The sequence below is a fragment of the Thermostilla marina genome (assembly GCF_054657455.1).
Genome location: NZ_BAAHYR010000001.1, coordinates 2,765,981 through 2,823,651 on the forward strand (window position 1 = coordinate 2,765,981; position 57,671 = coordinate 2,823,651).

Annotated in this window: 43 protein-coding genes (2 of these 43 running past the window's edge); 23 read left to right on the forward strand and 20 right to left on the reverse strand. The window is 58.3% G+C overall.

The genetic code is table 11. The annotated features are described in order from the left end of the window. Nucleotides 1–612: the beginning of a hypothetical protein gene (locus ACYQ2I_RS10100; protein ID WP_460166888.1), read on the reverse strand. It extends 1,482 nt beyond the left edge of the window; only the first 612 of its 2,094 coding nucleotides appear in the window; it begins with the start codon at nucleotides 610–612; its stop codon lies off the left edge, out of view. A gap of 223 nt (nucleotides 613–835) precedes the next feature. After that, nucleotides 836–1,927 carry an aminotransferase class I/II-fold pyridoxal phosphate-dependent enzyme gene (locus ACYQ2I_RS10105; RefSeq protein WP_460166889.1) on the reverse strand — a complete coding sequence of 364 codons (1,092 nt, stop codon included), beginning with the start codon at nucleotides 1,925–1,927 and terminating at the stop codon, nucleotides 836–838. Nucleotides 1,928–2,248: 321 nt separating this feature from the next. On the opposite strand from ACYQ2I_RS10105, the gene ACYQ2I_RS10110 reads away from it, so the two are divergent. From ACYQ2I_RS10110 to yidD, 3 genes are all read left to right on the forward strand, one after another. Continuing rightward, nucleotides 2,249–2,929 carry an RrF2 family transcriptional regulator gene (locus ACYQ2I_RS10110; RefSeq protein WP_460166890.1) on the forward strand — a complete coding sequence of 227 codons (681 nt, stop codon included), beginning with the start codon at nucleotides 2,249–2,251 and terminating at the stop codon, nucleotides 2,927–2,929. A gap of 102 nt (nucleotides 2,930–3,031) precedes the next feature. After that, entirely contained in the window at nucleotides 3,032–4,291 is a 1,260-nt protein-coding gene (locus ACYQ2I_RS10115; protein WP_460166891.1) for a hypothetical protein, read from the forward strand. Between the two features lie 128 nt (nucleotides 4,292–4,419). After that, entirely contained in the window at nucleotides 4,420–4,641 is a 222-nt protein-coding gene (yidD, locus tag ACYQ2I_RS10120; RefSeq protein ID WP_460166892.1) for a membrane protein insertion efficiency factor YidD, read from the forward strand. Nucleotides 4,642–4,656: 15 nt separating this feature from the next. On the opposite strand, the gene ACYQ2I_RS10125 is transcribed toward yidD, so the two are convergent. Then, nucleotides 4,657–5,433 (reverse strand): hypothetical protein, encoded by a 777-nt coding sequence (locus ACYQ2I_RS10125; RefSeq protein ID WP_460166893.1) that lies wholly within the window; start codon nucleotides 5,431–5,433, stop codon nucleotides 4,657–4,659. 69 nt (nucleotides 5,434–5,502) lie between these two features. Then, nucleotides 5,503–7,779 carry a PKD domain-containing protein gene (locus tag ACYQ2I_RS10130; RefSeq protein ID WP_460166894.1) on the reverse strand — a complete coding sequence of 759 codons (2,277 nt, stop codon included), beginning with the start codon at nucleotides 7,777–7,779 and terminating at the stop codon, nucleotides 5,503–5,505. A 101-nt stretch (nucleotides 7,780–7,880) separates the two neighbouring features. On the opposite strand from ACYQ2I_RS10130, the gene ACYQ2I_RS10135 reads away from it, so the two are divergent. Next, nucleotides 7,881–9,062: an AAA family ATPase gene (locus ACYQ2I_RS10135; RefSeq protein WP_460166895.1), complete on the forward strand. Its 1,182-nt coding sequence runs from the start codon at nucleotides 7,881–7,883 to the stop codon at nucleotides 9,060–9,062. A gap of 86 nt (nucleotides 9,063–9,148) precedes the next feature. On the opposite strand, the gene ACYQ2I_RS10140 is transcribed toward ACYQ2I_RS10135, so the two are convergent. Both ACYQ2I_RS10140 and ACYQ2I_RS10145 read right to left on the reverse strand, forming a co-directional pair. Continuing rightward, nucleotides 9,149–11,062: a sulfatase-like hydrolase/transferase gene (locus ACYQ2I_RS10140; RefSeq protein WP_460166896.1), complete on the reverse strand. Its 1,914-nt coding sequence runs from the start codon at nucleotides 11,060–11,062 to the stop codon at nucleotides 9,149–9,151. A 65-nt stretch (nucleotides 11,063–11,127) separates the two neighbouring features. Continuing rightward, nucleotides 11,128–12,393: a cellulase family glycosylhydrolase gene (locus tag ACYQ2I_RS10145; protein ID WP_460166897.1), complete on the reverse strand. Its 1,266-nt coding sequence runs from the start codon at nucleotides 12,391–12,393 to the stop codon at nucleotides 11,128–11,130. 180 nt (nucleotides 12,394–12,573) lie between these two features. Between ACYQ2I_RS10145 and ACYQ2I_RS10150 the strand changes: the two genes are divergently transcribed. Beyond that, nucleotides 12,574–13,521 carry a sugar phosphate isomerase/epimerase family protein gene (locus ACYQ2I_RS10150; RefSeq protein ID WP_460166898.1) on the forward strand — a complete coding sequence of 316 codons (948 nt, stop codon included), beginning with the start codon at nucleotides 12,574–12,576 and terminating at the stop codon, nucleotides 13,519–13,521. A 95-nt stretch (nucleotides 13,522–13,616) separates the two neighbouring features. After that, nucleotides 13,617–15,503, forward strand: a complete 1,887-nt coding sequence (locus ACYQ2I_RS10155; protein ID WP_460166899.1) for a glycoside hydrolase family 97 protein — start codon at nucleotides 13,617–13,619, stop codon at nucleotides 15,501–15,503. A 24-nt stretch (nucleotides 15,504–15,527) separates the two neighbouring features. Here ACYQ2I_RS10155 and pabB read toward each other — a convergent pair whose 3' ends face one another. From pabB to ACYQ2I_RS10170, 3 genes are all read right to left on the reverse strand, one after another. After that, nucleotides 15,528–16,991, reverse strand: coding sequence for an aminodeoxychorismate synthase component I (gene pabB, locus ACYQ2I_RS10160; protein WP_460166900.1), 1,464 nt, complete (start codon nucleotides 16,989–16,991; stop codon nucleotides 15,528–15,530). Continuing rightward, nucleotides 16,984–18,453 carry a DUF6513 domain-containing protein gene (locus ACYQ2I_RS10165; protein ID WP_460166901.1) on the reverse strand — a complete coding sequence of 490 codons (1,470 nt, stop codon included), beginning with the start codon at nucleotides 18,451–18,453 and terminating at the stop codon, nucleotides 16,984–16,986. The genes pabB and ACYQ2I_RS10165 overlap by 8 nt, the downstream gene beginning before the upstream one ends. Nucleotides 18,454–18,692: 239 nt before the next feature. After that, nucleotides 18,693–20,141 carry a sulfatase family protein gene (locus ACYQ2I_RS10170; RefSeq protein WP_460166902.1) on the reverse strand — a complete coding sequence of 483 codons (1,449 nt, stop codon included), beginning with the start codon at nucleotides 20,139–20,141 and terminating at the stop codon, nucleotides 18,693–18,695. Between the two features lie 400 nt (nucleotides 20,142–20,541). Between ACYQ2I_RS10170 and ACYQ2I_RS10175 the strand changes: the two genes are divergently transcribed. Continuing rightward, nucleotides 20,542–20,832 (forward strand): hypothetical protein, encoded by a 291-nt coding sequence (locus tag ACYQ2I_RS10175; RefSeq protein WP_460166903.1) that lies wholly within the window; start codon nucleotides 20,542–20,544, stop codon nucleotides 20,830–20,832. Between the two features lie 141 nt (nucleotides 20,833–20,973). Continuing rightward, on the forward strand, nucleotides 20,974–22,041 hold the full coding sequence (locus ACYQ2I_RS10180; RefSeq protein WP_460166904.1) for a polyprenyl synthetase family protein: 1,068 nt from the start codon (nucleotides 20,974–20,976) through the stop codon (nucleotides 22,039–22,041). 70 nt (nucleotides 22,042–22,111) lie between these two features. Here ACYQ2I_RS10180 and ACYQ2I_RS10185 read toward each other — a convergent pair whose 3' ends face one another. Beyond that, entirely contained in the window at nucleotides 22,112–22,981 is an 870-nt protein-coding gene (locus ACYQ2I_RS10185) for a 2-keto-4-pentenoate hydratase (RefSeq protein ID WP_460166905.1), read from the reverse strand. A gap of 269 nt (nucleotides 22,982–23,250) precedes the next feature. On the opposite strand from ACYQ2I_RS10185, the gene ACYQ2I_RS10190 reads away from it, so the two are divergent. Then, nucleotides 23,251–25,515: a hypothetical protein gene (locus tag ACYQ2I_RS10190; protein ID WP_460166906.1), complete on the forward strand. Its 2,265-nt coding sequence runs from the start codon at nucleotides 23,251–23,253 to the stop codon at nucleotides 25,513–25,515. Between the two features lie 229 nt (nucleotides 25,516–25,744). Continuing rightward, nucleotides 25,745–26,149, forward strand: coding sequence for a bifunctional nuclease family protein (locus ACYQ2I_RS10195; protein WP_460166907.1), 405 nt, complete (start codon nucleotides 25,745–25,747; stop codon nucleotides 26,147–26,149). Nucleotides 26,150–26,247: 98 nt separating this feature from the next. Here the strand turns inward: ACYQ2I_RS10195 and ACYQ2I_RS10200 are convergent, their stop codons facing one another. The 3 genes from ACYQ2I_RS10200 to ACYQ2I_RS10210 form a co-directional block, all read right to left on the reverse strand. Beyond that, nucleotides 26,248–28,023, reverse strand: a complete 1,776-nt coding sequence (locus ACYQ2I_RS10200; RefSeq protein WP_460166908.1) for an aspartate kinase — start codon at nucleotides 28,021–28,023, stop codon at nucleotides 26,248–26,250. 94 nt (nucleotides 28,024–28,117) lie between these two features. Next, nucleotides 28,118–29,326: a cofactor-independent phosphoglycerate mutase gene (locus tag ACYQ2I_RS10205; protein ID WP_460166909.1), complete on the reverse strand. Its 1,209-nt coding sequence runs from the start codon at nucleotides 29,324–29,326 to the stop codon at nucleotides 28,118–28,120. A 75-nt stretch (nucleotides 29,327–29,401) separates the two neighbouring features. After that, nucleotides 29,402–30,703 (reverse strand): homoserine dehydrogenase, encoded by a 1,302-nt coding sequence (locus ACYQ2I_RS10210; protein ID WP_460166910.1) that lies wholly within the window; start codon nucleotides 30,701–30,703, stop codon nucleotides 29,402–29,404. A 494-nt stretch (nucleotides 30,704–31,197) separates the two neighbouring features. Between ACYQ2I_RS10210 and ACYQ2I_RS10215 the strand changes: the two genes are divergently transcribed. Further along, nucleotides 31,198–32,256: a M42 family metallopeptidase gene (locus ACYQ2I_RS10215; RefSeq protein ID WP_460166911.1), complete on the forward strand. Its 1,059-nt coding sequence runs from the start codon at nucleotides 31,198–31,200 to the stop codon at nucleotides 32,254–32,256. 68 nt (nucleotides 32,257–32,324) lie between these two features. Beyond that, entirely contained in the window at nucleotides 32,325–33,683 is a 1,359-nt protein-coding gene (locus ACYQ2I_RS10220) for a TrpB-like pyridoxal phosphate-dependent enzyme (protein ID WP_460166912.1), read from the forward strand. Nucleotides 33,684–33,774: 91 nt separating this feature from the next. Here ACYQ2I_RS10220 and ACYQ2I_RS10225 read toward each other — a convergent pair whose 3' ends face one another. The 7 genes from ACYQ2I_RS10225 to ACYQ2I_RS10255 all read right to left on the reverse strand — a co-directional run bounded on the left by ACYQ2I_RS10225 (nucleotide 33,775) and on the right by ACYQ2I_RS10255 (nucleotide 43,574). Beyond that, a complete protein-coding gene (locus ACYQ2I_RS10225) occupies nucleotides 33,775–35,154 on the reverse strand; it encodes a sulfatase-like hydrolase/transferase (RefSeq protein ID WP_460166913.1) in 1,380 nt (459 codons plus the stop codon). A 201-nt stretch (nucleotides 35,155–35,355) separates the two neighbouring features. Then, a complete protein-coding gene (locus ACYQ2I_RS10230; RefSeq protein WP_460166914.1) occupies nucleotides 35,356–36,594 on the reverse strand; it encodes a DUF1501 domain-containing protein in 1,239 nt (412 codons plus the stop codon). A 60-nt stretch (nucleotides 36,595–36,654) separates the two neighbouring features. After that, nucleotides 36,655–38,028, reverse strand: coding sequence for a DUF1800 family protein (locus tag ACYQ2I_RS10235; RefSeq protein ID WP_460166915.1), 1,374 nt, complete (start codon nucleotides 38,026–38,028; stop codon nucleotides 36,655–36,657). Between the two features lie 45 nt (nucleotides 38,029–38,073). After that, entirely contained in the window at nucleotides 38,074–39,873 is a 1,800-nt protein-coding gene (locus ACYQ2I_RS10240) for a hypothetical protein (RefSeq protein WP_460166916.1), read from the reverse strand. A gap of 245 nt (nucleotides 39,874–40,118) precedes the next feature. Next, complete coding sequence (locus tag ACYQ2I_RS10245; protein ID WP_460166917.1) at nucleotides 40,119–41,021, reverse strand: ABC transporter permease subunit; 903 nt, start codon at nucleotides 41,019–41,021, stop codon at nucleotides 40,119–40,121. Beyond that, the gene (locus tag ACYQ2I_RS10250) at nucleotides 40,954–41,970 is read right to left on the reverse strand and encodes an ABC transporter ATP-binding protein (protein WP_460166918.1); all 1,017 of its coding nucleotides are present in this window, start codon (nucleotides 41,968–41,970) and stop codon (nucleotides 40,954–40,956) included. The genes ACYQ2I_RS10245 and ACYQ2I_RS10250 overlap by 68 nt, the downstream gene beginning before the upstream one ends. Before the next feature lie 284 nt (nucleotides 41,971–42,254). After that, entirely contained in the window at nucleotides 42,255–43,574 is a 1,320-nt protein-coding gene (locus ACYQ2I_RS10255) for an L-lactate MFS transporter (RefSeq protein WP_460166919.1), read from the reverse strand. A gap of 716 nt (nucleotides 43,575–44,290) precedes the next feature. Between ACYQ2I_RS10255 and ACYQ2I_RS10260 the strand changes: the two genes are divergently transcribed. The 11 genes from ACYQ2I_RS10260 to ACYQ2I_RS10310 all read left to right on the forward strand — a co-directional run. Next, the gene (locus ACYQ2I_RS10260; RefSeq protein ID WP_460166920.1) at nucleotides 44,291–45,901 is read left to right on the forward strand and encodes an arylsulfatase; all 1,611 of its coding nucleotides are present in this window, start codon (nucleotides 44,291–44,293) and stop codon (nucleotides 45,899–45,901) included. A gap of 61 nt (nucleotides 45,902–45,962) precedes the next feature. Further along, nucleotides 45,963–47,456, forward strand: a complete 1,494-nt coding sequence (locus ACYQ2I_RS10265) for a sulfatase family protein (RefSeq protein WP_460166921.1) — start codon at nucleotides 45,963–45,965, stop codon at nucleotides 47,454–47,456. A 264-nt stretch (nucleotides 47,457–47,720) separates the two neighbouring features. Continuing rightward, the gene (locus ACYQ2I_RS10270) at nucleotides 47,721–48,314 is read left to right on the forward strand and encodes a thioredoxin family protein (RefSeq protein ID WP_460166922.1); all 594 of its coding nucleotides are present in this window, start codon (nucleotides 47,721–47,723) and stop codon (nucleotides 48,312–48,314) included. A 143-nt stretch (nucleotides 48,315–48,457) separates the two neighbouring features. After that, nucleotides 48,458–49,117, forward strand: a complete 660-nt coding sequence (locus ACYQ2I_RS10275; RefSeq protein ID WP_460166923.1) for a TlpA family protein disulfide reductase — start codon at nucleotides 48,458–48,460, stop codon at nucleotides 49,115–49,117. 170 nt (nucleotides 49,118–49,287) lie between these two features. Then, nucleotides 49,288–50,019: a FadR/GntR family transcriptional regulator gene (locus ACYQ2I_RS10280; protein ID WP_460166924.1), complete on the forward strand. Its 732-nt coding sequence runs from the start codon at nucleotides 49,288–49,290 to the stop codon at nucleotides 50,017–50,019. Between the two features lie 101 nt (nucleotides 50,020–50,120). Next, the gene (locus ACYQ2I_RS10285) at nucleotides 50,121–52,037 is read left to right on the forward strand and encodes an FAD-dependent oxidoreductase (RefSeq protein ID WP_460166925.1); all 1,917 of its coding nucleotides are present in this window, start codon (nucleotides 50,121–50,123) and stop codon (nucleotides 52,035–52,037) included. Next, the gene (locus ACYQ2I_RS10290; RefSeq protein ID WP_460166926.1) at nucleotides 51,997–53,175 is read left to right on the forward strand and encodes a hypothetical protein; all 1,179 of its coding nucleotides are present in this window, start codon (nucleotides 51,997–51,999) and stop codon (nucleotides 53,173–53,175) included. The genes ACYQ2I_RS10285 and ACYQ2I_RS10290 overlap by 41 nt, the downstream gene beginning before the upstream one ends. Nucleotides 53,176–53,420: 245 nt before the next feature. Continuing rightward, nucleotides 53,421–54,356, forward strand: a complete 936-nt coding sequence (locus ACYQ2I_RS10295) for a leucine-rich repeat domain-containing protein (RefSeq protein WP_460166927.1) — start codon at nucleotides 53,421–53,423, stop codon at nucleotides 54,354–54,356. Nucleotides 54,357–54,799: 443 nt separating this feature from the next. Beyond that, on the forward strand, nucleotides 54,800–56,791 hold the full coding sequence (locus ACYQ2I_RS10300) for a HAMP domain-containing methyl-accepting chemotaxis protein (RefSeq protein WP_460166928.1): 1,992 nt from the start codon (nucleotides 54,800–54,802) through the stop codon (nucleotides 56,789–56,791). Nucleotides 56,792–57,037: 246 nt separating this feature from the next. Then, the gene (locus ACYQ2I_RS10305; RefSeq protein WP_460166929.1) at nucleotides 57,038–57,514 is read left to right on the forward strand and encodes a dual specificity protein phosphatase family protein; all 477 of its coding nucleotides are present in this window, start codon (nucleotides 57,038–57,040) and stop codon (nucleotides 57,512–57,514) included. Between the two features lie 36 nt (nucleotides 57,515–57,550). After that, a protein-coding gene (locus ACYQ2I_RS10310) for a TIGR01777 family oxidoreductase (protein WP_460166930.1) crosses the window boundary here: on the forward strand, nucleotides 57,551–57,671 show its 5' portion. 791 nt of this gene lie beyond the right edge of the window; the window shows 121 of its 912 coding nt (coding positions 1–121); it begins with the start codon at nucleotides 57,551–57,553; the stop codon falls past the right edge of the window.

The following is a 57,671-nucleotide window of genomic DNA, read 5'->3' on the forward strand; positions in this document are numbered from 1 at the left end:
CAAGTGAGCACGGACGCGTTGAACCACGATTCCGGCCAACACAACCGCCACCAGCAGTAACCCGAATGCGCCCGCTCGGTAGAGCACATCAACCGTACCGAGTTTCGGTTTCGGTACGCTCGTTTGCGGTGAGATCGCCGGCCTCGGCATGGACGAAACCGGCCGGTCGTCTACCGGAGAGGCTGCCGTTTCGTCAGGTTGGGCGAGCGTTGTCATACTTGTGGGAGAGGGTTCCGGCCGGGCCGGGCCCAATGCTGCCTTCGGGCGATACGAGAACTGCGGTGGTGAAGGGCGAGCACTTCGCGCCGTCGTATCACCGGTTGTCGACGTCGGCTTCGAACCGCGAAGCGATGCGTCATACGCCGCTTTGGAATCCGGATCCAACAGGCTCTTTTTTGCGGTCTCCAACTCGTCCAGCAGCCGGGCCCATTCTTTGAGATGCTCTCCGGGCCGAATTCGCCGAACAGAGGCCAAGAGTGCATCCGCCGTACGGCGGATCGTGTCGAGGTCTTCCGTAAAACGGGGAATGCCCAACAGGCTGTAATGGTCTTGCGGCTCAAAATCAGGCGGACGATTCAGCCATTGGTGATACGGGTTGAAGGGACTACTCATGGACCGGACCTCGTCTTCTCTGTTCGGCTGCCCCATTCCGTTTGCATGATTGCCGACGATGTATCGTCCTTATGCATTCCCCGGGGAGATGCAACCCACTAACAACGGGGGGAAAGGACGACTCGTCATCCTTATTGTAGCTTCCGCAGCCATGGGCCCAAACGGGGTGAGAAGTAAGAATGGCGAGCAAGCGGAAACCCGAATAGCCGGCAGGCTCGTCGGTTCAGGCTGGAAGCAAATGCCCCATAACGTCACCCGCCCGCACGATTCGAAGAGCGTCGACGAGCCGGTCGAGATCGGCTTTCGTGTGTGCAGCAGTCGGGGTCAAACGCAGCAAGGAGGTCCCCAGCGGAACGGCCGGATACGTCGCGGCCGCCGTACAAATCCCCAAGGCAGCCAGTCGTGCACACCACCGCAGTGCGTTCTCTCCGCGGGCTATCAGGGGTGTGATCGGTGACTCGGTCGGGCCTACCGAAAACTCTGTTTCCCGCAACCGAGAACGCAAGTGCTTTGCGTTTTCCCAAAGCGTTTTTCGTGCATCCTCGGCTGCACGAACCAACCGCAGTGCTTCTTGCGTGGCCGCCACGATCGCGGCGGGCATCGCCTTGGTAAAGATGAACGTGGGGCAATTGTATCGGAGGAAAGTGATCGTCTCGATCGAACCGCAAACGAATCCGCCGATAGTACCCAATGCCTTGCTGAACGTCCCCAAATGCAGATCAACGACGTCTGCTGCTCCGTACGCAAAGGCTGTACCTTTCCCTTGAGGTCCGAAGACCCCCGTCCCATGCGCGTCGTCCACAATAAGGCGAAACCCGTGTGCAGCCTTCAGGGCCCGCAATTCCTGGAACGGTGCCACATCTCCGTGCATGCTGTATACACCATCAACCACAACGCCGACCGGACGACGTGAGGCGTTGCGTCGAAGCAAATCCTCCAAGTGCCCCAAATCGTTGTGTCGGAACACGCGCACGATTGCCTGTGAAGCTCGAGCACCGAGGTGTAACGAGGCGTGGGCCCTTTCGTCGATCAGCAGCAGGTCGTCACGACCGAACAAGCATGCCACGACTCCCATCGTTGCCATGGCACCGGCCGAGAACACGAGGGCGGCCTCCGTCTCTTTGAAAACGGCCAACGACTCTTCCAATTCCAAGTGCAGGCGAGTTGTCCCGGTCAACAACCGAGACCCCATCGGCGCGGCAGGCCCAAACTGCTCGGCGGCCTCGACATAAGCCCGATGGACATCGGGATGATTGGCGATCCCCAAATAATCGTTCGATCCGAATTGCAGCAAGTGCCGCCCGTTGTCCTTCACGCGGGCTCCACAATTCCAAGGCGGCATCGGTCGTTCAAAGATTTCTCGGAAGAGGCCGACCGACTCGCTTCGCTGCTTGGACGAAGTAAATTCACGACATTTGGCAAATAGGTCGGCCATGGCTTTGGCCTCAAAAGACAAACCAGAAAAGATAGGAAAATCCGGCTATTTAAGGCTAGTCACGATGGAGACAGCGTACAACCAGCCGATGGTGGCATTTTCCTTTGTTCCATTGCCGCCAAACAAAGAAACGGCTATTATGACAATTGTCGACCACAATATCGCAAACCCCCAGCACGACGGGGTAGAGGAGAAGTCCTGATGCTTTCGTTCTCAAAGACGACCGGCTACGCCGTATTGGCGTTGGGTTGTTTGGAAGCCTCCGGCGGAAAATGGGTACTTTCCCAACAGATTTCGGCGTGCACCGGCGTGCCGATGCCCTATTTACGCAAGATTCTCCACTCGCTGAGTAAAGCGGGGCTCGTGAATACCAAGCGAGGATATCAAGGTGGGTTTTGTCTCGCAAAACCGGCGGACGAAATCCGACTCATCGACGTGATCAAAGCGGTCGAGGGACTTCCGGAAAAACCTTTGTGTCTCCTTGGACTGACCGAGTGCAACGACTCGGCACCTTGCCCGTTGCACCCCTATGCAGGCAAACTACGTGACGAAGTCCGGAGGCGTCTCGAGGAGACGACGGTAGCGTCCGTTGCCGAATACGCCAAGATGGTGCAGGCCGACCTGATTCGTTGCCGCCCTAATCCTCGGCTGGAAGAAAACGACGAGTCAACCGCCGCCGTTGAGGCGGCAATCGGAACCCGGCTCGAGCAAATTCTGCCGCACTTGGGACCTTTCGGCACCACGGCCGAACCTTGCGGTCCCTCCGGGAGCTGCGGATGCAGCCCGCAAGCCGGCGATAGTGCCGACACAACACCGTCGGGCGACGAGGCATCGGCACCATCCAAGGATGATTCCCATCCCCCCCAAGATTCTTCGGCTTGATTTTGCGACCGTCGCTCCTTTTTGTTTTGGTCGAGCGTGAGACAACCACTATACTGGCGTGTGCCGGTCAATTGCTCAACTCACCCGCAAAGGGGCATTCCGATGAACATGTGGCTTTCGCTGCATCGGCCTTTGGAATTCTTGAAGTCGGTTGTCTCTGTAACCGGCATTCTCATTGCGGCGTCGATGCTTTCGGGATGTTCTCCGCCGGCCGACGCATTTTTGCCGGGTGGTGCCGGGACGGGCGCAACGGCGTTCGGGCCGATGGGAACCGGCGGAGCAATGGTTACGGCAACCGTTCCGGCGATTCCGATGGATCTTCACGTGCGGCCTCCCCGCCGAACCGAAAGGTGGCAACGACAAGCGGCTGCGTCGGAACTACTAAGGCGGCTTTCGGCGGCGGAGCAGGCCGAACGCGCAGGGATCGTCGAGCCGAGGTTGTCATCTCCAGCTTCCGATCCGAACACGGAAAAAACCGCCTTTCGCTTTCGAACGGCGACCCAATTACTCAATGAGGCCGTAACCGCGGGCTGCGAGCGAGAAATGCTGGAATCGCTCGTCATGTCGCTTCGGACTGCTTCGGACGAATGCTGCATGGAGAACGGACCAGGCAATTTGCGTCAAGAAGTCCTGTTCGTATTCAGCCTTGCGATCCTGCACCAAAATGTTCCCAAGTTCGTACTGGAATACCGACCTTACTTCACGTTGCAAGGCCGACTGGGTTGCGATCGGTGGCCCGACATCGTTGCGTTCAGTATTGCAGCTATCGACTCGTACGAAGACACACGTGCCGGGGATTTTCTTGTACGTATGGTGCTGCGTCCAGAGGCAACCAACGAACCGATGCGGTGTACCGGGTGGGCCGCAGCATTCCTACAGGCGTACGACGTGAATGATTTCTCCATCGAATTGGCGGCTCAAGCCGAAGCCATGCCCGAGCCGGCCGGCACGAAAACTCCGCAAGATTCGCTTTGGGCAATGCTGGGGACCGATTCTCCACGGTCGATGCTGGAGCACTTGTCGACGATCGATCAATTTCGAAGCGGCTGGACGGATCACGCAATTCGGACCGACCGAGAGTACCGTCGGTACTTATGGCGCACGATGGCCCTTTCCCCGTTGACGGCGCCGCCGGTCGTCTACGTAGACCAACTGCAACAAAAGAATCACCTATTGAGCACCCCGCCGATCTCGACAGAATTCCTACTTGCCGCAGCGCCCGAGGGAACAGTCGAGGCGTTGGTTGCGAAGAAGCTGTATCAACCCAGTGTTCATCGGGAGTACTTCGAATCGCACCTCGACCATCCGGCGATTTCCGATGAAGAAAGAGCGAGGATTCGAGGCATCATGAAAACGGACTGACCGATTTGCGCACCCCATAGCGTAGCCGGACGCGCGATTCGCCCAAGCGACTATCGTCTATGACTTCCGAAGCAACGAGCAACAAAAAACCTTCTTTCGGGCAATCGACAATCGCACGTATCCTGCGGATGCCGGAGCGAATTTTGGCCGCTGTCTTGATCGGTCTGGTATACCTTTACAAGCTGACGCTCAGCCCGTGGCTTGGGGCGAGCTGTCGATTCACGCCGACCTGTTCGACGTACTTCATCGAAGCGGTTCGCAAGTACGGCCCCATTCGAGGTGGGGCGAAGGGATTGTGGCGCATTCTCCGCTGCAATCCATTTTGCAAAGGCGGCTACGATCCACCGTAACACCGCAAGCCTGCATCAGTACGGATAAAGGCCCTTGAGCGATCGGGCGGTGATATCGGGCCACGTATATTCGATTCCGACGTCGTCCGATTTGATTTCGATGCCCCCAAGTTCGGGATCCCATAGCCACGTCCATTGCCGCAATTCATCGCGGTGAAGCATGCATCGATCGAGCACTCGGGTCCGCTTGTTCTTTTTCCACCCGCCGTAGGCCCAATCATATTGCCACACTTCGTGCCGAATCGTGGCCGCGCCCGGGAAGTGCCCTTCGTAGCTGGTCGGCTTGTCCCGAATAAGCATGACCAACGCGCGGGCGGTCTTGTCGTTGCCTCCGATGTAAAGCGGTTCGACCTTGTTCTCGTAGTGACGCGACGCGGCGATATCTTCCAGAATCCAATCACGATGTTCCTCGGCAATCTGCGTATCACCGGCAAAGAATGGATCGAATTCAAGAACAGGAGGATAATTGAATCCCTCGATGCGAATACGAGGATCGGCCAGCAGAATGACGTCGTACATACCTGATTTCAAGCCTTTGAACACCCACCTGCCGTTTCCTGCCGAGGTCGCCTTTGCCGTGACGTAGGGCGCGTCGATCTTTGCTTTCGGATCGACCGGGCGCACCGGGTTACCATCTTGGTCCCAGCGTTGGATAACCCCCACCAGCTTAAGCGATGACGGGGCACCGGTAATGGAAAGCGTGAGATCGGCGGCCGTTCCGGCTGCTGGAGAGACCGATGCGATCATTACACCTGCCAGGCAGCAAACGGTCGTGAAGTATGCTCGGCTCATGATCGATCTCCGACGATGTGAAATGAAAGGGCAATGGGACCGAAATGCAAACGTGGCTCCCAACACTCACTATTGCCGCGGTCTTCCGACGGGAGCCTTCGGCGGCGTGATTTCTCCGGTTTTCACCTTTTCGAGGTACTCGCGCACCTCCGGAACCAAAGGACTGCCCGGATAGTCTTTCAACAGCGACTCCAATGTTGCGATACAGCGATCGACGCGCCCCATGGCGATCTCGCTGCGAGCAGCCAAAAACAGTAGTTCTTCGATGTAAGGCGAATAGGGATTCACGACCAGCAAGCGGTCGGCCAAGGCGATAACCAGCTCATGCTTCCCTTGTGCCGCCCAATAACGCCCCTCCAAAAGAGGCAAGTATCCTTCGATCATGTCGCCGGGAAAGTCTTCTTTCCACCGATGGATTTCGTGGATTGCCCGTTCCCATTCCCTTTCTCGCAGGAAATCTTCTACTGAGCGGCTGTACGCGCCTTCCCATGCGGTACGCTCGATGTGAGAGCGTTCCGCGGTTCGGATCGCTTCGGCCTTTTGGTAGGCCTTTCGAGCTTCGTCGCCGTTGCCCAAGGCGGCCGCCAAATCACCGCGAACACGGTAGAGGCGTGCCAACAGCGCGCGGTCCCGCGTATCGTCCGAAATCAAAGGCACGGCGGTGGCCACGAGATTCTTTCCCAATTCCTTGTTCCCCATATCGTTCAAAGCCACGTCGGCAGCAGCGGTGAGTGCGGCAGCCTTCAATTCGTTGACTTCGATACGCTGCGCCGCGCCGTAGTAGATTCGGCCCGCAGTTTGGGCGTCTCCAAAATGCTCTCTCGCCAACGGTGCCGTCAATTCGGCCAGTTCCCACAGGGCTTGATCGCCTGCTGCTGCGGCATCCGCCGAGAACACAGGTAGCGCAGCCTGAATCGCGGCGTTCAAGTATCGATCGCGATTCGCTTCGCGCTCTGCGCGTTGTTCGGGAGTTTCTGCTTGCGGAAGCGTCGCTTCAGGGTCGACCGTCGGATCTCCTACATTCGGTTTCGGCGGCGGTAGATATTGATCCGCTTTGAACAGATACGCTTCGACCAGTTGTCGAAGAGACAGCAAATCGAGCTCGGCCGAATCGTATGTTTCCAGGACAGGTAAGAAATCGTCGAGCGTATAGAGTTTGTCTTTCTTGGTAAGGCGAGGCGGATACACATACACACGATTGACGACCTCGAAGTCGCGTCCCGCACGGCGGATCGCCTCGCGAACCGTGTAAAGTCCGGGCTTCAAGTAGACGTGCATCGGCGTGAGCTCCGATGAGGTCTGCCCGTCGCCGAAATCCCACGTCACTTTACCGCCGGCCAAGAGTGCCGTCGGCGAATTGTCGTAGAACTGCACGCCGACAAGCGGCGTCGGATTGTCGGGTAGCGGTACGTCGCACAGAATCTTGACTCGAAAATCGGGAACCAGCGATTGCTTGGCGAGGACCGGTCGGCCGACCGTTCCGCGAGCTACGAGATGCGCGCGGAACGCTTCCCTGGGAATCGCGACGGGAGCCGGCTTTGGAGCCTTGGGATTCACTTCCCAAGCAGCCACCGCCATTCCCTCTTGGGTTGTTGCGACGTGATAGTATTCGAATGCGTGTGCTCCGGCAGAAAGTCGAATGTCCTTGCGCATGCCGGGTTTTGCCCACCGTTCGGGCCGATGGCGTCCCGGGGCTGCGACGACTTGCTTCCCATCGATAAGCAGAAAGCTGGCATCCTGGCTCGTCGTAAGAAAGCCGTACGTACCGGCCGAATCAATATACAAAGTGCCGCTATACCGACTGAAGTAGCCGCCCGGACGGTACTCGAAGATGTTACCCGCATGGGCCACACCGTCGACGAAATCCGCACCGATCGGCACCGCCTGCTCGAACGCCTGACGCACCGATTCGAGGCTATTGAGATTGCAGTCGCGATATTCCCGGGTTTCGAGCAACAAGCCGACGGCGGCCGTCCACGCAGGCAACGCATCTTCGGGAATAGGGTCGCCCCCGTACAAGACCTCGTACGAAGCGGAGCCGTTCGTTTGAAAAGCCAAGCGGCAAAAGTCGCCCGGACCGAGCTGCAAGATACGCGTCGGAACGAAGTCGCTTCCTGCGGCGACCACCACGTTGTCGCCCTTCGGCGAGATCATCCCGTGGTGCCAAAACTCGACGACCACCACACGTGCGTTGCGGGCATCCGCCGCCAAGGCAACGGGGCGCACTGCTTCGAACTGGGCTCCGCCTCGGCGAAACGACTGGCCGAAGAGCGGTGACGACAAGACAAGACCGGTGCTCACGACCGTGATGCACCACAGGCACCGACGCAAGAAGGTCCTCTGCATGACGTTCTGTTCCGGCAAGTGCGAGGATGAGGATTGAAGGGAACGCCTTCATAAACTAATGTAAAAGCAGGCTTTTCGGAATGGAAGGAGGAAATCTCGTCATGTCTCCACACGCATCGGCTGCGTCGCAGATGTCGCCCGAGGAAGCCGTTCGCCGGGTCTCGCAGGCACGGGAGCTGCTGCTCAAGGAAGTGCACAAAGTCATCATCGGGCAAGATGAGATGATCGAGCAGATGATGATCTGCATCTTCGCCCGCGGACACTGCCTCACCATCGGTGTTCCCGGCCTGGCCAAAACGCTGACGGTTTCCACGCTCGCCAAGGCGCTTCATTTGAAGTTCAGCCGCATCCAGTTTACGCCCGACTTGATGCCGAGCGACATCACGGGTACCGAGATCATCGATGTCGATCCCGAAACCGGAAAACGCGAATTTCGATTCGTGCGGGGGCCGATTTTCGCGAACATCGTTCTGGCAGACGAGATCAACCGAACGCCGCCGAAGACCCAGGCTGCGTTGTTGCAGGCCATGCAGGAATACGAAGTGACTTCGGCCGGAAACACGTATCCGTTGGAACAGCCCTTCTTCGTAATGGCCACCCAAAACCCGATCGAGCAGGAAGGAACGTATCCGCTTCCCGAAGCCCAGCTCGACCGGTTTATGCTGTCGATCAACATCGGCTATCCGACGCGGGCGGAAGAGCGCGAAATCGTCATGGCGACGACGCAAACGGTCAAACGCGACATTTCGCCGGTCTTGCAAGCGCGAGACATCTTGTGGATCCAGCAACTCGTGAGGCAGGTGCCCGCGTCGCAGCATATGGTCGATTACGCCGTCGATTTGGTGCGGGCGACACGTCCGAAGGAACCGCCGAGCCCCGATTTCGTCAAGAATTGGCTGGCATGGGGGGCCGGACCGCGTGCGGCGCAAAACATGGTGTTGACCGCCAAAGCCCGGGCTATTTTGCACGGTCGTTTCGCCGTCACCGCCGACGATATCCGTGCCGTTGCGTACCCGGTATTGCGCCACCGTATCTTTACGAATTTCAACGCCGATGCCGAAGGTGTCGATGTCGATCAGGTAATCGAAAAGCTACTCGAAACCGTACCGGAACCGACGTACGGCGAGAAAATCCCCGTCGGAAAAACGCCGCCGAAGAGCGCCAAGGCCGCGAAGGCACCTCCTCCACCTCCCGAAGCCGGAGACGCCCCCCCTCCTCCGCCCCCGGTTGCGGAGCCTCCGGTGGCCGCACCGCCGAAAGTGGAACCGCCGCCAGCACCGTGAGAAAACAATCTTCGCCTTCTGTGGCTCGATGCCCGGCGTTCGAGCGGTCCGCGTTCGCCGTCGGAAAACGCTCACTTTTCCGGGGGTCAGTACAGGATGGGCACCGAGGGCGGAATGTCGACTCCCAGTTGGCGCAAACAGCGGGCCAGCGCCCATTGCGTAAACATGTGGTGATCTCCGCTGCCTTTTTCGGTGATCACCTCGAGAATCGAATCGAGGGCGGGCTCTGCCTGCGAGCCGATCTGTGCCAACGTGGCGGCCGCCTGAAGCCGGACATACTCGTCGCTGCTTCGTAACTCGCGGGCGAGACGGCTCACCGCCCGTTTGGAATCTCCCATCCGACATAAGGCCTCAGCCGCGACGATCCGCACTTCGGGCGAATCGTCCGACAGCAACTCGTGCAGGCGGGCTTTCGCGGCCGATGCATCGACTTCCGGGGCCATCATCGCGGTGACGGCCCAGTAACGCACGGCCGGATCATCGTGATGAGTTCGCTCGATGAGTTGCTCCAAGGAGACTTCCGGTCGACCGACAAGGTCGGCAGTCGCCGCAATCTCGGCCACGGGAAAGCGGTCGTCATCTTGGGCCATCGCAAAAATCGTGTCCTCTCCGGCGCGGCGGAACATGTCGCCCTCGGGCAACAAGCCCGTATCGCGGCGGGAGATCATGAATTCGATCAGCACGTCGTGAAGCTCTCGGCGAACCGACTCGTATTGGGGATCGCCGGCCAGGTTGTGCAGCTCGTCAGGGTCGGCCTCGAGATCATAAAGTTCCTCGATCGGCTTGACCGGCTGCATGTAGAGTGCCCTGGCACCGTGCAGACTTCCCTCCTTCGCCAGCCTTCGCCAGTCCCGCACCATCAACGCGGGTTCGCAGTATTCGCTGATATCCATGTACGGTCGATGCGGCATGAAGTTGCGAATGTACTTGAACCGTCGGTTTCGTACGCCGCGCGACATCTCGAACACTTCGTCGACGCGATCGCGGATCAAGTACACGTATTTTCTCGGGGGGGCGGCGGCAGGCCCCAAAAAAGCTTTTCCCTGCATCGTCTCGGGAATCGGAGCCCCCGCCAGGCTCAACACCGTGGGAGCGAAGTCGACGAAGCTGACCAAGCGCCCGATTGCACTCCCCGGCTTGCCGGGCGCCAAATGGCGGTACTTCTCCGGAAAGCGGATGATCAACGGCACACGAACACCCGAATCGTAAAGCGCCCGTTTGTGTCGGGGGATACCGCTCCCGTGGTCCGAATAGAAGAACACGATCGTGTCGTCGGCTAGACCGTCTTCCTCCAACTGCTTTAGATAATGTGCCGCCCAGGCGTCGGCCGCACTCATCTGGTCGTAAAAGCGGGCCATTTCTTTACGAAAGCCGGGCGTGTCGGGAAAGTAAGGCGGAAGGGGCACCGTATCAGGATCATGGTGCGCGAACGGCTCGAACGGCGCCGTTTCTTTCGCAAATTCGTCCTCCGGCATCCTCACCCGGCTTTGATGGGTCATCATGCAATTGAACACCGCGAAAAACGGCTGTCCCGGTTGGCGATGGCGCCAGTGAGCGGTGTTGCTGGACTCATCCCACACTCCGGGCGGTTTGCGAAAGTTGTAATCTTCTTTGACGTTGTTCGTACAGTAATAACCAGCCTTGCGTAAAAGTGCCGGAAAACACGGAATCTCTTCCGGCAAGCGTATTTCAGAACGAAGGTGTTGCGAACCGAGGCTCACCGGGTACATGCCCGTGATCAGCGTCGATCGACACGGCGTGCAAACACTTGCCGTACCGAACGCCTGTGTATAGCGAACGCCTTCGGCGGCCAGGCGGTCGAGATTGGGCGTATCGGCGTACGTGTCGCCGTAGCAACCCAAATTGCAACTGGCGTCTTCGATCGTCAGCCAAAGGATGTTCGGTCGCTCTTCAGCCTGCGACGTTCTGAAACCTACCGATACGGCAATCACCGCCGTCATTACGGCGGCCCATCGCAAGAAAACGCATACCCGCTGCATCGTGGCATCTCTCGAACGGGGCGACAAGCGTTGATATATCCGACAATGTATTGCGCAGCAGAGCGCTAACGCACGGGCACGACATAAAGCGGCGCGTCGTCGATCGTCAGCGAAACCTTGCCATCGCTGCGAACGCGCCCTCGATCCCCACCCAGGTATCCCACAAGCCGGTATTCCCCTTTTGGCAGCTCGACCGAAATCGTCCGTTTTTCAGGTTCTTGCGTCCAGGCCGCAATCGCCTCACTCGATTCCTTGGCAAACCGCAACACGTGGACGCCTTCGGTTTCCGGATACGTAATCCGCCTTGTGTAACGATAGCCCGCCAGCGTCTGCGTGAGCGTGCGCGCGGCCGTGTATGCCGGCTTGGGAGAGTAGCACGGCGAAGCGTTCTCGTGGTATGGATACGCGACCATGCCGAAATGATGTTCCGGTTCCTCAGGATCGGGGCCGTCGTCGTGCCAATCGTACCAAATCGATACCGGGATTCCGCACGCGTAGTTGGTAAGCCATTGCCGCGGCAAATATTTCCCTTGCCGCTGCTCGTCGTAGTTTCGCCATGCCGCCGAGTACCCCCATTCGCCCGAAATAATCGGAATGGTTTTACCCTTGGGAGCGTACCGTTCGATCAATTCCCGAAGTGCTTCGTACTCGGGGATGACCGTTTCGGGAGGCGACTGCCGATATGGATGCACAGACACGGCATCCCAGTATTCCAGCAGCCCGCCTTGAAAGCATTTCTCCAGAAACGCCATGTCGATGCGCGAAGTTGCCGGACCGATGTAAAGTTCGTCGGGAGCCGTCTTGCGGATCGCTTTTCCAACCTCGATCGCCAGTTTGATGTAGTTTTCCGCATTCGGTTCCGGACGCCAGAACCGGATATTGGGCTCGTTGTACATCTCCCACAAGATGCCACGGCCCTTGAAGTGTGCGACCGAAGCCGCCGCCCAGCGTGCAAACGCCTTTCGCCCCGATTCGGAGTATGGCGAAAGTCCCTCGTCGTAATGCGGATTCACGTAGTCCAATATGAACAGCGCCCTAAGATCATGGCGTTCGAGATCGGCGATCAAGCGATCGTACGCGCTGAAATCGTACTTTCCCGGCTCCCGCTCGATGCGGCTCCAAACAAAGTCCATCCGAATCCACGTCATTCCCGAGTCGGCAAGCATGTTCAGCTCACCCGGCCGCTCGGTCGTGAAGTGGATGTTTGCCCCCAACCCTTGAGGAACGACCGGCTCGGGCCACGGGAATTTTTCGGCACGACCAATGCCGCACCAATTCAGGCACAGAAAACACAAAAGCCCTGAAACCACGTGGCGAAATCGAAGCTTCATCCCGGTGGGTTCCTTTCCAAGGCTAGTGACAAAAAGGAGGGTGGTATTGCATCTTGTTTTGTCACGCGTACTTGCCCCCCATTATGCTTTCGGGGTAGCATGCAATCAATTGCGAACGAACTGCGTCCTATCCTTCCCACCGACCGGCCCGCACTAGCTTTTGCAGACGGAAACCTACCTATGCGACGTCCTTTTGTTTCCCGCCGTCGATTCCTACAAGGCACGGCCGCCACCACGGCGGCACTATTCTGGAACGTCTCTCGCTCGGCTGGCGCCGAAACACCGAAGGTGCATCTCGCGACGAACGTGTATCCGTGGTACACGTTTTATCGGCGCGAGAACCGCGACTTCGAGGCCGACCTCGACGCGTCACTCAAAGAAGTGGCCGCCTCGGGAATGGATGGATTCGAGCCGATCCTCAACACGCCCGATGACGTAGCTCGCTTGGCTCCCGTGTTGAACAAACACAAGCTTGAAATGCGATCGTTCTACGTCAATTCGGTCCTTCACGATCCGAAGGCTGCCGAGGAGAGCATCTCTCGAATCACGACGATTGCCCGCGCCGCCAAAGAAACTCTGGGAACCCAGATCGTCGTTACGAATCCCAGCCCCAAATCGTGGAACCGAGAAGCGCCGGACAACGCAAAAAATGACAGGGAACTGGAAACCCAAGCCGCGGCTTTGGAGCAGCTCGGTACGGAACTTTCGAAATTGGGGGTCGTGCTTGCCTACCACAATCACGACATGGAATTGCGCAACGCCGCACGCGAGTTCCATCACATGATGCTGGCGACTACCCCCCAACATGTGACGTTGTGTCTCGACGCCCATTGGATGTACCGCGGAAGCGGCAACTCGCAAGTTGCCTTGTTCGACATTGTCGAGCTTTACGGTGAACGGGTTTCCGAAGTCCACTTGCGTCAGTCGCAAGACGGCACGTGGACCGAAGCATTCGGCCCCGGCGACATCGACTATCCGCGGCTGATCCGACTCCTCGCATCGAAGGGAATCACCCGGCCGCATTGGGTTTTGGAACAGGCGGTCGAGGGCGGTTCTCCGAATACCATGAACGCCGTCCAAGCGCATCGGGCAGGTCGCGAAGCCTTTTTTGCGATGCTGTCCGGTTGAGGCGTTCGCATATCATCGGATGTCGATGACCACATCAAGTCGTGCGATTGCCGTTCATCGCGTAAGAAGCCGCCCTGGATTTTGGAGAAAGCACCATGATGAAGCACGCGGGTGTTGTGTTGGCAACGATTGTTTTCGGTCTTGCGTGGATTTGCGTACCAGCAGCGATTGCGGTCGCCGGCGACACGATGACATTGACCTCACCGGACGGCCGTAACCGCATTCAAGTGTGTGCTTGTAACGAGGAGTTGGAATACTCCATCGAGCGAGACGGACGACCGATCTTCGTCAACTCGCCGTTGGGTTTGCGACTGGATTCGGGGATTCTCGGGAAGGCGGCTCGCATTGCGAACGTCGCGTATTCCGAACACGACGAAACCTGGAAGCCCGTATACGGTGAGCGAAGCGAAATCCGCGACCATTATCATCAGGCGATCGTTGCGTGTTCATCGCGATTGAGCAACGGCAGCACGTTGCACTTCGAGCTGAAGATTCGTGCGTACAACGAAGGAATTGCGATTGCTTACCGCATTCCCAAACAGGATTCGATCGAGACGCTGCACGTCGTCGAGGAACTAACCGAATTTACCTTTACCGGGAATCACACGTGCTGGCCGGTATACACGGCACAAGGTGAGTACCAAAGGGCTTTTCTGGACGACGTGAAACCCAACTGCGAGCGCCCGCTGTTGGTCGAGATCGAAGACGGCCCGGCAATCGCCGTCGCCGAAGCGCGCTTGGTCGATTTTGCCCGCGGTCGGCTTCAACCGGGCACGCGTCCTCATTCCCTACGCATTCACCTGGGAAGCGACGCAACGATTCGCTTGCCGTATACGACTCCGTGGCGGGTGATCATGACCGGTGACGATCCGTGTCGTTTGATTGAACAAAACTACCTGCTGCTGAATTTGAACGATCCGTGTGCAATTGAGGATACCTCATGGATCAAGCCGGGGAAGGTTATTCGCGAAGTGTCGCTGAGCACCGCCGGCGGCAAGGCATGCGTCGATTTCGCAAAGAAGATGAACATCGCGTATGTCGAATACGACGCCGGTTGGTACGGGCATGAGTACGACGACAAGGCCGACGCCACCACCGTGACGCCTGATCCGAAGCGCGTTTCCGACCCTACGCAACTCGATTTGCATGAGGTGATCCGATACGCAAAATCGCAAGGGATCGGAATCATCGTTTACGTGAATCGCCGAGCACTCGAGCGACAATTGGACGAAATCCTGCCGCTCTATCGTGAATGGGGCATCGCCGGGATCAAGTACGGATTCGTCCGCGTCGGCTCGCAACAATGGACGACGTGGCTGCACGAAGCCGTCCGCAAGGCCGCAAAGTATCAAATGATGGTGGACATTCACGACGAATATCGACCGACAGGCTACGAGCGGACGTATCCCAACCTGATGACCCAGGAAGGCATTCGCGGAAATGAAGAAATGCCCCCCGCCGAACACAACACCATCCTGCCGTTTACACGCGGATTGTGCGGTGCGGGGGATTACACGATTTGCTGGTACACCGACCGCATCAAGACGACACACGCCCATCAACTTGCGTGTGCGGTGGTCATGTATAGCCCCTGGCAGTTCGTTTTCTGGTACGATCGCCCCAGTCAGTTCCGCGGTGAACCTGGAACCGAATTCTTCAAAGATGTCCCCACCGTTTGGGACGAAACCCGCGTGCTGGACGGCGCCGTCGGCGAATACATCGTTACCGCGCGAAGAAACGCCGATCGGTGGTTCGTGGGCTTCATGAATTCGCAGAAGCGGCGAACCGTCGAGATTCCCCTCGATTTCTTGCCTGAAGGCCGCAATTTCGAGGCGATTCTGTTCACCGACGCGTCGCCCGCCGGAGACAATCCATTCGACGTCGCCGTTGAAAGGCAAACGGTCCGCAAGGGTGACCGATTGACGATCGAAGCAGCGCACAACGGCGGAGCGGCCGTGGAATTGATTCCCGTAGCGAAGTAGCGCCCCGTTTGCGCTCTCGAAGGTCTACTTCGGCCGACGTAGGTGATCATCGGGCCGTCTTGGAACCATGGCTTCCAGGACGGCCCGAACTTTCACGAGGGTTTCTTCGTATTCCTGCTCCGGGTCGGACTGAACGACGATACCGCCTCCGGCTGGAGCCGCCCACCACCCGCCGAACGACGTGACCGTCCGAATCAGGATGTTCCATTCGGCATTCCCGTCGAAGCCGATATAGCCCAGACTTCCGCAGTACGGACCGCGCGCGTTCGGCTCCAATTCGGCGATGATCTCCATGGCCCGCACTTTCGGCGCCCCGGTGATCGAACCGCCCGGATAGCTTGCCGCCAGCAAGTCGAAGGCGTCCAATCCGGGCTTCAGTCGTCCTTCGACGGCCGACACCAACTGCAGGACGGTCGCGTACGGCTCGATTCGACACAGTTCCGTCACGCAAACGGAATCTGCTGAGCACACGCGGGAAAGATCGTTTCGCAGCAAATCGACGATCATGACGTTTTCGGCGCGGTCTTTCTCCGAGGATTCGAGTTGCCGGGCAAACGCGTGATCTCGAACCCGATCTCCCGTACGCCGACGGGTTCCCTTGATGGGGCGAGTCTCGACGTGATCGCCGGTTAGCCGCAGAAACAACTCGGGGGAGCTGCTCATCACGCGACACTCGCCTGCGTCGAAATATGCCGCAAACGGGGCCGGGTTCGATCTTCGCAAGTCGAGATAGAACGACACATCGTCACACCGAGCGGGAGCAAAGAATTGTTGCGCAAGATTGACTTGAAAAATATCGCCGGCCCGTATGTACTTGATCGCCCGCGCGATCGCATCGAGATATTGTTCCCGCGTAAAGTTGCTGTAGGCGGCGCAATCGCCCACTTCGACCGGGACACCTCCCAATGCCTCGGGCGTCGGCGAAGGCGACTCGACGGCCGGCCTCGTGATTTCATCGCAACAACGTTCCTGCAGAATCGCCAAGAAATACTCTGCGCGACGCCGAGCATGGTCCATTCGCTCGACGCCTTGTCGCTTGGGAAAGCCTTGCGACACGATCCACGCCCTTCGGCGTCGATGATCGAGGGCAAAGACGCAATCATACAATCCGAAGGCACACAACGCCGGCGCAACCCCCTTCCAAGGAGCCGCGGGTACGTCTTCGAAAGCACGCCCGAATTCGTACCCCCAGAAGCCGGCCAGCCCGCCTTGAAACGGCGGTAAGTGTTCCACCGATTCGGCGCGGAAGTCGCGGCAAGCCTGCACGACTTCAGCCCAAAAATTGCGTAGGGCCTCACGAGAGCGTACGGCGGCAGGAAGGAAAAACCACCGAAAAGGATTCGCGGCGAGATAGGAATAACGTCCGAGCCGCTCATGCGGATCGGCACTGTCCAGCCAAATGCACCCCGGCAGGCGAGCCAAGCGACGAACCAAGCCGACGACATCCGGCCATTCGACTTCGATCACCACGGGCAGCCGGTCAACCATCCCGGGACGGCTCCTCGGCTCCATCGAGGCAATCCGAGTCGATCTTTCGCACGCGACGCAGATACCTCCGTTCCATGCGAGTCAACTCACGGACGGTAAGCAGTCCCCAATTCAACGCTTCGTCCTGGTAGTAGTTTTTTCCTAAGTCACGAGCCGTCACCGCCTTGGCCAATTCGTAGCCCCAATAGAAGGCGATTTCCGGCTCGACGGAGCGGTCTTCGCGGCGGTGTGCTTCGAGCAACTGAGAAAACAAATCGAACGGGTCGGGACTTTCGAACGATTCATCTCCGAGTAGCGCCCGCAGAGTGCCGTCGGCCACAAAGAACCGCGGCGATCGATCCTTCAAGCTTGACCGCAGATCGCTGATGAGCGTTTCGTTGTCGTGCAACTCCGGATCGCGCACGATCGCCAACCTGTTCTCTAAATCGGCGGGTAGAATTCCGTTCCGCACGGCGCACCACGTCAGTCGGCGGGCGACATCGCATTCGCGCACCGCCGATCGCGTTCGATTCGTCGACTGGCTCACGAAGATTGTCTGCACTTGAAGTTCTTGGCAAAACGCAGAAAGCAAAAAGATCAGGCCGGCCGTGTCGGCAGGACTCGTGCGCAGTACGGGCGACAAGTCCATCGCCAGCGGCAACTGCGGCCACATGGCGCGTGCGTGAAAATAACGCAGCAGGCTTTGCGAAAACCCAAAGCCGACCGGTGCCAGCACAGGATCGAAGATCCAGCCGTATGAGGCACATTGGGTGGCATCGGAATCGTCTTTCGACGGCTCGAGTAACTCATCGACACCTTCGAGAGTGCCGGGGATCTCGGGGACGACGATTGGCACGACGTCGGTATCAGCGTATTGCGGTACCTGTGACGGCTCAACCGGGCCGATCCATTCGGCTCCCGCTTCCACGGCACGCTTCAACACGCCCGCATCGCGCGAGCGCACAAACACGCGCTGCCCTGCCTTACGAAGCGCCCGCACGGCCGCGGCCACATTGGGCCACGGTTCGACGCTGTCGTGTCCCAGGCCGATGACATCGGCCCCCGCCTCAAACATCGCGAACGCGCGATCGGTGATCGTCTTGACATCCAACCGTTCGGCACCGTCGATCACACCGATGACGGCGATGTCGTAGTCTCCGTACTCGATCGGCTTGGCGCGCCGTCGAAAGAACTGCGGAATCTCTCGCAGGTCGGCCGGCCCACGTTCGACCGGCCGATTGAATTTCTTGGCCAAAACGCCTTCGTCGCCGGGGCATCCGCCGGGGATAAAAATACGGGTCACCTCCGGCGAAGGTGTCAAGTGTCGCGCGATCCAACGCGGCGTCATCAAAGCCGCAACGGTGATCGGCATCACCGCCACCGAATAGCGAAAACCGTTCTCGCGCGCGGTTTGATCGACCACGCGACGCAATGTTTTTTCGGCAAGCTTACCGGTTACGAAAAGGAAATGTTCGCTATCCATACCAATATGATCGACATTTCGGCATCGCGACACAAGACCGACGGTAGAGATTCGACTATCTTAGCTACCGATCGTGCGACACCACAACGCGAATTCAGCTTCGACAATAGGGAAGAGGCCTTCATCCGCGGAGCGTTTTGCGCAACATAAACCGGTGCAAGCGATTCGGCACGCGCCTGCACCGGTTGAAAAATTCCGGAAAAGAATTGGCGGCAACTCGCACCGCCGCACAGCCATGTTTAGGGCATGATTTTGCCGGCCAGCGGGCCGCCCAATTTCTGTTCCTGTTCTGCCAACAGTTTCTTAAGTTCGGAAAGCTTCGCTGCAAACTCGGGCTTGTCCGACAGGTCGTTCATCTCATGCGGATCGTCGTTCAGATTGAACAACAAGTACTTCGGAACGGCCGGATAATAGATCAGTTTCCAGCCGTCTTTTATGACGGCCCGCTGCTTGTCGAGGTAGGCCCCGTAGATCACATCGTGCAGCGATTTCGTTTCGCCGCGGATCACCGGCATCAGGCTTTTGAACTCGACGTGCTCGGTGTTCCGGGCACCGGCCAAATCGAGGGAAGTGGCCATGATGTCCTGAATATAGACAGGCGTGTCGAATCGTTTTCCGGCGGGAATGTCGGGCCCTACGACGATCAAGGGTGGTCGCAGACTGTGCTCGAACATGTTTTGCTTGCCCATCAGGCCGTGATGCCCGACCGCCAACCCGTGGTCGGCAGTGAAGAAGATATACGTGTTCTTCGCCTTGCCGGTGGCTTCCAGGGCGTCGAGAATCTTGCCGATTTGGACATCCATATGCGTGATCAACGCATAATATTCGCCCCGATGCACTTTGATGGCGTATTCCGTCCGCGGCCAGGGCGCCAAGCGCTCGTCGCGCAGTTTCTTGCCGGCAGCCATTTCCTCCATGTAGGGATACTCGGGCAAGAAATTTTTGGGCACTTCGATACGCTTGGGCGGATACTTGTCGACGAACTCCTTCGGCGATTGTCGAGGGTCGTGCGAAGCATTGAACGCTAGATACATGAAGAACGGACGAGGAACGCCGCCGGCGTTGCGGAGGTACGAGGTCGCGTCGTCGGCCAAAACCTCGCTCCAGTGACGTCCTCCTTCCCAAAATCCGCCCAGCGAGCGGTCCCAAGGACACCAGGGATCGGGTTTTCCTTCGATGGGCCGCTGATACGCCTCGGGCACGGTACGCGGCATGCCCGGTCGTACGTGCACGACGTGATCGAAAATCTGCGGAGGATCGATCTTCACATGCCATTTGCCGGTCATGTAGGTCTCGTACCCCACGTCGGCAAGCATTTGTGACCACAAACGCCCTGCAGCCGCTTCTGCCTGCAAGGCTTTCGTCTGGTCGAGTTCGTGCGCTCGCCATAAGAATCGCCCGGTGTTGAACATCGTGCGGCTCGCGACACATACCGCACCGGTCCATGAGCCCATGTTGTATGCGTGCGTGAAAACGGCTCCCGATTTTGCCAACCGATCCAGATTGGGCGTTTCAATATCGGTATAGCCAAAGGCGGCGATCGTTTCGAAACACTGATCGTCGGCGAAAATGAACAGGATGTTGGGTTTGTCGGCCGCCGCCACCGGCGAAGCCGTACCGCACCAGGCAACGGCCAGCGCCGCTGCACACAGAATGCCTGATACCACGAAACCTAGCTTTCTCACCATGATCACTCCTTTTTGCGTGGAAACCAATTTGAAAGGGGGGAAGGCACGACCGCGATGCCGTCCGCAGGCTTTCAATGGTCCAAAATCATTCCACATGATTATCGTCGACTCGGCGACCGGCGCACCCACCTGCCTCCTAGGCCCGCCCGATTCGCGTCATTCTGACATACCGAACCAACTCTTTGCCGCAGATTCTTTTACCCTGATTCAAACTGGGCAAGATCAAAAGGCCTGGTGATGTTCACGTCGCTTGCTGTGAAAAGTTCGTCGAGCACTTACGTTGCGACTGCTCTTGGTAGCACATCTCCGGTATGCTAAAGTGACGCATCGCCTGGGGTGTACGGAAACACCGCAATGGGCATCCACTATTCTTGTCCCGCACTGCAAGGAAGCACAACCAGTGGACGGTCTCTTCTCAGTGTCACGGTGGGATTTGGCGGTCTCGTTCTTGTTCGGCGCCCAATTTCTCGGCATCGCGTTGGCTTGTCTTGTTCGGATCTTGGCAGTGGATTCGCGTTACGGCTTTTTACGCCGCAGCTTTTACGGCATGCTTGGACTGCTCGGAGGCATCACAGTCGCAAGCCTGGGGACCTCTCCCGCCAGTTGGGCCGGTTGCGGAATTACCTTGTCGTTGATGGTGTTGATCACGACGGCTGATTTTCGGCGCGGTATTCCGCGAAGAACGGCCTGAAAAGGCGTACGGCCCCTCGATTTCTTTCAGCCCCCTGTGTCGGACGGTTTACCGGGCTACAATAATCCTATACCGGTACTTCATCGGTGGACGCGGGGGTATTATACCCCCACGCAGGGCAGTCGCCGGGTCGGAGTTTGCATGACGACTCCGAATACCACCGGCTTGCTGCGTGCCGACCTCACCCCGGATAGGACTCCCGGCATGACCCAAAGTATCGAAAACATCGGGAATCGCCCGAAAGAGCTTCGCGCCTTGTACGACGCCATCCGCCCCGAGATGGAAGAAGTCGAGCGCCGCTTGCAAGATGAGCTGCAAAGCCAGTGTGTATTCATCGACCGCATGTTGCGACACGGCTTCCAGCTGGGAGGAAAGCGTTTGCGGCCGGCGTTGGTTCTATTAACCGCCAAAGCGTGCGGCGGAACGACCGACGATCATATCGTGTTGGCGACCGCCGTCGAAATGATTCATAGCGCAACGCTGATCCACGACGACGTTCTCGACGAAGCTACGATTCGCCGACACCTCGAAACAGTCAATGCCCGCTGGGACAACGAAGCGAGCGTACTGTTGGGCGATTACCTTCTCGCTCGCGCGATCTGTTTGGCCAGTTCCCTCGATACGCCCGATGCCTGTCGGGAAATCGCTCAAGCCAGTTTGCTCACCTGCCAGGGTGAATTGCGTCAGGTGGCGGCACGACGCAATTTCGAACTGACCGAGGAGGCTTATCTGGACATTATCTCTGAAAAAACAGCGGAATTGTGCGCCTGCTGCTGCCGACTGGGTGCACGGTATGCCGGCGCCGACCGCGATACCGAAGAAACGTTCTACCGCTTTGGGGCGGCACTGGGAATCGCTTTCCAGATCGTCGACGACATCCTCGATATCTGCGGCACCGAGGAAGAGATGGGCAAGTCGCTGGGGACCGACCTGGTCAAACAAAAGCCGACGTTGCCGTTGATTCGTGTGTTGGAAACGGCTTCGGCGGATGACAGGAAAGCCGTGGTCGAAATCCTTTCGGCCCAAGAGGTCGATTACCGCGATAAGTTGCGTCCGTATTTCGAAAAATACGATGCCCTCGGCTATGCCGAAGAAAAGGCTCGCCGATTCATTGCCGAGGCGGTCTCCCACCTCGAATCGCTGCCGGCTCACCCGGTGATCGAAGCGCTTCGTTGCCTTGCCGATTTCGTCATTACGCGGCACCAGTGAAAAAAGCGGTCTCGCTCGAGACAAGCCCATCGAACGAGACCGTTCAGCCGTTGTCTGCCCTCGGCGGCTTTCAATGGATTTCCAGTTCGACGGCGCCCAGTCCTTGCGCTTCGCCGCGATAACGTCCGCGTATGTCGTCACCCGTCACGCGATAGGCGGGAGCGGCCGTGCCCGTCAAAACAACCAGCCCCGGCTCCAACGTCAGGCCGTACCGGTGCAGATGATTGACGCACCACAACAGCGAATTCCACGGCGTTCCGAGTACTTCTCGTGTCGAACTGGTACGAATTGCCGTCCCGTTGCGATACAACGTCAACGTGATGTCGTCGACATCGCTCGTCATCGGATCACACGCAGGCCCCAGTACAAAGCGGTGCGAACCGGTTCCGACGGCAATCATATCGGCGGCCGTCGGTTTCGCAACTCGGCTGTCGTAGGGAAAGTCGCCCGCGTCAAAAGCCACGTGCACCGAACGAACCAACGGCTTGAGCGAAGCGACGTCAACGATCGGGCCGTCGATCCGCTTGCCGATCGTGAAGGCAATTTCGACCTCAAGCATCAACTCATTGAAATCGCTTTGTAAGACTCTGCTGCCGCTGGGGAGACGTTGGATCGCATACAGTGGGCCGCGAGCCGGTTCGTTCATCCCGAATTGTTCTTGTGCAGCCCGACTGGCATAGGCGACTTTGTATCCGGCAATGGCCCCGCGCTCCGCTTCCAGGCGCTCAGCCAGTACTCGTTGCACGCAATAGGCGGCATCGAAGGACAAGCTGTCCAGATCGTGAGACGGAGGAACGCATTGTTGATGGGTTCGGGCAGCGACAAGAAACCGTTGCACGAGCGTTTCGGTTTCTTGAGCGAGACACGAGGGCATGATTCCCAAACAAGTTCCCAAGGCAACGATTGCCGCCGATGCAACAAGGAAGCAGGGTTTGTGCATTTGCCTGTATCTCCCGTTTTGAAAAGTGTGTCACGATCCGTGTTGCCGCATCATACGTTCGAATTGTAAACCTTAGCGGCACTGATTGCCTACAATCTCTCCGTCCGGTCGGCAGACGAACAGACCCCCACAAAACCCCGCAAAATTCTTGACAGGGATTGCAGCGGTGGAGAAAAACGAGCTAGGGAAGAGTGCTTCTCTCTCGTCGCAGACCGTTTTGTCTTATCGTTTTGCGGGGGTGCGCCATGCGGTATGGCCGAGTTTCCCCATTGAGCGGCAAACACGTATTTTGCCTGCTCTTGCTTTTCGTGTTCTCGACAACGAGCGCATGCTCTCGCTACTCTGAAAAACCGCGTGAATCGACCGACGAAGTTGCCCCCTTGGAACCGGCTGCTTCCCCGGTCATTCCCGTCCAGGAACGCACCCCTCCTCCAGCCCGGCCCGACATCGAACTGGCTGAGATTTCAGCCGTCGAATTGCGCGCGGGCGAGCGCACCGAAGTACCTCTCGCGGTCGACCGCCACGGCCGCAAAGGCCGAATCACGATTTCCGTAGAAGGATTACCAGAAGGCATCTCGGCAAAGGGGACTATTCCCGGCTCGGAAGACGAAGGGACGCTTGTACTCGAGGCCGCCCCCGACGCAAACGAACTTCCCGAAGAGATCAACTTGATTTGCCGTGCCTCGCTCGGCGATTCGACGGCTTCTCAGCCATTCAGGGTTCGCATACGACAAACCCCACCCCCAAAACTCGAACCGCCGGAAGTCGTCGTCTTGAGTCCGGGGACGGAGAAACTCGTTCCCATTTCAGTTGCTTTCCAGGGCGCACCGTCGCCCATCCGTTTCGACCCGTCGGAAGTGCCCGACGGCTGGAAAGAATCATCTGTGGAGTGCGGTGTCGACGGGAAAGTCGCCATCCCTGTTGCCGTTCCTTCCAACGCCGAAGACGGTACTCACCAATTGGTATATGCGGTAACAACGGGTAACCATCGTACGACTCTTGCCTTGACGATTCGCGTAGTTCGCAGACCGTTCACATTTGATTCATTTCGGGTCGTACGATTGTCACCGGGAGAATCGGCTACGGTAACGATTCCCGTCGTGCGGAACGGATACGGTGGGCCGATCGACGTTGCATTGGAAAACTTGCCCGAGGGTGTCGAAGCATCGTGCGACGAAGTTCCGGCCGGAGGGAAAGAACTGGTTCTCACCTTCACCGCGAGTCGTTCCGCCGAGCCTCGCGTGCGTTCGACGTACCTTGTCGGTTCGGGCGGAATATTCCATTGCAAGAGCCCGATTATCGTACGGGTGGTCGATCAACAGGGCGACTATCTTCCGCCGGAACTCGTTTCTTCACAGGAAATGCGGATGCTGTTTCGCCGCGGCTCGATCGGAGCCCGCCTGTCGGCGAACAGTAAGAATCTGCTGGCCGACGTCTACGGTGGAACGCCCGAGTCGGAGGCGGCCGTACAAGCCGGTTTGCGCTGGCTGGCCGCTCATCAGTCAGCCGACGGCCATTGGTCGTTGAATCACTACGATCAAGCAACGTCGGATTGCGACTGCAAGACCGACTTTGAGGCGGAAGTTATCGACATGGACACGGCCGGCACGGCGTTGGGACTGTTGCCCTTCTTAGGAGCCGGTATCACGCACGTTTCGGCGCCGGAGGGGCAATCGGAACTTCTCGTCTACCGGACAACCGTCCGCTACGGGCTTTCGTGGTTGATGCGTCATCAAGTATCGAGCCGTGATCTTCTTAAAGACGGCAATTTGGGAGGCAGCATGTACGCGCACGCGCTCGGAACGATGGTGCTGTGTGAAGCCTACGGACTGACCGGAGACGAGCGCATTGCTGAAGCGGCACGACGGGCGATTCGATACTTAATGGCGGCTCAACATCAAGCGGGCGGTTGGCGGTATCAACCACGTCAGGCAGGTGATATGTCCGTTGTCGGCTGGGTGTTCCTGGCAATCCGCGAGGGCCAGTTGGCCGGATTGCCGATCGACAAGTCGCCGTTGTTGCGGGCGGAAAACTTTCTCGACGCCTGCTCGGTCGGCGAACCACCCCACGAAAAGGCCCAATATTGCTACCAGCCCGGGGGAGCTCCCAAGCCTTCTCTCACCGCCGCGGGCATCCTTGCCCGGCAATACCTTGGCTGGCCGAAAGATCACCCCGATCTCGAAGCGGCATGCGAACTCATTTTCCGCCAAATCCCGCCTCAAGAAAAAGAAACGATCGGCCCGCTCTACTTCTACTATTATGCAACCCAAGTGTTGCATCACATGGAGGGCGATCGGTTCGATTTGTGGAATCACCGCATGCGGGAATTACTGGTTCGCACACAGGAACGAAACGGCCATCGGGCCGGAAGCTGGAGTCCGCAAGGAGTCGACCACGGCGCGAAAGGAGGCAGACTTTACAGCACGTCGTTGGCCTTAATGACCCTGGAAGTCTACTACCGACATCTGCCCATGTACCGCCCCATCCGCCGCGGTTCACTGGCGGCACAGCCCTCACCTGCGACCGGACGCTGAGGTGACGGAATGCTCTGCGTGCAGCTTTGTCTTTGACTTCGTCTCGACTTTCGACGCGTCTCACCGTCGAAGACGTGACAATGAGGCCGCCCCTCAATAAGATGAAATGAGGGGAGCGGAACGGGGCCGCTTGATCACCCTCGGCGACAGTCGAGTGCACAAACGCCCCGGTCGTCGTGTGCTTCTTATGCCATATCAAGGCAACCCGGAGGAAGAGGAAGGAAGGCTCATGCCGGTTCAGATGGAATTGTCTCGCGTGATCATCAGCGACCTCAGCGACGAACAGTACATCTACCTAAAAGAGGTAGACGGCGATCGTGCGTTCCCGATCGTCATCGGGTTGTATGAGGCCACGAGCATTCATCGCAAGGTAACGGGCCAAGCCGTTTTGCGTCCCCTTCCACACGACTTGGTTTTGTCGGCCATTCGAGCGCTCGGCGGCGAGCCGCACGATGTTCTGATCAACGAGCTGAAAGACCACACGTACCATGCGCGACTGCGTATCAAACAAAACGGAGAGCTGATCGAGCTGGACTCACGGCCGTCCGATGCCATCGCCGTCGCCGTGCGTTGCGAACCTCCCCTGCCTATTTTCGTGGCGGAAGAAGTTCTTGCGGAGGCGACCGGTGGCTGAGCCCCGGGACATCGTCGTGACCGATCTTTCTCTCGGCCTCTCGGCGCGGAGTGGCCCCGCACGGATTCCCGTAGGTATCGCCCGTTTTGGATATTCCGTCAGATCAACGCGTCTTCGAATTCCGTTCGAAGGGCTTCCAGCCCCTTACGCCCCTGCTCACCCGCGACGACGATATTCAGACGCACTTCGCTGGTACTGATCATGTCGGCGTTGATTTCCTGACGCGACAAAGCAGCAAAAGTGCGGCCGGCCACCGTGACGTGACTCTTCAGTCCCGTCCCCTGGATCGACAGCTTGGCCACTTCACGATCGCCGGTCGGCGGTGCAGCTTTCATTTCGTTGCAGATATCGCGGGCAACCGCGATCGCATCGTCGTAGGCAGTCCGCGGGACGGTAAACGTCATCGTCGCGACGTCATCTCGGCCCGCGTTCTGCACGATCATATCCACCGAAATTCCCTTTTGGGCGATTTGTTTGAACACCGAGGCCGCCAGTCCGGGGCGATCGGGGACTTGCGGCAACGTGATTCGGGCTTGCGTCTCGTCCAATGAAATCGCTTCGAGCAGCAAGTCTTCCATCCCTTGCATGCGGGACAACAAACGCTCTCGGTCGAACCCGTTTGTGGGCTGCCGATCCATCGCTTCAACCGCGTTTTGAGGCGGTTCCTTGTCGAGCTCGAAGGCCGCATGGAGTGTGCGGAGAGCTTCCAGGGCGTCTTTTCGGTCCACGGCCACCGAGATCTTGATCTCGCTGGTAGTGATCATCAGGATGTTGATGCCTTTGGAGGCCAAGGCTTCGAACATCTTTTCCGCCACGCCGGGCCGGTTTGCCATCCCGCTTCCGACGACCGAAACCTTCGCAACGTTTTCGTCGTAGCCGACGCCTTCGGCGCCCAACTCTTCGGCGCATTGTTCCACGATGCGCAACGCCGCGGGCAAATCGCTCAGGGCCACGGTGAACGACAAGTCGGCACGGCCATCGGCGCCCATGTTCTGGACGATCATGTCCATCTCGATGTTCCGATCCGACAGGCGAGTGAACACAGAAGCCGCGGCCCCCGGGCGGTCCGGGACCCCTTCCACGGTAATGCGTGCTTCTTCTTCGATCACCGCGGCCCCGCAAACCGGGACGCTGGTCGACTCCGGAACCCACGAAATGATCGTCCCCGGCTGATCGGTCCCGCTGTGGCGAACATGAACGGGAACCGAGAACCGTTTGGCGAACTCGATCGAACGATTGTGCATCACGCCGGCGCCGGCGGTCGCCAACTCGAGCATTTCGTCGTAGCTGATTCGTGCCATTCGCCTTGCGTCGGGCACCTTTCGCGGATCGGTCGTATACACGCCGTCCACATCGGTGTAGATTTCGCATGATTCGGCGCGCAGCGCCGCAGCCAAGGCCACGGCCGTCGTATCGCTTCCGCCGCGTCCCAGCGTCGTGATGTCGTACGTGTCGCTGATCCCTTGGAAACCGGCTGCAATGACGATGTTTCCTTCGTCAAGCGCCTGACGGATGCGTTCCGTATCGATCGAGCGAATACGGGCTTTCGTATGGACGTTGTCGGTGCGGATGCCCAATTGCGGGCCTGTCATGCTGATCGCCTTGTGCCCCATGCTGTGAATTGCCATCGCCACCAGCGCAACACTCACCTGTTCACCGGTGGAAAGCAGCATGTCCATTTCTCGCGCCGGCGGATCCTTGCTCACCTGGCGTGCCAAATCGACCAGGTGATCGGTCGTATGCCCCATCGCACTAACGACCATCACGACTTGGTGGCCCTGTTTTTGAGCGCGAATTGCTTTGCGGGCGGCGGCCATGATCTTCTCTGCATCCGCCACACTCGTACCACCGAACTTTTGGACGATGATTCCCATTTCTGCGAGTCTCCCACACCGGGCTTGCCGAAGATCCTGCTGTGAATTCTCGGCCGTACCTTTCTTGATTCCCTGTTCGTTCCTGTAGCGTTGCCTAGCCGGTTCGCCCCATGAACCACGTCATCAATCGCCAGCCTTCCTCGAAGACGAGCTTCGACCGTTCGGCCACGGCTTCGTCGCACGAATGACAGTCGTCGGGCTCGATTCCTGTTCCCGCCACCGCAAAGGGAACGAACCCGTGGCTATGCGTTTTGATTCGCAGCGGCGTCGGGTGGTCAGGCGAAACGAGGATGCGATACTCGCCGGCTTTCCGAAGCGCCTCGAACACCGGCCCCACAATGCACTCGTCGATTCGCTGTAGGGCTTCGATTTTCGCTTCCGTATTGCCCTCATGCGACGCTTCGTCGGTCGCCTCCACGTGGATGCATACGACATCGGTCTCTTGCAGGGCATCGACGGCATACTTTCCCTTGGCTGCGTAATCGGTATCGAGGTAACCGGTCGCACCGGGCACTTCGATGCAGCGCCATCCCGCCAGCTTGGCCAATCCACGAAGCAAATCGACCGCCGTAATCATGGCACCGTCGACACCAAACCGATCTTTGAAGGGCGGCAACTTGGGCGCGCCTCCTAGGCCCCAAAGCCAGATATGCGTCGCGGGCAGTTTTCCCGCACGACGTCTCGCCTGGTTGACCGGATGATCGGCGAACAACGTCTCGCTTTGGGCCATCATTTCGACGAGCACATCGCATCCGGGACCGCGAGGAAAATCGTCGATGACCGTCTGATCGGTAAGATCGTGCGGTGGTGTCGTGCGCGTCTCGCGGGTAAACGGCGACGGCCGGCCCTTTGCCCGATAAATCAGCAAATTCCGATAGCTGACCCCCGGATAAAACTGCCAGTGTTCCGACCCGATATGCTCCTGCGCCGTTTCCAACAGGGCTGCGGCCTCTTCGGTCGAAATGTGGCCGGCGGTGAAATCTCGCATGACTTGGTCTTCGATGCACACCAGATTGCACCGGATGGCCCAATCGTCTTCAGCCAATTCGATGTCCTGCGCGGCGGCCTCCAGCGGAGCGCGACCGGTGTAATAAGTCAATGGATCGTACCCAAGCAAACTCAGATTGGCGACGTCCGACCCCGGAGGAAGCGTCCGCGGAACGTTGTTCGCCCGCCCCACGACACCGGCGGCGGCCACGGCATCCATAGCGGGCAGGTCGGCCGCTTGCAACGGCGTGCGTCCCCCTAAGGAATCTTGAGGTTCGTCGGCGCATCCGTCGGGGATAATGATTGCGTACTTCATAGGTTCCGTCTGGATTTGAAAGGAAAAGTCCGTGGGAGCTCAGTGTCGCGTCGGTGGAAGCCGGTCGATCCGCCGTCAGTCGCGCACGCGGAATCGCACCGAACCGGGGCGCACGAAGGCAAGATTTTCGATTTGCGCCATCGCGTCGCGCATCGGTCCCTCTGCTGCGGCATGCGTCATGATCACCAGCGGCACGACTCCCTCGGATTGGTCTTCCGCCTCGTGCTGAATGACCGAGGCGATCGATATCTTATGCTTGCCCAAAATGCCTGCAATCTCCGCCAATACCCCCGGGCGATCCTGAACTTGAAACCGCAAGTAGAAGCGGCTGGTAACCGAGTCAGGATCGCGCGGTTGCACGTCACCGGCTCGGGAATCGTCCCACAGACGCAAGGTGTCGAATGTGATCGCCGTACGCCCCACGACCGTGTCGACGATATCGGCAACAACGGCCGAGGCGGTCGGCATCTGCCCGGCTCCCAGTCCGTGAAAGAACACCCGGCCCACGGCATCGCCCACGACTCGCACGGCGTTATATGCGCCGCGCACTTCGGCCAACGGCGAGCCTCGACGCACCAACGTGGGCGATACGTGCAGCTCTAAACCGTCACCGGTTTGTTCCGCTACAGCCAGCAATTTGATGCTGTAGCCCAGTTCACTCGCATATTGCATATCGGAGGCAGTCACCGTCTCGATGCCGGTTCGTGGGATAGCCTTCCAGTCGACGGTTGCTCCGAAGGCAAGCTGCGCCAGAATTGCGAGCTTTTGTGCCGCGTCGGTTCCGTTCACATCCATCGCCGGATTGGCCTCGGCATACCCTCGCCGTTGGGCTTCGGCGACCGCCGCGGCGTACTCCTGGCCCTTTTCTTCCATTTGGGTCAAGATGAAATTGCTCGTCCCGTTGAGGATCGCGTGAATCGACTGGATTTCGTTGGCCACCAGACATTCACCGATACCCGCGATGATCGGGATCCCTCCCGCGACGGCCGCTTCGAACGCGATGGAACGGCCCACTTCGCGGGCCTTGGCAAACAATTCGGGACCATACTCGGCCAACAGCGCTTTATTCGCCGTGACGACGTTCTTTCCTCGTTCGAGAAGTTGTAGTACGATCGTTCGCGCCGGCTCGAGGCCCCCGATCAATTCGACGGCAACCTCGACATCGGGATCTTCCAAAACATCGTCTAAATTCGACGTCAGTAACTCAGCGGGCACCTTGACATTGCGTTCGCGAGTGAGATCCTTGTCGCAAACGTAGGCAAGCTCGATGCGTTTGCCCGCCCTTTCTGCGAGACGATCTTTCGCCTCCAAAAGAATTTTGGCTGTTCCTGATCCGATCGTACCGAATCCGATGACAGCTACTTTGGCCGTTTCCATTGAATGAAAGGTCCTTTGCGGTTGTCTCTCATCGTTTCCGACGGAGGTGAGTCGCACTTGGCACCGCCGGAAACCGCCTCCGAGGAAAGTCTTGAGCCCACCCCCGGCGACGTTCTCGCGGCTTCCCCTTTTTCGTTTAGATCCGATTAAAGATGTGACCGGTGGTCGATCGCTTCCAGCGACGGGTTTCCGCAAGCGCGCACCGGGCCCATCTCAGCACATATCCAGAATTTTTAATCCTAGAGCACCTCGCGAAGGGCCGTCAAGCCGTCGAAGCGCAACGGAGCACTAAAGTAAGCATTCCCCCTGGCGAGGGAAAAAGGCCTTCCCGGTTTGTTCCCTTTGCGTTCGTGTTGGGTAGAATGGAATTTTCGCAAAAATTTCACTGCCGAGGAGAAGGTCTCGTTCCCTGAGTGTTCCCATCTTGGGACGAGCGGTTTTCCCTCGAGGTGTACTGTTGCGCCTGGAATCCCGACAAGAAAGGAATTTCGAGAATGGACGAATCGGCCCGCAAGTTTTTGATCGACATCCTGGAAACTCCCAGTCCTTCCGGCTACGAACAACCGGTTCAGGAGATCGTCCGTAATTACGCGAAACCGTTTGCCGACACGGTCCGCACGGACGTCCATGGTAACGTGATCGCTTCGCGAAACGACCAGGCTCCTTTTCGCGTTTTGCTGGCCGGCCACTGCGACCAGATCGGTTTGATCGTCCAATTCATCGACGAGTCGGGATTCATCTTCTTTCAGTCGATCGGCGGCTGGGATCCGCTGAACCTCGTCGGACAGCGAATTACATTGTGGACAAAGCAAGGACCGGTTGCCGGTGTCATCGGCCGTAAGCCGATTCACCTTCTAACCGACGAAGAACGCAAGGCGGTTCCGAAGCTGAAAGACCTGTGGATCGACATCGGCGCCGCAAGCAAAGAAGAAGCCGAATCGCTCGTCCGCGTCGGGGACTGCGTCACCATCGAATTGGCACAGCGCACCTTACTGAACGATCGGCTGATTTCGTCAGGTTTGGACGACAAGTCCGGGGCCTGGGTCGTGATCGAGGCGCTTCGCCGTATGCGTCCCGAGAAGCTCAAGGTTGCCGCGTATTCAGTCTCAACCGTACAGGAGGAAATCGGTCTTCGGGGAGCCCGCACGAGTGCGTTCGGCGTCGATCCGCACGTCGGGATTGCCGTCGACGTCACCTTCGCCACCGATTGCCCGACGATCGAAAAGAAGCAAGAAGGTGATATCGCTTTGGGGAAAGGCCCGGTCATCTACCGCGGTCCGAACATGAACCCAAAGGTTGTCGACCGCCTGATCGAAGTTGCCGAGGCGAACGATATTCCGTATCAGTTGGCGGCCGCAGGTCGTGCTACAGGCACCGACGCCAACGCCATCCAGATCACTCGAGCGGGCGTCGCTACCGGGTTAGTAAGCGTGCCGAACCGCTATATGCACAGCCCGGTCGAAATGGTGTCGCTGGCCGACATGGACCAGGTCGCCACGTTGTTGGCGAGGTTCGTCGAGAGCCTCACCCCCGAGGATGACTTCACGCCGTGACCGCGCGATACCGACAAGAGTTTCTTTCACACGCCTTTTCTATCGACGCGACAATTTCGAGGTAATCCATGGACACGAAACGGTTTTTGCTTTCCGAAAAAGACATTCCCACCGCCTGGTACAACCTTTTGGCCGATCTTCCCAAACAGCTCCCGCCGCCGGTTCACCCGGGCACGAAGCAGCCGCTGGCACCCGCCGATCTCGAGCCGATTTTCGCCAAGGCACTCATCGAGCAGGAGATGAGTCCAGAACCGTGGATCGAGATCCCCGAAGAAGTGCGGCAGATCTACGCCATCTGGCGTCCGACGCCGCTGGTACGTGCCCGAAATCTCGAAAAGGCCCTCAAGACGCCCGCCCGCATTTACTTCAAGGACGAAAGCCACAGCCCCCCGGGAAGCCACAAGCCCAATACCGCAGTGGCCCAAGCGTACTACAACGCCAAAGAGGGTATCAAGCGCCTGTCGACCGAGACAGGTGCCGGACAGTGGGGCAGCTCGTTGGCCTTCGCCTGCTCGTTCTTCGACATCGAGTGCAAAGTCTACATGGTGAAGGTGAGCTACCAGCAGAAGCCTTATCGCCGGTCGATGATGCAGGTGTGGGGGGCCTCGGTGACTCCGAGCCCCTCGAACGAAACGAACGCGGGCAGGTCGATTCTCGAAAAAGATCCTGATTGCCCGGGCAGCCTCGGAATCGCCATCAGCGAGGCGGTCGAAGTCGCCGCGACCAACGACGATACGAAATATACGCTCGGCAGCGTGCTCAACCACGTCATGCTCCATCAAACGGTAATCGGTCTGGAAGCCGAAAAGCAGATGGAGCTCGCAGAAGACAGCCCGGACGTCGTTATCGGGTGTGTCGGCGGCGGAAGCAACTTCGCCGGATTGGCGTTCCCCTTCTTGCGTCACAAGATCAAAGACGGCAAAGATATCCGATTTGTCGCCGCGGAACCGGCCGCCTGCCCGACGCTTACCCGCGGCCCCTATCACTACGACTTCGGCGACACCACCCAACTGACGCCGCTGTTGAAGATGCACACCCTTGGTCACGGATTCGTGCCGCCGGGAATTCACGCCGGCGGTCTGCGCTACCACGGTATGGCGCCGATGGTCAGCTTCGGTGTCAAGCTTGGATTAATCGAACCGGTCGCATTGCACCAGACGGAATGTTTCGAAGCAGCCCGTCTGTTTGCTGCAACCGAAGGGATCATTCCTGCCCCCGAGACCTCGCACGCCGTTCGAGCCGCCGTCGTCGAGGCATTGAAGTGCAAAGAAACAGGCGAAGAAAAGTGCATCCTGTTCAACCTCAGCGGCCACGGCATTTGCGATCTGGGGTCGTACGATCGCTTCTTGAGCGGTGAACTCCAGGATTTCGAACTGCCGCAAGAGAATATCGATAAGGCGTTGGCCGAGTTGCCGCCGGTCGACTGACATCCATCGCGGAAAGACGAGGGAACTCCAGAATCCGCGACGGTCACATCGCCGACCGTTGCGGATTTATTTTTTGTCGCAACGTCGGATATCACCGCGCTGCGCGAACATCCTTTTCCCACTGCGCGAGCGCTTGTTCGAGAACCGCCGCCTCATGAGGATGGTCCGCAAGTCGATCTTGGGTTTCCGCGATGTCGGCGCTCAGGTCGAACAGATATTCTTCGATCCGATCACCTTTGCGATGTCGCACGTATTTCCAATTTTCCCGCCGGACACCCCACCACGTGCTGTCGCCGCGACGGCCTCGCCAATAGAGCGTTCGCCGAGCAGGTCTATCCGTAACGACCTGTTTCAGAATATCGATGCCGTCGAACGGCCGATCGGGAGACGCCGCAACACCGGCTACAGCGGCAATCGAACATGTGAAATCCATCGTCAGGCAAGGTTCCGACGAAACGCTTCCCGGCGGGATTCGACCGGGAAACCGCACGATCGCTGGAACGCGAATGCCGCCTTCGAACGTCGTCCCCTTGTATCCCGAAAGCGGCGCGTTGCGCGCACTGCGTGTGCCTCCGTTGTCACTGGCAAAGATTACCAACGTGTCGTTTCGAAGTCCTGCCTCGTCCAACGCAGCCAAGATACGTCCAACCGCGAAATCCAGCCGTTCGATCATGGCTCGGTAAACATCCGGCGGCGCAGCGCTTTGATTCCAAAGCGGCGAGTCGGGTGAAAGCGGCCCTTCGTCCTTCTTTGGTGTCTGATACGGAGCGTGCGGTGCGGTGAACGGAACGTACAAGAAAAAGGGCGAGGTGTGGTTTTCCCGCAAGAAAAGGACAGCCCAATCGGCAATCCGATCGGTGAAATATCCGTGGTCGATCAGCGGTTGACCTGATTCGTACAAGTTGTACCAACCGGCCGGATCGCGGTAGTGGAAGTAGTCCATTCCGCCGCCCACGCAGTACCGTGCCAGGTGAAATCCGTGGAAATCCGGCGCAAACTTCGGCTCGTAGCCCAAATGCCACTTGCCGAAAATCGCCGTCGTGTAGCCGTGATCAGCGAGCAAACGCGAAATCGTGACTTCTTCAGAAGGAAGCCCCAAGTCGTGCGATGCCCGCAGACGCACGGCATCTTCGTAGCGTCCCACGTTTCCCGTTCCGATGGCGCACTCCAGTCCGCCCACCCGCTGCTGGTAACGGCCGGTTAAAAAGGCTACGCGGGTCGGTGTACACTCCGGTCCGTTTGCGTAGGCATCAGTAAAGCGCACTCCCTCGGCCGCCAACCGATCGAGATGCGGTGTCCGAACATCTTCGCGCCCGTAGCAATGTAAATCGCCGTAACCCAGATCATCGGCCAGGAGAAAAAGAATATTCGGCCGCGTCTGGTCGCCGAAACCGCATTTCATGCTGCAAACGAAAGATGCGATCGAAACCAGCACGACGGCGCAACGCGTTTGCATGACAACGGGGTTCATGAGCAGGCTCCTCGACGGCCCGGAAGTTGGGGCGTGAAGGCTTGTCCACTTGCGTTCCGCCTTCACGTTTCGAGGCTCATTATACCTCCACACGAATACGCTCGCCCGCAACATCGGTGTTGCCCGCGCAGCAACGCACCTGTTTTGTTCGTCTGCACGGTGGCCACGGAGACGCCGGCTTGCCGTCCATGCTTCAAATTGCTAGACGCGGAAGAAAGGCTGAAGAGGATAGCGACTGCCGAGCACGGTCTCTGCGGGACATCCCAACCAACTCTCCAGACAAGTCGCGTAGAAGGCGCGAAAATCGATCGCGTACGGAACACCGCCTTTCTCGGGTGAGGCGAGGTTCGGTGCCGAACCGAGAATTCCTCCTTTCACTTTGCCGCCGACGATGAAGTGAGGTGCAGCCGCCCCATGATTCGTGCCGCGCCGTCCGTTCTCTTCGATCGTCCGTCCAAATTCCGAGAACGTCACCAGCGCGACCCGGTCAAGGAGACCGTCACGCTTCAAGTCGGCGACAAACGCGGCGATCGACTGCGACATTTGCGCAAGCAATGCCCCGTGATTGGCGGCTTGAACGGCGTGTGTATCGAAACCGCCGATTTCGCCGCCGCCCAGTTCGACGTAATAGATGCGAATTCCAGCCTCGGCTCGAATCAACCGGGCAACTGTTTCCAGATCTTTGGCAAGGCGGAAATCCGGGTACCTCGAAAACCCGGCATGGGACGATGTCGCTGCAACTTTCTCGAGTCTTTCCAGCGCATTACCCGTGATCTGGCGCAACCGTTCTGTCGACTCGTTTTCTCGCGAGAGCGAAAGCGTCTTTTTCACCGCATCGCGCAGCGCCGAATCATGCACCGCCGAACCGAGAGAACCGGTCCATTCGCGACCGGGAATCCGTGGAACGACCGCGTGTTCGGCGTTCAGCGCAAAGGGTTTCGGAATCTTGCCCACGAAGACCGACGGCGTCCTTCCGCGATCGGAAGCAATCACCACATCAGCCGCACGGCCCACCCATCCCGTGGGACAAGTCGTCGTTTCCGGCGCTGCGGTCTCCCACACGCGTTTTGCCCGCCCGTGATCTTGGGCGGGATTCGGATATCCCACGCTTTGGACAATCTCTAATACGCCCTCTTCATACAGCTTCGCGAACTCGGGCATTGCCGGATGCAATCCCGTTCCCGGTTCGAGAGGCAAGACATCCTTCTTCGTCAATCGAAGCGTGGGGCGTGCCCGGGCATATAGGTCGTCTTCGTACGGAACGACGGTGTTCAATCCATCGTTTCCACCGGAGAGCTGCAACACAACCAGCACACGGCCGTTGTCTTCCGCCGTCGCATCTGCCGCTTCTGCCAAAAATCGAGGCACGCTCCCGCCGATAGCCGCCACAGCGGTCCCGGTACTGATCGCTTTCAAAAAGTTGCGACGACGAATCAACATATCGCACCTCACAAATCGGTAGTGCGGTTGGCATTTGGTTCACACGACAACGAATCGCATTCAACCAAGGAGGAACTCCGGCTGCATCGTAATCAACCACGCAATGCGTCGAAGCTGTTCGTCGACCCCACCATTCGACACGTCCTTCGCGTGTCGAACGATTTCTTCTCGCACCGTCTCCGGAAGTGGTTCCGCCAAGAGAAGCGACTCGAGCCATCGTTCGGCGTCTTCCTCGCCTTCTATCCCCTCGGATTCGGCCGCTTCCTGGAGGCTCACGGCCTTGCCGTAGTCGTCGCCGCCGCGAAGTACCGCTTCGGCCAATGCCGCGCGGCGCCCGAGAGAGAAGGCGTCGATCCAATCGTACCCGAACGGAAACCCCGCCACCGTCGGCGGATTGACCGGATCGGCGCCGCCGGCCGCGATTTCGTCGGCAATCTTCGTGGTGCAACGGGCCTGCAAGGGGCGTAACAATGTCATGGCGAAGGCCAACGGCGACTTGATCTTGCCGCATCGCACTACCGGATCGAAAAACCACTGTGACGTGAACATTACGCGAAGAACGTCTTCGAGTGACTTTCCTTCGGCAATCATCGTTGCGAGCGGTCTTAGCAAATCATCCGGCGCCACGTCGTCGGCACAAAACCACCGATACAGCCTCCGCATTACCGTTGCCGCGGTTTCTTCCCTTTGGGACAACATTCGCGGGATATCTTCCGGCCGGAAGGTGCCGGTTGTCCCGAGGATCTTCTTCTCGCCTTGGTCGTGCTCGTAAGCGTAGAACTTCGTTTCGGAACGTACGACGAAACGTCCCGTGAGCGCCCGGGCAGTTTCGCCGACATCGCTCTCGGCAAAATTGCCGCTGCCCACCGTATAGCGTTCGAGATACGTACGGGCGAGATATCGATTCGGATTCGAACGCCGATTCTCCGCGGCTTGCAGGTTCAACAATACCGCGGGATGGTTCAACGCCGTGCCGAAAACGTCACGCACCGGCCCCAACGCAAGTAGACGAAGCTCCTCGAGAAAGCCGTGAAAAGCCTCCAAGTTACCCACGCGGGACGCAGCAATGCCGAAAAAATCGATCCAGAACAAGAGCACAAGCTCCCGAAACGGCAACGTTGCGTCGCTGATCTTGCGAAGCCACCATCCGCGGTAGGAAGCGGTGTTCCCAGACCGAACGGCATTCGCCATCTGGATCGCGAGAATGCCTTCATAGTCCACTTCGGAGGACGATCGCAGCAATCGGTCGACCGCATCGCCGGGCGTCGATTCGGCAAACGAGTCGACAACCGGCTTGGTCGCTCCGAAGCACGTTCGCCGCAACAAATAGCCTGCGCGATCGCGACCGAGCGGTGTTTGCTGAGATTCAAGCGATTTCCACGCGTCGGCGGCAACACCGGTGTTCCTCGAACTTGCCGTCGTAGAAAGAGCCACGGCATATCTCCCGTAACTGGCAACCGGACACATTGTTGCAAAACGTCAAGGCGCATCTCCGCCGGCGATCTTTTCCAGCAGTTTCAACGCCTTTTGAACCGCCTGCGGATCGAGGACGACGTCGAGTGTTGCCCGCATTCGATCTTCGCGATCGGCGACCGTCACTTCGACGTGGTCCATCAGCTCTGCCACAGCGACCAACATGCCGACTTCGGCTTCCGCCTGCTTGCGGCTATGCCCCTTTTCGAGCATGTTCCGTCCGACCAACGATTCCCAATTGGCCGTCAACAGCCCCGCCACGATGTCTCCGTCGATTTCCAGCTTCGAACTCACGTGTTTCAGCGGTACCACACCCGATTCCAGTTCTGTTTGCAACGCGTCGATCAGGTCGCGAGCCAGGCCTTCAGTGGAACTCATCACGATGTAATCACCGACGCGGACGAGCGTGGGCGAAAAGTTGAAGCGGATGTCGAGCTTCGTCTTGTCCGACTCGTCGACATTCGAGAAATACGAGAGCGTGTACTTGACGCCCTTGTATTCCACACGATCGAGGATCAGCCCGGGCAATGCCTGTTGTCCTCGCGTGAAATTGATCAGTCCCAGCGCCTTTTGCCAGGCTTCTTCGACCACGGGGGTGAACTGATCGGGATCCTTCATTCGGAAGACGGTTGCAAACGCCGGCAACTTGATCAACGGCTCTCCCACCTCCGGCGAATACTCTTGGGCGGCCAGGACCATCCGGACTTCCGGCGTCGCATGGGCGAGAACTTCTTCGGTGAAATTGCGCCCGCTGAAAAAGATCCCCATCATGTTTTCAAAGAAGATCAAGCCCGATGTCCGTTCGGGGAAAAGCTCGTCCTTCGTCGCGTAGAAATCGTGGAGGTCTCGATACAACGTCACAGCCGCAAGACGTCGCGGAACGGTAATATTCGGTAAAGCTCCCGCGTCGTCCGACGGAACTGCGAAGCTCGCTTTTCTTTCCGTGGCACCATCTCCACCGGTGACGAACCTCAAGGTAACGCGATTATCGTTCAAATCGCCGGTCACGAGAGCCCACTCGGCCTGTGAGACCGACTCTGCAACACCGGCGAACAGCAAGACGGGCAGCGGTTCTTTGAGGTTGTTGAGTGCCTTTTGGACTTGCGGAGCCGCGTTCACCAGCTCCGCATTGATGTAAACATATGCCGGGGCACCGGCACGTTCGGCCATCGCCGCGGTAAACCGTTCCATCTTGTCGATGCTGGTACCGGTCCCCTCTTTGAGATCGATTACTTCTTTGAGTACCTCGGGATCGTTCGACAGGATAAGTCGGCTACCCAAGATCGCATGTGCTTCTTTGGGGCCGAACGACCATCCCGTCACCCCCCGATACTCGGCAGATCGCACTCGATCGGGTGTCTCCTTGTTTTCGGCGTCCATGCGTGCAAAAAACAACAGCGTTTCGTGCAATTTCGCCAAGAGCTTTTCATCCTGCGCATCGACGATCAAGATTACCTGCCCCCGCGGCAGAACCGCCAAGGTAATACCGCCGGCGGTCAGTTCTTTGATCGCCGTCTTCCAATCGGTTTCCAATTGCGATTCGAGAAACTGAACGCCCGCCAACAATTGTCGTACTTCTTTCTTCTGCTTTACTGCTTCCGTTGCCCGCGAGGCTTCAACGGCTTCAAGGATTTCCGGCGAGGCAATGCAATCGATCAGCTCCGGAACGTGCGTTATCTTGGCGACCAACACGGCGTCGGCAGGAATCCACGCCTCGGACGGAGGCAGCGGTTCCTCGGCAACTGCGGGACCGATCGCAAACAAACACGCCGCTACAATTACCGACAGAATGCCGTTTCGGTACATGGTTCTTCTCCTGTCATTCGATGGTCGCGGCCCAGACACGAGACACGTCTTCGCCGCACATGTGCCGGTTCTACAACTATTCCTACAGTCGAAGTCGGCGAGTCGTTACGCGTTTTCCGCGTCGCGGATCGCCTCCCGGAAGAAATTGAACAGCGCAGGCGCGGACATAGAACGATCTTCCCCGGTGTCGGTTACGAACGACCCGCCTGCGGCCGTTGCACCGACCGATTTCAGAGATTGCTCGGTCACAAATCTTCCCGGCGAAACTTCCATACCGCCAGCGTCATCGTGACGACGATCGGTAACCCGTATCCCAGAAATACCCGCCAGAGCACCGTATCACGATAAAGATCTTCGTGGCCGAAGAAGTCGCGTCGACGAGGCGGCGGTTGCTGCCCGCTCAGTGCTTGCAAAAATGCCTGTGCCTGCTGTTGTAGTTCTGCAAGTTCCGAGGGATCGATAGCGTCGTCGTTTTCGGTAGACCACGTGGCGCGCAGCATCGTGGGAAGGGCTTGATTCAAGCTGATCGGCGAGATTTCCTCCAGGTGAAATGTGTTCAACACGAGATTGATCGGGTACCACACAAACAACATCACCAGCAGGGCGAGCAACGTATTTTTCAACAACGTTCCGAAGAAAAATCCCAATGAGACCAAAGCAACGAGCACGACGCTGACGACTGCCGCACCGGTCACGAGCCCGTACATCGTGACACCGTCGGGAGCCGGCGGGCGATCGGCAAGAATCACGACGGCCGATGTCACCGTCGTGATCGTCAGCACGACGCCGACGACCAAGATGACCCGCGCAAGCCAAGCCGCCAACAAGAACTCGTGACGCGTTACAGGACGACATAGAATACCGTCAGCAACCTGTTCGATACGTCCTCCCGCTACCGGGTAAATTCCCAGTGCGATGACGACGAAGTACCACGGGAACACCAAGAATGGAAAAAGCACAGCCGAGATGAGGACCGAGTCGGGAAGCCGCTGCCAATTCGTCAGCACGATGAGCACCGTCATCGCCACCGCGGCGATGACCCACAAACGGATCAACCAGCTTCTCGACAGCGTTTTCAAATCATGGGCGACCATTGCCGCGGTCGGCATCAGACGCTGTCGCCAGTTCATCGAAACGATGGAATCCATGCGATTGATCCTCTTGCAAGAGCTGGAGGTAGGCATGTTCGGCTTCGCTGCCGGCCGACCCGATTCCTTGCAATTGCAGACGACAGGCATCCACCCTCTCCAGAATTTCGGCCAATCGTTTCGCGCGCGGCAGCTCGGAATTCAACGCGATCATGACGCGGGACCTTCCCTCCCATCGAGCGCCGACATCTGATTGCGTGTCCAGCCAACGGCGGAATTCAGCCAGGTCGGCATCCTCACCGGCGAGTTCGATGACGATGGTTTCCGAGCGAATGCGCCGCTTCATTTCGGCCATCGTGCCGACGAAGATCATTCGTCCTTCGTGCATGACCCCCACATGGTCGCATACCTGGTCGATATCGTTGAGAATATGTGTCGCGACGACGATCGTCCGTTTTTCTCCCAGATCGCGGATCAAATCCAGCGCGAACCGTCGAGCGGCCGGATCCAATCCGGCGGTCGGTTCGTCCCAAATGAGCAACGGCGGATCGGCCACCAATGCGGCGGCTATCCCCAAGCGGGTCGTTTCACCGGTGGACAAGGTAGCGATCCGTTGGTCGGTCACCGACAACAAACCGACTGCACGAATGAGCGACGCAATTCGCGGCTTTCGAACGTCAGAGGGAATGCGACATAGGCAACCGACGAGATCGAGATATTCAACCGGTTTGAGATGCCCGGGAAAACGTGGATTCGTGGGCAAATAGCCGATCATCCGCCGCACATCGACGGCATCCGGCCCGCACTTGCGACCGAACACATAGGCACATCCCGCCGTTGCCCGCTGCAAGCCGAGCAATAACCGGAGCGTGGTGGTTTTCCCCGCGCCATTCGGCCCCAAAAAGCCGAAAATAGCCCCCTGGGGGACCTCCATGTTCATGTCGTTGACGGCGATCACCTCGTTTCCAAAGACTTTGGTCAGATGTTCGGTGCGAATCGCGGGTTCCACAGCACGACTCCGAATTGGCCATCAGAAACGGGCATCGCGAAGCGACTTTCGCCGAGCCGTATCCCCAGAAGAGACGGTCTCTTCTCGCTTTTACACCAAGTAAGGCGCCTCGGTTGCAGGCAAATTCCCCCTAAATAACCGAGGCCGTCCGATCGAGTCGGACGGCCTCACGGCATGATACCCGGTTTCTCGATGCGTACGTACAAGGGCTACGTCGCAAATCGAGAGGCGGGTTGGTGCACAAGCAATTAATCGGTCAGGCGGGAAGATCCCCCTCTACGCGGCTATTCTCCCGCGGCTTCGACGTTCGCCTTTGGCGGTCGCAGCATCAATGCGAGCGCGGCGGCGACGAAACACGCGATTCCGGCGATGACGAACGGCGTCAGCCACGCACTGATTTCGCCACTGCTCTTCGCAAGGTCGCCAAAACGGCCCGCCAGAATCGGACCGACGATTCCGCCGATGCCGTAGGCCGTAAAGACAACGCCGTAGTTTTGGCCGACGTATTTGCTGCCGAACAAGTCGGCGGTGACCGCCGGGAACAAGGCGAAGTTGCCTCCGAAATTGAATCCAATCAACGCGCAGCCGAGGTACAGGAAGTATTCATGCGAAGCCATGGAATAAAACAGAAGCATGAAAACGCCCTGCGAGCCGAGCATCAAAATGAGGCTCAATTTGCGCCCCAACAGGTCGGAGATCGATCCCCAAGCAATTCTGCCCAGCCCGTTGGCCAACGCGAAGTAGACGGCCATTGCCGTCCCTGCGATCGCAGCGGCTTTTGCGCCCGCGGCGGCTTCCGTCAGATTGGTGTTCGCGTCCAGAAACGCTTTCGTGAGCACCTCGGTGGCAAACAATTTGATGATCCCGATGACCATCAATCCGGCCATCGCTCCGGCGACGAACATGAGCCAGATCATATAAAACTGCGGTTTGCGGAGCATGCCGCCCACGTTGAGTTCAAGTCCGGAACTCCCTTTCGAGGCGCCGGCAACGGGTTCCCAGCCGGCAGGACGATACCCCTCCGGCGGCAGGACCATCGGAAGGGCCCCCAAGCCGACCAACACGATGAACGCCACACCGTACAAGATGAAAACGTTTTCGATCCCCAGCGTGTCGATCAAGTGTCCCCATGCCCCGGCGATTTTGATCCACAACAGGGCGCCAAAGCCGAATCCTCCAACGGCCAAACCGGTCAACAACCCTTTTTTGTCAGGGAACCAGCGCAATCCCACGGCAATCGGAACGACGTAAGCGAGCCCGATACCGGCACCGCCCAATACGCCGATCGAGAAAATCAAACCGTAGTAACTCGGCCCGACAACCCCAGCAAGGATATACCCCGCTCCGAGCAACACCCCCCCCGCGATGGCTACCAGCCGCGGCGGAAACTTCGACTGTAGTTGTCCCCCCAGAATCATCACTAGGGCAAAGACGGCCAAACCGACCGAAAAGATGACTTGCGTTTGAACCTTCGTAAAGCTGTAGGGCGCTTCGGTCAGCACGGGCGTAAAAACGCTCCATGCATAAATGACCCCCAAACAAAGCTGGATGACCACGGCCCCGACGACAACCCACCAGCGATTCATGAGGCGACCGTTTTCCATATCGAGCACTCCCGGATGCGACATTCTGACGAAGACGAAAGAAGGTGTCGGCGTTTCGACACAAAGCGACGGCGCAAGCCGATCGACGTCGCGCGAAGGAAGAGCGGGCGGCGTGGCTCCCGCCACCCGACCGACCGTCAGCGAAAGCCCGAGCGGTCAGCGCCGCGACGAATCTTGCCGGCTTAGAACGTCCCTTTGTCCCGAAAGCGCAAAGCAACCCGCGAGCCGACCAACCGTGTCGGCTATGCGAATCACCCAGTTCACACCACGTTATGCTGCCCGTCGGACCGACCGACGAACAATATCCCGGTTTGTTGCCGGGACCTCATTTCGCATGCTCTGCGTCGAGGAAATCGCTGCAAGATCTTCCGAAGTCGAGCCCGTTGTTGCTTTAGACGACGATTTCCTTCACATGATCGACTCGGCTGGATTCTACCCAAAACGGCGCGCAAATCCAGCCTTTGGCAGACAAAAATGTCGCAAAAACGAAGCCCCGCCAATAGGCGGTTTTGCAGATTGCCGACAATCGTCAACCGTTCCGGTGGATGCATGCCGTGCTGAAAGATCCAATGAACTGCTTTCTCTACCGAAACCCCCGACTATCATGGGGAGAAACGTGCGGTTCGCAGCACAGTGTACACTTAACCGACATCAATCATTGGGGACTCTGCTTCGCGTCCGTTCCGGTCGGCCTTCGCCATTTGAGAGATTTCGCCATGCAATCAGCACAAACATTGAAACGTTCCGTCTTCGTCGCGCTGCTTTCTCTGACGGCTTTCACAGCCGGGGCGATCTGTTCACAAAGCACGGCCCAAGAGCCTTCCCGGCCCAACATCGTCATCATTATGGCCGACGACATGGGCTTCTCGGATCTAGGATGTTACGGCGGTGAGATCGAAACACCCCATATCGACTCGCTCGCCGCTACAGGTCTCCGTTACACGCAGTTCTACAACACCTCGCGATGCTGGACCACACGTGTCTCTCTGCTGACGGGGCTCTATCACCATTACGCCGAAGACATCCACATGGGGCGTCGGAAGGATGCCGCGACCCGTTTGTTGCCGGAACTTCTCAAGCCGCTCGGCTACCGAACGTACCACACCGGCAAATGGCATATTCGCGGAGAAGTCGCGGTCGAGCGAGGTTTTGACCACACCTATCAACTCGACGATCACAACCGAAACTTCTACCCGCAACGACACCAGGAAGACGGCAAGCCGCTACCGCCGGTGACGCCCGGCTCGAATTACTACACGACGACGGCAATCACCGATTACGGCCTGAAATATCTCAAGGAGCATGCGGAAAAGTACCGGGATCGTCCCTTCTTCTTGTACGTGGCTTACACGACGCCGCATTTCCCGCTGCACGCCCCTCCGGAAGACATCGCTCGTTATCGCGATCGCTATCTCCGCGGCTGGGACGAAATGCGCAAGGAACGATGGCAGCGAATGCGGAAGATGGGCATCGTTGATTGCCCGTTGTCTCCGCGCGATCCCGATATCATTCCGTCGTGGAATCTGCCGGAAGACGAACTCCAGGCCCAAATCGGGCCGGGTGAGTGCGGCCATGCCGTTGCCTGGGATTCGTTGACCGAAGAGCAGAAGCGATTCCAAGCGACGAAGATGGCCATTCACGCGGCAATGGTCCATCGCATCGACACCGAAGTGGGCCGCATTCTCGATCAGCTCGACGGGATGGGCATGCGCAACGACACGTTGATCATCGTCCTTTCCGACAACGGCGCCAGCGCCGAGCAAATCATTCGCGGAGATCGCCACGATCCGACCGCCGCCCCCGGTTCCGGACCGACCTTCTTGTGCTTGGGGCCGGGATGGTCGACGTTTTCCAACACGCCCTTCCGCCTGCACAAGTCATGGGAACACGAAGGCGGAATCGCAACACCGTTCATCGTGTCGTGGCCGAAGGGAATCCGCGATCAGGGAGCCCTCCGTCATGCCGTGGGTCACGTTATCGACATCGTTCCGACGATCGTGGAACTGACGGGCGTTGCCCTCCCCGACAAAGTAAACGGCTTGCCGGTTGCCAGGCCGCACGGGGTTAGCCTACTGAACACCTTTGCCGATGATGTATCGGTGGATCGCGAGTTCCTGTTCTGGGAACATATCGGGAACAAAGCGCTGCGGATGGGCGATTGGAAGATCGTCGCTCGCGCCGATTGCCATTGGGAGCTGTACAATTTGGCCGAAGACCGCAGCGAAACAAACGATCTAGCCGCTTCGATGCCCGAAAAAACTGCAAAAATGGCCGAGATTTGGGAAAAGTTCGCGGCCGAGATCATGCTCGGATCGAATCGCAAATGAACGCAATGCGTTACTCTAAAGTGTCCTGTCAGCAAAGCGAGCCGAAAAAGGAGCCGGGCCCATGTTTCGTCGTCTTGTTTGCCTTACCGCGTTGATAGGCGCGTTTTGGGCTGCATTGCCGAAAACGCAAGCGGACACCTCTGAGACGCCCCGACGCCCGAATATCGTCTTCATCTTGGCCGACGATATGGGCTACGGCGACGTCCATGCGTTGAATCCGCAGTCGAAGATTCCCACGCCGAACCTCGATCGGTTGGCACGTGCCGGCATGACGTTCACCGACGCCCACACGCCCTCGGCAGTTTGTACGCCGACACGCTACGGGTTGCTGACGGGGCGCTATTGTTGGCGGAGCCGCCTCAAGTCGGGCGTGCTATTCGGTGAATCGCCTCCGTTGATCGAGCGAGATCGGCCCACGGTCGCCTCCTTTTTGACCTCGCAAGGTTATCAGTGCGGAATCGTCGGCAAGTGGCACCTGGGCCTGGGATTCGCCCGCACGAGTGAAGGCAAGATCGACTTTGCAAAACCGATCGATTACGGCCCGGAGAAACTGGGGTTCGCCTTTTCGCATATCGTTCCGGCGTCGGCCGACATGTTTCCGTACGTCTACATCAGCAACGGGGTCGTCGTGCAAGTTCCTACGCTGGAACAGCCGGCCCAACCGTTCCCGCGATATGTTCGCAAGGGCCCGCGGGCAGAAAACTTCGTCATGGAAGAGTGTCTCGACCACTTACTCGGTGAAGCCCAAGCCTTTTTGAAGCGAGCGGCCGCCACACCGGAGAAGCCGTTCTTCCTCTATTTTCCGATGACCGCGCCGCACAAACCGGTGTGGCCGCATCGGCGATTCGTGGGCACAACCGACTTGGGGCCGTACGGCGACTTTGTCCACCAAGTCGATTGGACGGTCGGACAAGTGTTGAACACGTTGGACGAACTGGGGGTCGCCGACGAGACGCTCGTGATCTACACAAGTGATAATGGATCGTTCATGTATCGGCGCGACGATCCGAATGAGCAAGACCACGTCGACGACCCATCGATTCAAGCGTATCGGGCCGATCGCCACACGGCCAACTACATCTTTCGCGGCACGAAAGCCGACATTTGGGAAGCGGGCCATCACGTGCCGTTCTTCGTCCGCTGGCCCGGCGTCGTCGAACCGGGGTCGCGATGTGACGATACGATCTGCCTCACCGACTTCTTTGCGACCGCAGCCGAGCTGCTCGGCGCGACGCTGCCGGAAGGAGCAGCTCCCGACAGCTACAGCTTCCTGCCGCAACTTTTGGGACGAACGCCGAACCCGGCACGCCCGCCGGTCATTCATCATTCCGGCAATGGAATGTTCGCCATCCGAAAGGGCAAGTGGAAACTTGTGCTCGGAAACGGTTCAGGGGGGCGGGAGACGCCCAAGGGCAAACCTTTCGCACGTCCATACCAATTGTTCGACCTCGAAGCGGATCCCAGTGAGAAGCATAACGTCATCGAGACACACCCTGAGATTGCTGCATCGCTGGAAAAAGAATTCCAAGCCATTTACCAGCATGAGGGACGCTGAGGTTTCCTCGGCACTCACGTGCGCCGCTTGGCGATCTCGATTTGCGACACACATATCACAAACTGCAAAGACAGAGTTCCGGGCGGCCGTTTCCACGCAAAAAACCTAACACGACACATTATGGGGATTGACCCGATCGTAGGTGGCGTAAACGATGCTATGCACTCCGGCTCGGCGGGGCTTTGTAAGAATCCGAGCCGGTGGGGCGTCGTCCATTCGGTCTTTTTGACGACCAAGGCCCGTTTTGATCGTGGAGGTGTAGTGATGCGAACGTGGAAGTTGTCGGTTTCGTTGGCGTGCTTGGCACTGGTCATGGGAGTTTCGTGTGCGCGAGCCGAAGGAGTGAAAGTGGGAGATCCCGCTCCCAACTGGAAGGGAATCATCGGCATCGACGACAAAGAGCATTCCTTGGCCGAATACAAGAACGCCAAAGTCGTAGTCGTCGTGTTCACGTGCAATCACTGCCCCGTGGCCAAGGCTTACGAAGATCGCCTGATCGCCCTGCAAGCCGACTATAAAGACAAGGGTGTACAGGTAGTGGCAATCAACGTGAACAACCTCCCCGCCGATCGGCTCGATCAGATGAAAGCCCGCGCAAAAGAAAAGGGCTTTAACTTCCCTTACTTGTACGACTCGTCACAGAAGATCGGCCACGCGTTCGGTGCCACCGTGACGCCGCATGTGTTCGTACTCGACGCGAATCGAAAAGTCGCCTACATTGGGGCGGTGGACGACAACATGGACCCCAAGAAGGTAAAAACGCCGTATCTGCGAAACGCCATCGACGCGTTGCTGGCCGGCAAGACGCCCGATCCCGCGCAGACAAAACCGTTCGGATGCGGCATCAAGTACGAATAGGCCCATCGGAAGTCGAATGATCGTAAATCCCGGGACGACGGCGGCACGATCAATCGGTCGCTGTCGTCCCTGTTTTGAGTCAGAAACGAAACCGGCCGGCTTGTCGGCCAGGAAACGGAATCCGAATCGGGTGGAGGTGTTCGGTGACGAGGCTCTTCGCTAACCGCTTCTACCGTTGCCTGTTTTCAGGGGTTGTGCTCCTGTACCTTGCCGGTACGGGCTGCGAAGATCGGCAAGGATCGGTCGCCCCGCCCGAACAGCCGACCGTCGATACGCAACCGCCCTCTAACCCTGCCGAGGCCAATGCAGATTCCGCGGCTTCCACGATCGACTCGGCAGCGGCTCCGCACGACGAGAACAGCCGGCCCTCGGTTACGGTAGAGGTCATTGCGGCTGCCGATTTCCCAACGCTTCTCGACGCTCACCGGGGCAAGTGGGTGTTGGTCGATTTCTGGGGAACGTGGTGCGTACCTTGCCGTGAACTTCTTCCGCATACGGTCGACGCGGGAAAGCGACTGGCCGATAAGGACTTGATCGTCATCCCCATTGCCATCGACGATGCCGAACAAAAGGATGAAATCGCGCGCGTCCTCTCGCAAAGCGGTTACGCCGGCAAGGCCTACTGTGTGCGGGAAGGGATTTCGATGGAGTCTTTCGAAAAACTCGAAATCGCCGGCGGTGCTCTTCCCCATCTTCGGCTGTACGATCCACAAGGGAAATTGACGGCATCTTTCGGCGTGGACGCCCTGCCCCCGACCGCCGAATCGATCGACGCCGAACTCGCCAAACAAATCGGCCGATAGCTCCCGTTCGCCACCCGTTGCGGGGGCATAGTTGCGGTCGAATGCTTCTCCCGACTTCTCTCGCACGGTTGTCCATCGTCGCCGACGATGCTGCGCACTGCCCTTGGCCCCGATCGACAAGGGGATTATTATAATACAATATGACCGTAACCTACTCGAGAGAGGTAGGCATGAGGATATCTCGCGAGCACCGGAATTTGTGCGGGCAGGTTGTGCACGACCTGGGGTTGCGTATCTTGTCCGGCCAGGTACGGCCCGGCGAATCGCTCCCCCAAGAGTGGGCCTTGTGCGACGAACTCGGCGTCAGTCGAACCGTCGTCCGCGAAGCCATTAAGTCCCTCGCCGCCAAAGGGTTGGTCGAATCGCGCGCCAAGCGAGGCACCATCGTTCGCCCGGTTTGCGACTGGAATTTTCTTGATCCCGAAGTTCTGGCTTGGCAGGCAGGTACGGATCCGGACGGTAGATATCTTTTCCACTTGACCGAGTTTCGTCAGATTTTCGAACCGGCCGCTGCGGCGATGGCCGCGGAACGGGCGAGCGACGAGCACTTGGCCCAAATCCGCAGCGCCTTCGAAGAAATGGAACAGGCAGCCGACAGTGTCGCCGATTTTCTCGAAGCCGACAAACGATTCCACGTGGCGATACTCAATGCAACCGGCAATCCTCTTTTCGGCCCCGTCGCCAACGTGATCAGCACGTCGCTGGAAAACAGTCTACGCGTGACGAATCGCCAAGCGGCAGACAATCAAGCTTCGTTACCGATTCACCGCAAAGTTCTCAATGCGATAAGCAACCGCTGTGCGCCCGAGGCCGAACAGGCAATGCTAGCACTGTTGGATGAGGCCGGTGCGCGCATTCGAAGAGCAGTCGAAGCCAACGCCGAAACCGGGTCGGCCGACTGAGCGCACATCCAGCCCCCAACGGCTTTGAGGATTCGGCCGAAAACGCCGCCGAAGTCCCTACTTTCTCAACACGTTGGATTTGGTGCCGACGAGAACGTCCGATGAAGCGTCGAAAATTCTTGAAAAGCTCGGTGGGAGCGATCGGTTTCGGTGGAATGGTGCCCTTGGTTGCCCAGGGGACGGCTCCGGTCAACGATCGCGGAGAACGCATCGCCGATCGCTGGTATGACGTCGAAACGGGCCGCATGCGTAAACCGATTCGACGACGCCGGGAACAATACGATGTCGCCGTGATCGGCGGCGGCATGGCGGGAGTCTGCGCGGCGATCGCCTCGGCGCGAAACGGTGCCAAGACCGTCCTCGTCCAGGATCGCCCGGTCTTGGGCGGCAACGCGTCGAGCGAAATCCGGGTGAACGTCAACGGCGCCCGGCGCAAGGGCGGCTATCCGGAACGCGAAACCGGCATCATCGAAGAGATCTTATTGGCCAATCGATTCTACAATCCGCAGGAATCGTATCCGGTTTGGGATCATGTGATCTACGACTTGGCCGTTCGCGAACCGCTATTGACGGTGATGCTCAACACGCAGGCGATCGACGCGAACGTCGAAAACGACGTGATCCGTTCGGCTGTGTGTTGGCAGGGAACGACGGAAACCGAATTCACGATCGAGGCAAGGTACTTCATCGATTGCTCGGGAGACGGGCTGCTGGCGGCCGCAGCCGGAGCGACGTACCGTACAGGTCGGGAAGCCCGCTCGGAGTTCAACGAGCAATATGCCCCCGAAAAGGCCGACGGCTGGCAAATGGGTGCGAGTATCCTGCTGCACGGTCGCGACATGGGCCGACCGATTCCTTACACGCCCCCATCGTTCGCCATCGAATACGATCCGTCGAAAGCCAATAAACGTACGATCAAGACCTTCGAAGACGGCTATTGGTGGGTCGAACTCGGCAGCGACGACGACATCATCGCCGACTATGAAGCGATCCGCCACAAGCTCCTGGGATACGCGCACGGTGTGTGGAACTACATCAAGAACTCGGGCAAATATCCTGAGGCTGCCAACTTTGCCTTGGAATGGATCGGTTCCTTGCCGGGACGCCGGGAATCACGGCGATTCATCGGCGACTACATCCTCTCGGAACGCGATTTGGTGGAGAATCGCCACTTTCACGATGCGGTAGCCTACGGGGGATGGTCACTCGACGAACATTGCCCCGGAGGGATTGAAAACCCGGAGGACCCGCCGAGCTTTTTCCATTACCATTTCGACGAAGTATACGAAATCCCATTCCGTTGTCTGTATTCGAAGGACTTGAGGAATCTGCTCTTCGCGGGCCGCAACATCAGCCAAACGCACATCGCGTTGTCTTCCACTCGCGTGATGGCCACTTGCGCCGTAATGGGACAGGCCGTCGGCACGGCTGCCGCGTTGTGTAAGCGACACGACGTCTTCCCTCGCGAGCTTGCCCACACGTACATCAACGAGCTCCAGGAACAATTACTTCGCGATGACGCATTCATCCCAAACCGCCCGTCTCGCGATCCGCTCGATCTTGCCCGCAAAGCTGCGGTCGTGTTTGCCGACTCGACGACAAGCGGCGAGGCCGCCAACTTGATCGACGGCATGTCTCGGGATTTCAAGGGACAGATTCATCACTGGCAATCAGACGGACTTCCTGCCGAAGTCCAGTTGGAATGGGAATCACCCGTCGCATTGTCGAGAATCGATATCAAGTGCGACACGAATGTTCATCGTGATTTCATGCTTCGGAAGACGCCTCGCGCAAATCATATCCGCGGTGTTCCGCCCGAGTTGATGAAGTCGCTGGCAGTGGACGTTCGCGTCGACGGCCGATGGATCGAAGTGGGCAAACGCGACAACAACCAAACGCGTCTTGTGCGTTTCACCTTCGGCCAGGTTCGTGCGACGGCCGTTCGCGTCCGGTTGAAAGAAACCTACGGACACCCTCATGCGAAGCTCTTCGAGATTCGTTGCTACGAGAATTCGTGATGCCGCCCGACCGGCATTGATCGGCTGGAGCATCGCGTTCGTCGTGGGGTGTTCGTGTATTGCGGTCGCCGACCGTCCTGCGACCGCCGAAAAGTCCGACAACACACTCGTCGTCCGCGTCCATCATCCCGGCTTCACCGATGAACCGGTCGCCTGTTCTCTCGTGGTCGACCGCGACGCGGCAGGCAAAATCACCGGCTACCGGACGGAAGTACTTTCGGTATTTTGCGCCGACGGTGTATGTCGCGCCGTGCCCGTCTGCTTGTACTGGGACGCCTTGGGAAACTACACGAGATTCACGGTCAAGCAGGGAATGCACCTGGAGAAGGCGGACGGGAAGCCCTTTGCCCCGGCCGACTATCGAAAACTCGACACAATTTTAAGCAATCCCGAATCGCCGTTGCGCGACGTGGGCGCCTTCGCTTTTTCGGAGCACTCCGGAACGACGTTGCCTGTCGACGCCATGAGCGCACCGACCCCGGTGGTATTCGAAGGGGCCGTCGTCGAAGGGGCCGCTTGGACTTGCTTCACCCTTTGGCATTGGGTGCACGGCGAACTGCGATCAGAAATTCGCCGAATTACCGCGTCGGCTTGGACTTCCGAAGATATTTCCGAAATCCTCCTCGGCGAATCGAACGACGCCAAGAGTCTTGCCATCGCCGAGCTCATTCGCCGAAAACAGTTCGATCGTGAGACCGCCGAACGGATAGCCGGGGCAACGCGAACCGCCTCTCGCGAGGTCACGCAGCGGGCAATAGAATACGCGCTGGCAGGTCCCCCCGAAATCGGCGGCATTATCCTTGACCGCCTGTTCTTGCAGGGAACGCCCACACAACGAGCAGCCGTCCTGACCGCCCTGTTGCGATGCCCCGACCCTCGTGTCGAGGCCTGGAAATCGCGTATCGCCGTGTACTTGTCGGCGGCCACGAGCTACCCGGAAATCGACCGCATATTTCGGATCCTCGAATCGCATGCGTTACCACGAGACGCCTTCGTTCCTTCGGCAACACGCCTGTTGCACTCCGAGGATTTTCTCACGGCGCGCCGGGCCTATTGGTTTCTGCGGACATGCGATGTGTCTCCAGAAATTGCCGAAGAACTCGAAGCGTTCCGACGGGCCAACGCAAACCGTCTTTGACGTTTCCGGCTTTCCCTGTATTCATCTTCCCTGAATTCGTTTCCAACAACGGCAGAATCGACTCGCCAATCCCTCTCACCTCGACTACACTCGAAAAGGGTTCCGTTGTGCGTCTGCGACGCGGTGGCGATCCGTTTTTTTGTTTCACGTTTTACAGGACTTTATTTGGCTGAGATACGATGGAATTCATTTCTCGAAACGTCGTTTCCGTCCGTACTTCCGCATGTTTGTGGGCGATGGTTTGCATGGTTGTATGGCTTGGCGGCTGTTCGGGCACGACGGAACCGACTGCCCCGTCTCCGTCCGACTCCAAAGAACCCCAGTCCGCGGTCAGCGAAGAGGCCGCCCAAGGTAACGTGGAAACGGCCGGGAACGATGAACCCGGCGAGACGGAACGATCGCCGATCACGCCGGACCGACTGCGGGAAATGCTCATAGAGAAGAACCCGGCCTTCAGCGGCGAATTGACCGCCGAACCGAACGGTCGAGGAGAAATCGCCCTATTGTCGATCAACGATCCGAACGTAACAGATATCAGCCCCTTGGCCGATCTCCCGTTGATCGCGTTGGACCTGTTTTCCTGCGGTGTTTCCGATCTAAGCCCCTTGAAAGGAAAGCCGATTCAACGCCTCGGACTGGATCGAACAAAGGTCACCGACCTCTCTCCTTTGGCGGGAATGCCGCTGGAAATTCTCTACGCCAGCGAAACAGAGATCTCAGACCTCTCGCCGCTTGCCGGTTGCCGCACGCTAAAACAGCTCAACCTGGCAAGAACGAAGGTGAGCGACTTAAGCCCGCTGCGCGGCCTGCCGCTTGAAACCCTCTGGCTCAACGACACGCCGGTGAGCGATCTTTCCCCCTTGCAAGGTTCTTCACTGGTAAGCCTCACGATCGCCGGAACCAAAGTGAAAGACCTTTCTCCGCTTCGGGGCATCCCCCTGCAACGCTTGCACATTGCCCGGAGTGAAGTCACCGACCTGTCTCCCATTCGATGGTTGCGACTGACTCGACTGGTTTTCACCCCCTCGAAGATCGAAACGGGATTGGACGAGGCACGATTGATGACCAGTCTCCAGGAGATCGGAACGGCCTTCGGCGAAGAAGATTGGGGAATCGAAACGAGAATGTATCCTCCAAGCCAATTCTGGCGATTGTACGACGCGGGTGAGCTGAAGGAATAAGCCGCCGGTGGTATTTACATGTTGGCGGCGCTATCGCCTATCACGCCGGAATCGAGGCAGGCCGCACAACGGCCGTTCTTGTGAGGGGGGGGGCCTCCCACTTGTTGGACGTAGTGCCTTGAAGTCGCGAATCGGTTATGGCGATCGTATCGTGCGAAAAAGCTCATTCCCGCCCTGATTTTTGTTCCTTTTGCCGACTTTTCGTGCCGCATCACTTTCTTTGCCCTATAGATCATATAGAAAACGCGATCGCCGCTTGAACGCTTTTGGGGCAGCATCTTGGATACGGCGATCCGGTCGGCACCTGTAGGGGCATCCTCTCGACTCGCATCTGTACGCCGACTGAGCACACCGCTCCGACCGATGACGTGATTGTTGCGATCGGAGTACGCGCTGAAAGGCCAAATCGTCCGCTTTCATTCTTTCAGATGGAGAAACGGTTCATGAGTCTCCTCAACCGCCTTACGATTGGAACGCGACTTGCCGCGGGCTTCGGAGTCGTTTTGACGTTGTTGTTGATCGTTGCCGCGGTCGGCTATTACGGCATTCGAACCGTCGGCGACCATTTGACCGACGTCGGCACGAACCACTTAGGGGCCGTCCAATATCTGCTGACGATCCACGGCGAAGCAGAACGAATCAAAGGCGACCAGCGAACATTGCTGATCAACGGGCTATCGTCGGCCGATCGCCAGGCGGTCTACCAAGACATCGCCGAAGCCCGCAAGGAATGCGAAGAAGCTTGGGCAGCCTACGAAACAGTGGACAGAGAACCCGAAGAACAAGCCCTGTGGGACGAGCTCCAAACGGCTTGGGACGCTTGGCGTGAAGCCAATAACGCGTTCTTCGAGATCTCCCGTCAATTCGAGTCGCTGGATATTCTTGACCCGCATGCCACGCGAGCCTCGCTCGAAGAGTTTTGGAAGGATCATTACGTTGCAATGGGCAAAGTAACGAAGATGCTCGAAACAGGTGAGCTGTTCGAGGGCAGCGAAGACGAACATGCCTGTAATTTCGGCAAGTTTATCGACGCATTCTCAACGACGAATGAGCAATACCGTAAAGCCATGGCGGAAGCCAAAACGGCGCACGATCGATTCCATGCGGCCATCCGCGACATCAAGGCCCTCGTGCGGGAGGGCAAACGCGATGAAGCCGCAAAACTCTACACACGCGAGGTGGAACCGGCTGCGAATCAGATATTCCACGACTTCGAAAAGGTCGTTGCCGAAGTCCAAAAGGCCGAAGACCTCGATCATCGTTTGAGCGAGCTCGCCGAAAAAGAATGCTTCGTCAAGCAGGAAGCCGCCGAGGACATCTTGCGGAAGCTCGTCGATTCCGCCGTTACCGGTGCGGAAGCCCGCATGGACGAGGCGACAACGGCCCAGTCGTGGACCGTCTCTTTGACGCTGCTCACGACCATTGTCGGGGTGGTGCTCAGCGCTGCCGTCGGATTGATCGTCGCCCGTGGAGTTACGCAGCCGCTGTCGCAGGCCATCAACATGCTGCGCGACATCGCCCAGGGCGAAGGCGATCTGACCAAGCGGTTGGTCGTGGATTCCCAAGACGAGATCGGACAACTGGCGACGTGGTTCAACGTGTTCGTCGAAAAGATCGAGGAAATCGTCCGTGAGGTCGCCGATTCGGCCGTTCAGTTTGCCGAAGGATCCCGAGTCGTCTCGGAATCGTCGCAATCATTGGCCGCCGGTGCCCAGGAACAGAATGCCGCCGTCGAGGAAATCTCGGCCTCGTTGCAACAACTTACCCGTTCGGTCGAAGACGTCCGCGCAAATGCGCAAGAGGCAGACAACCTTGCGCGTCAAGCGGCTCAGGTTGCGGAAAAGGGTGCCGGTGCCGTTCGACGCTCGTCCGAGGCCATGGAATTGATTCGCCAAAGCTCGACCCAAATCGCCGAAATCATCCAGGTTATCTCGGAAATCGCCGGGCAAACCAACCTGTTGGCCTTGAATGCCGCGATCGAGGCCGCCCGGGCCGGTGAACACGGCATGGGCTTTGCCGTCGTGGCCGACGAGGTCCGCAAGCTCGCCGAGCGATCCAACCAAGCGGCCGGCGAGATCACAAAACTGATCCAAGAGTCGGCCAAGCGAGTCGAAGAGGGTAACGAACTCAGTCGCGAAACTTCTGAAGCGTTGCAGCAAATCCTCGACAGTGTCGAAAATACGGCGGCCAAGATCGCCGATATCGCCACGGCGACCGTGGAACAAGCACGCGGCGCCGAAGAAGTCGCCAATGCGATCCAGGGCATCTCATCGGTCGTCGAACAATCGGCCGCCGGCAGCGAAGAATTGGCATCCAGCAGCGAAGAACTCGGCGCGCAAGCGAGCGTGCTGCAAGAGTTGGTCGGCCGTTTCAAGACCGGCAGTCGCACCCGCGACGCCGTAGCCGTTGCGACGACCGACGATTTCGAGGGGTAAATCGATCTTTTTGAAAACGGCGTCAAAGGGGGCAGTTTGAACACCTCACTCTACGCAGCCCTCATTCGGCGGAATGAATCGGCACACCGGTTCGTCCCGCCATTCTCATTTCCGTAGTCGGGAACAGGGCTATTGATTTCACTTTCGAGGCGATTGCTTGTTTTCTCGGCGGCAGCGGCGAAAATTGGGAAAACTGTTGGGGCCGTCCCCTGTGTTCTCCCAGTACCACCTCCCGATGAGTCGATAATGGCCGACCGGATTCTGCCCAATCTGTTTATCGGGCCGTACATTGCGATGCCCGGCGAAATCGACCAACTGGTCGCGCGTCATCAGATCGACGCCATCCTGAATTTGCAGACGGATCGCGATTTGATCGACCGCGGTGTCGATATCGAGTCGATCCGACGTCGCTGTCGCGAGTTGGGCGTAGAACTGGTGCGTGTCCCGATTCGCGACTTTGATGTCGACGACCTCACTTGCAAATTACCGGAAGCAGCTTCCGCCTTGGCCGAGTTACTCCGCCGGGGAAAGACGGTCTACCTGCATTGCACGGCCGGAATCAACCGATCGGCTACCGTGGCGATCGCTTACTTGTACTGGTTCGAAGATCAAGATCTGGCCGAAGCCATAGAGACGGTCATGTCTCGCCACCTTTGCGAGCCGTACATCGACGCGATCCGCCGCGCGCGAAATCCCGTCGATGATCCACCGTCCGAAACATAATCTGCTCTACCTCAGTCGATACCGGAGGTGTCAACCATGCGGGTCCTCGTTACCGGTGCGACGGGGCTGATCGGAACAGAGCTATGCCGACACGCACGCAATCGCGAATGGACGGTGTACACTTTGTCGCGTCGCCGTGATGTGAATGATCCGTATC

Coding starts and splice junctions, on each gene's coding strand:
- ACYQ2I_RS10215 (WP_460166911.1), top strand. CDS start 31,198: ATGGACGAATCGGCCCGCAAGTTTTTGATCGACATCCTGGAAACTCCC.
- ACYQ2I_RS10200 (WP_460166908.1), bottom strand. CDS start 28,023: ATGGGAATCATCGTCCAAAAGTTCGGTGGTACGAGTGTGGCGGATGCA.
- ACYQ2I_RS10130 (WP_460166894.1), bottom strand. CDS start 7,779: ATGCAGAGGACCTTCTTGCGTCGGTGCCTGTGGTGCATCACGGTCGTG.
- ACYQ2I_RS10290 (WP_460166926.1), top strand. CDS start 51,997: ATGCGAAGCTCTTCGAGATTCGTTGCTACGAGAATTCGTGATGCCGCC.
- ACYQ2I_RS10240 (WP_460166916.1), bottom strand. CDS start 39,873: ATGTACCGAAACGGCATTCTGTCGGTAATTGTAGCGGCGTGTTTGTTT.
- ACYQ2I_RS10210 (WP_460166910.1), bottom strand. CDS start 30,703: ATGGAAACGGCCAAAGTAGCTGTCATCGGATTCGGTACGATCGGATCA.
- ACYQ2I_RS10115 (WP_460166891.1), top strand. CDS start 3,032: ATGAACATGTGGCTTTCGCTGCATCGGCCTTTGGAATTCTTGAAGTCG.
- ACYQ2I_RS10285 (WP_460166925.1), top strand. CDS start 50,121: ATGAAGCGTCGAAAATTCTTGAAAAGCTCGGTGGGAGCGATCGGTTTC.
- yidD (WP_460166892.1), top strand. CDS start 4,420: ATGCCGGAGCGAATTTTGGCCGCTGTCTTGATCGGTCTGGTATACCTT.
- ACYQ2I_RS10165 (WP_460166901.1), bottom strand. CDS start 18,453: ATGGATAGCGAACATTTCCTTTTCGTAACCGGTAAGCTTGCCGAAAAA.
- ACYQ2I_RS10170 (WP_460166902.1), bottom strand. CDS start 20,141: ATGGTGAGAAAGCTAGGTTTCGTGGTATCAGGCATTCTGTGTGCAGCG.
- ACYQ2I_RS10230 (WP_460166914.1), bottom strand. CDS start 36,594: ATGTTGATTCGTCGTCGCAACTTTTTGAAAGCGATCAGTACCGGGACC.
- ACYQ2I_RS10145 (WP_460166897.1), bottom strand. CDS start 12,393: ATGAAGCTTCGATTTCGCCACGTGGTTTCAGGGCTTTTGTGTTTTCTG.
- ACYQ2I_RS10245 (WP_460166917.1), bottom strand. CDS start 41,021: ATGGATTCCATCGTTTCGATGAACTGGCGACAGCGTCTGATGCCGACC.
- ACYQ2I_RS10300 (WP_460166928.1), top strand. CDS start 54,800: ATGAGTCTCCTCAACCGCCTTACGATTGGAACGCGACTTGCCGCGGGC.
- ACYQ2I_RS10225 (WP_460166913.1), bottom strand. CDS start 35,154: ATGAACCCCGTTGTCATGCAAACGCGTTGCGCCGTCGTGCTGGTTTCG.
- ACYQ2I_RS10195 (WP_460166907.1), top strand. CDS start 25,745: ATGCCGGTTCAGATGGAATTGTCTCGCGTGATCATCAGCGACCTCAGC.
- ACYQ2I_RS10155 (WP_460166899.1), top strand. CDS start 13,617: ATGATGAAGCACGCGGGTGTTGTGTTGGCAACGATTGTTTTCGGTCTT.
- ACYQ2I_RS10150 (WP_460166898.1), top strand. CDS start 12,574: ATGCGACGTCCTTTTGTTTCCCGCCGTCGATTCCTACAAGGCACGGCC.
- ACYQ2I_RS10305 (WP_460166929.1), top strand. CDS start 57,038: ATGGCCGACCGGATTCTGCCCAATCTGTTTATCGGGCCGTACATTGCG.
- ACYQ2I_RS10140 (WP_460166896.1), bottom strand. CDS start 11,062: ATGCAGCGGGTATGCGTTTTCTTGCGATGGGCCGCCGTAATGACGGCG.
- ACYQ2I_RS10125 (WP_460166893.1), bottom strand. CDS start 5,433: ATGAGCCGAGCATACTTCACGACCGTTTGCTGCCTGGCAGGTGTAATG.
- ACYQ2I_RS10205 (WP_460166909.1), bottom strand. CDS start 29,326: ATGAAGTACGCAATCATTATCCCCGACGGATGCGCCGACGAACCTCAA.
- ACYQ2I_RS10180 (WP_460166904.1), top strand. CDS start 20,974: ATGACGACTCCGAATACCACCGGCTTGCTGCGTGCCGACCTCACCCCG.
- ACYQ2I_RS10265 (WP_460166921.1), top strand. CDS start 45,963: ATGTTTCGTCGTCTTGTTTGCCTTACCGCGTTGATAGGCGCGTTTTGG.
- ACYQ2I_RS10270 (WP_460166922.1), top strand. CDS start 47,721: ATGCGAACGTGGAAGTTGTCGGTTTCGTTGGCGTGCTTGGCACTGGTC.
- ACYQ2I_RS10255 (WP_460166919.1), bottom strand. CDS start 43,574: ATGGAAAACGGTCGCCTCATGAATCGCTGGTGGGTTGTCGTCGGGGCC.
- pabB (WP_460166900.1), bottom strand. CDS start 16,991: ATGGTTGACCGGCTGCCCGTGGTGATCGAAGTCGAATGGCCGGATGTC.
- ACYQ2I_RS10260 (WP_460166920.1), top strand. CDS start 44,291: ATGCAATCAGCACAAACATTGAAACGTTCCGTCTTCGTCGCGCTGCTT.
- ACYQ2I_RS10110 (WP_460166890.1), top strand. CDS start 2,249: ATGCTTTCGTTCTCAAAGACGACCGGCTACGCCGTATTGGCGTTGGGT.
- ACYQ2I_RS10185 (WP_460166905.1), bottom strand. CDS start 22,981: ATGCACAAACCCTGCTTCCTTGTTGCATCGGCGGCAATCGTTGCCTTG.
- ACYQ2I_RS10295 (WP_460166927.1), top strand. CDS start 53,421: ATGGTTGTATGGCTTGGCGGCTGTTCGGGCACGACGGAACCGACTGCC.
- ACYQ2I_RS10135 (WP_460166895.1), top strand. CDS start 7,881: ATGTCTCCACACGCATCGGCTGCGTCGCAGATGTCGCCCGAGGAAGCC.
- ACYQ2I_RS10220 (WP_460166912.1), top strand. CDS start 32,325: ATGGACACGAAACGGTTTTTGCTTTCCGAAAAAGACATTCCCACCGCC.
- ACYQ2I_RS10280 (WP_460166924.1), top strand. CDS start 49,288: ATGAGGATATCTCGCGAGCACCGGAATTTGTGCGGGCAGGTTGTGCAC.